The organism is Planotetraspora sp. A-T 1434 (assembly GCF_025420585.1).
Taxonomy (GTDB): domain Bacteria; phylum Actinomycetota; class Actinomycetes; order Streptosporangiales; family Streptosporangiaceae; genus JAOEGB01.
Window position 1 is genome coordinate 1 of record NZ_JAOEGB010000037.1, and the last position, 57671, is coordinate 57671.

Below are 57671 nucleotides of genomic sequence, written 5' to 3' on the forward strand. Positions count from 1 at the left end.
GCCCTAACCCTCGATGAAACGGGCGCCCGTGCCGGACACGGGCGCCCGCCCCACCAGTACCGCCGTAACTGGAGGATCCATGCGCAGACTTCTCGCGGGCGTGGGCGCCACCATCGCCCTCGCCGCCTGCACGCTCTATCCGTCGCCGGCCGCGGCCGCCGACGCGCCCTACGACGTCCTCGTGTTCTCCAAGACCGCCGGGTACCGGCACGACTCGATCCCGGCCGGCGTCCAGGCGATCCGCGACCTCGGCGCGGCGGGCGGCTTCACCGTCACCGCGACCGAGGACGCCAACGCGTTCACCACGGCCAACCTCGCGCAGTACGAGGCCGTGGTCTTCCTCAGCACCACCGGCGACGTGCTCGACACGACCCAGGAGGCCGCGTTCGAGTCCTACATCCGCGGGGGCGGCGGCTACGTCGGTGTCCACGCCGCCGCCGACACCGAGTACGACTGGCCGTTCTACGGTCAGCTCGTGGGGGCGTGGTTCGCCAGCCACCCGGCGATCCAGCAGGTCAACTCGAAGACCGAGAACCGGGCCCACCCGGCCACGGCGCACCTGCCGCAGACCTGGACCCGCACCGACGAGCTGTACAACTACCAGTCCAACCCGCGCAGTACGGCCCGCGTCCTCGCGACACTCGACGAGTCGTCGTACTCCGGCGGGTCGATGGGCGCCGACCACCCGATCACCTGGTGCAAGACCATCGACAACGGGCGGTCCTTCTACACCGGGTTCGGCCACACCCAGGCGTCGTACACGGACGCCAACTTCCGCAACCAGCTACTCGGCGGCATCCGGTACGCCGCCAAGCGGGCCAACGCCGACTGCCGGCCCGAGATCGGATACACCACGCTCTACAACGGCTCCACGACCGGCTGGGCCCAGTCCGGGCCGGGCAGCTTCACCAACTCCGACGCGACGCTGACCTCCGTCGGCGGCATGGGCCTGCTCTGGTACAACGCGAAGCAGTACACCTCGTACTCGCTGAAGGCCGACTGGCGGCTCACCGGAGACAGCAACTCGGGGATCTTCGTCGGCTTCCCCAACCCCGGCAACGACCCCAACGTCGCGGTCAACCAGGGCTACGAGGTCCAGATCGACGCCAGCGACACACCGGACCGCACCACGGGTTCGATCTACACGTTCAAGTCCGCCGACATCGCCGCGCGCGACGCCGCGCTCAACCCTCCCGGTGAGTGGAACACCTACGAGATCCTCGTCGAAGGGCAGCGCATCCGCGTGTACCTCAACGGGTCGCTGATCAATGACTTCACCAACACCGATCCGAACCGCAACCTCGACGGGTACATCGGACTCCAGAACCACGGCAGCGGCGACCAGGCGGCGTTCCGCAACGTCCGTATCAAGGAGCTCGGCACGCAGCCGCCGCAGACCGACGTGACCGTTCAGGCCGAGTCGTACACGTCGGTCAACGGCGCGCAGCCGTACACCAAGGCGGGTGCCGACAACGGCCAGACGCTGGGCTACATCGACCCCGGCGACTGGGCCGGCTATGACAACGTCAACGTCGGCGGCGCCACCTCCTTCCGGGCGAGGGTCGTCTCCGGCGGCGCCGGCGGCCAGATCCAGGTCCGCATCGGTTCACAGACAGGCACCATCCTCGGCACGGTGAACGTGCCGAACACCGGCGGCTGGAGCACCTTCGCCAACGTGACGACCACGCTCACCGGCGTCCCGGCCGGAAACGCCAACGTGTTCCTCACCTTCACCGGCACGGGTAGCGGCCTGTTCGACGTCGACGACTTCACATTCGTCAAGCCGGCGCAGCCGCCGTCCACGACGAATCTGGCGCTGAACAAGCCGGCGACGGCGTCCAGTGTTGAGTCGGCCGCCTACCCGGCGTCGGCCGCGGTGGACGGATCGGCAACGACACGATGGTCGAGCTTGTTCTCCGACCCGCAGTGAATCCAGGTCGACCTCGGCGCCGGCTACTCCATCGACCGGGTGCGCCTGGTGTGGGAGGCCGCGTACGCCTCGGCGTACCTGATCCAGACCTCGGCCAACGGGACCGCGTGGTCGACGGTCCGACCCGTCACCGGCGGCGACGGCGGTGAGGACGACAACACCGGCCTGAACGCCTCAGGCCGATATGTACGCGTCTACGGCACAGCCCGAGGCACGCAATGGGGGTACTCCTTGTTCACCTTCGAGGTATACGGCAGCTGAGCACCACGGCCGGGTGAGCGGGAGCTCCCCCGCTTCGCCCTGCCCGAGGTCTGGTCCGTCTCCGATTCCTGAGATAGACATGACCGCGTGCACCGTTTCCTCCCCTGCGTAGCCGCCCTGGCGCTGCTGACGGGCTGCGGCGCGGACAACACCGCAGAAGCGAATGCGGAGGCGCAGGTGGAGACGATGGCGAAGGCGCTGAGTCGCACCTTGGTCTGGAAGACGGAGGATATCGGCTTCTTCGTCACTCAGCAGAAGGGTGTCGAACTCCTGTCCATCGGTGGCCAGAAGCGAAGCCGGACCGCACCGCTCCGGCTCGTGGTCAGGGTCATCGGCAAGGGAGTGGAGGGTGGCGGCTTCTTCCAGGACGGGATGCCCACTCCTGTCCCGGATGTCGTCAGGTGCTTCGAGCTCACCGTCTACTACTCGGATGTCACCTTCGATGGAGCCGACTGCCCGCAGGGCGCTCCCCTCACCTTCCGCGCGCGGCCCGAGCTTCCCTCCCGGGCAGTTGAGCAACTCAAGAAGAGGCTGCCCAGGAAACCGGACCTGGCGAAGGTCCGCGAAGCCGTACGGCGTCTGGACCTGGACCCACGGATCACCCAGGAGATCGCGGAAAGCGAGGGGGTGATCGGAGTGGCGCTCTGGGAGGGAGTCGACGGCACCTGCCTGTTTGCACGAGTCAGGTCTTCCGAGGTCGATGTCTGGCATCCGTATCGGATCGTGCCTGGCGGAGACCTCGAATCCTGCACCGCGATCGGTGCGGTCAACGGATATTTCGAGCGCGCCTTCCACTGATGCCCGCCGCATGCGGCGACCCCGGTCGCCCGGCTGGCGCGGAGCCCAGGACCACTCGCTGTGCACGTGACTGTCAGCTGGAAGCGGGTGTTGCCGCGACTTTTACACCCTTCGTGGAAGCAACCCAGCATGGTTCAGTTGGCGACGGCTGGGGGGACGTTCTGGTTGAGTCGAAAAAGGTTATCGGGATCCCAGGCCCGCTTGATTTGGGCCAGCCGGTCGTAGTTGTCGCCGTAGGCCCTGTGGACACCCTCGGGCCCCTCGTCGGCGAGGTGGTTGACCTCCACCCCGATCGCCCATGACCGTGTCGCCGCCCATAGCTGGTCAGCCCAGTCGATGTGCCTCTGCGGGTTCTCCTCCTCCGCTGACCAGGCCGCCCCGATTTCCAGACAGTAGGACGCCTCACGGTGCCGGAAGGCGGTAGCGTCGGCCCCGACCCTGGCCACAGCGCCACCCATCGGCAGTAGAAGCACACCGTTCTCCGGCGAGCTCAACCGACCGCCGAAATCGAGCACGGCTTCGATCAGCTCCTCGGTTATCGCACCGCCCAGGTGAGAGCGCATGTGATAGGGCGTGGACCGGCCCTGCGCGTCGAACAGGTGCTGCAGGGCCTCGAACGTGGTCGGCTCGACCAGGTCGACGAGCGGCCTGCCGAACCCACGCACCGGCGCGAGTGCGCGCTCCCCGTCGGACAGGGGTCCGGCGTAACACATCGCCAGGGCAAGCACGGGCTTTCCGTGCAACTCCAGGGGAACGAACGGCGCCGGCGGAGCGGCGAGGATCGCAGGCGCCACATTGACCTCATCGGGCGCGCTCTGGCCGTACCCGGCGAGGAAGCGGAGCACGTCAGCGGCGTCGTCCAACCGGTGCATGACCAGCCCGCCGAGCAGCCGGCCGACCGGGTGCAGGCGCAAGGTGAACTCGAGGACGACCCCGAGATTGCCGCCGCCCCCGCGCAGGCCCCAGTACAGGTCCTGATTGTCCTCGGCACTCGCCCGGACGATCTCCCCCGAAGCGGTCAGGACGTCGGCAGCGACGAGATTGTCGCAGGCGAGCCCGAAGACCCGCGCGAACCACCCGTTGCCCCCTCCGAGCGTCAGCCCGGCGACGCCCACATCGGCCACGTGCCCGCCGACTGGCGCGAGGCCGTACTGCGCGGAAGCTGCGGTGAGATCACCCCACCGAACACCAGGACCGACCCTGGCGATCCGCTGCTCCGCGTCGACGACGATCTGCTTCATCGGGCCCAGATCCAAGACAAGGCCCCCCTCGGTGGTCGAGAAGCCGGGGAAGCTGTGCCCGCCGCCGCGAACGGCGACCTCGAGGCCGGTATCGCGTGCGACCGCCAGTGCCGAGACGGCATCGTTGCGCGTTCGGCAGCGTGCGATGGCAGCGGGTCTACGGTCGATCAGTTGGTTCCAAACGCGGCGGGCCGACGCGTAACCGGCGTCCTCGGGCAGGATTACCTCGCCGTCGAAGCCTTCAGCCAACGTGCGTAACGCGTTCTCACGGCTCACGTCTCCTCCGATACTCGAACACACCGGGTTAACCGGTCTTACCACCTCGATGCCGGGAAGTACCAAGGTTTCCTGCGGGGCATCGACGTTGAAAGGGCCGTGGTGTTATGACCTGGTGGCGAGCGCGAAGGCGAGGATCGCACTGGCAGCGAAGTCGTTCGCCGGCTCGACCGTCATCCACGCACCGTTGAAGTCGACGAATCGCGAGTTCCGGTTGCCGGTTCCCCTCGGGGCCTGGTACTTCTCGAACCTGTCGATCTTGTCGGCCGGGCACTGGTTGGCCTGGCCCTCGTACCAGTCGAGATTCTGCTCCTGGGACGCGTTGTAGCTGTTGGGCCCGTTCACGACGGCGCCGCGCAGGATCTTCTTGTAGCCGTCCCCGGAGAGGTTCCCGACCTGGTGGTGCGGGCAGCGCGGGAACTCGCTCCCGGCTCCGATGACGAACGAGACGCCCCAGGCGTTCGCGCCGAGGTTCCAGTCGCGGGCGGCGGTCGCGAGCGCGTCGTAGCCGCGGTCGCCGGTCAGCGAGGAGTACAGCCGCGCCGTCGCCGCGACACCGAAGGTGTTGGACACCACGTCGTAGTTGGAGTAGTTGCCCGCGGCCCGGAACGGGTCGCCGTTCGACCTCTTGAGCGCCGGGTCCAGGCCCTTCGTCTTGATGTGGTTCAGTAGCTCGGCCTGAGAGACGCGCAACCCGTCGATCGGTCCGTACGCTCGGAGGGCCTTGACCAGCTCGGCGTCGGCGAAGGATGCCGTCTCATAGAGGTTGAGGATGCCGCCGCCTCCGGCGTCGATGTGGTCCTTGGCGTACCCTGCCGCGGCACGCAGCCAGTCGCCGGACCTGGCGTCACCGAGCATCCGCCCCGCGATGGCCAGTTCCGTGGCGCCGAGCGTCATGTCGTCACGCCAGCTGCTCTCGCCGTAGTAGTCGTGCGGAACGGTGGTGACCAGCGTTCCCGGGCTGGTGGTCTTGGCCAGCGCCAGCACGTCCGCGGCCTTGCCGAGCCACTGCCGCGCCTTGACGGTGTCGTGTGTGGCCTCGGCCTGGGCCGCCATCGCGAAGGTCGCCGCGACCCGTCCGGCGAGGTTCGGGCTGATGGGCTCGCCAGGCGGTGCGGCTCGGAAGACGGGCCGGTACTTCAGGAAGTAGTCGGCGTCACCGGGCTTGACCTGCAGCGCGTCGTCCTGCTCCGGCAGGCGCCACACGTCGTGGTCGCCGGTGGCCACGCCCTCGAGCCCGTCGCCGATGCCCACCTGGATGTAGAGGGTCTTGGACTTCCCGTCCCACATCTTGTCCAGCCAGGAAAGCCCGTGGGTGATCTCGCCGGCCAGCGTCTTGTCCGGACGGCTCAGGGTGCTCTGTGCCGCCAGCATCATCGGCAGCGCGTAGCTCGTGGTCTCGACGAACTTCAGGAAGTCGCCGGCGTCGAACCAGCCACCCGCGGCGTCGACCGTGGGCGCCCCCGGGATCGCCACCGGAGCGTGATTCATGCTGTCATCGCTGTACAGCCCGGCGCTCTCGTACACCGTCGCTTTGGCATCGGCCAGGTGCGAAGGCCTGCGGTGCAGCTTCCCGTTGACCGTGTCCGCGCCGTCTCGCTGCGTCTGGAAGAAGGTGGCCACGTCGCCGACGAGGCCGCCGAACAGGTCCGCGGAGTCACCGATCCGGAAGGCGGGCGAGACGGACGGTACGGCCCCGCTGTTCACCTGGACGCGGAATTCGCCCGGCTGCCGGAAGGCGGTGAAGTCCAGCTCGTGTACGTAGGGGAAGGTGGCGTTCCACCGGCCGAGGTTGGGGCCGACCGTACCGGTGAAAGCAGCCTTCCCGGACTTCCCGATCACCGAGAAGGACGCTTGGGAGAGGTCGGCATCGGACATCACGTACGCGCGCTTGGCTTCTTGGGTGCCGTATCCGACCTGGTCGACGCGCACATCCCCGTGCTCCTTGACGGGGTCTCCCGCCGCGGTCGAGGCGGTCGTCACAACGCCGGCCATGGCGATGGCCGCCGCGCACACTGCTGCCAAAGACCGGGAAAGCGCGGCCCCCATAGGACCTCCACTGATTTGTTAGTAAACCTTCTTTACATATTGTGGGGAGCGTAGGCGTGCCATGGAGGGGCGTCAAGGGTGACGGCGAGTACGGATGAGGCGCGGAGGAGGCCCGGCACGGGGGATCAAGTGCCATGCCGACTTCTCTTCTACTCCGAGGTGCGGCTCACGAAGTACCAAGGAGACTGAGCACCGCGGCGACCTCGTCCCGCCAGCGCCCCAGCTCGCCCGGCGTCGGCGACAACTCGTAGGCGTGGTAATGGCACGCCTGGCTGAGCCCGGACCACAAGGTCGCGCACTGCCGGGCGACTCCTGGTCCGGCATACGCCTCAAGGCAGAGCATCTGCTCCAGCATGGTGCATTTGTTGAGCTCGGGCCGGACACGCTGGAAGTACTCCCGCAAGCCCTGCTCCAGCGACAGACGCAACAGCAAAGCCGCAGGCCGGGGCCACACGCCCGCCGCTTGGCCCAGCAGCTGATCGGCCGAGCTCAACAGCGCCAGCGCGCTCATCAGGACCTCACCAGCTTGGCCAGTCGCGCCGTCTGACGCACCAGCTCATCGACATCACCGACCACGACCGCCTGGTGAGCGGCCTTGTTGCACAAAACCACCAGATCCCCCGCCCAGCCGCCGTAGCGCAGGTTCAGCTCCCCCAGCACCTGACTCCACTTGGAGGCGTCCCCGAACAACGCCAGCGCGGCCAGCTCGGTCAGCTTGTACGCGTCGCCGATCTGCCGCTCCACCAGCCCGTGATCCTGCCCGGCGGTCAGCAGCCGATGCCACGCGACCTCCAGGAACGCCGCCTCCAGCGCGGTACGGCACAGCCCCGGCAGCACCTGCCGTACCACATCGGCAGGCACCTTGCCCGACTTGGCCAGCGCCCGGGCATCCCGCAGTGCCCGCGCCACCGGATCGTCGGACTCCTTCAGCTCCACAACCGACCGTTGCTTGCGGACCACCTCGATGATGGTGGCCGGCAGCCGTAGATACTTCAGCGCCTGCGGCAGCCGCGTGTCGTGGGTGAACACGACCACCTGCCGCGTTTCGGCGATCATAGTCAGCACCCGGGCCAGCCCGTCCACCTTGGCCGGGTCCATGGACTGGACCGGATCGTCGATCACCAGAAAGTTGAACGGACTCTGCCGGGATGCCGCCCGCGGCAGAAACAGCGCCAGCGCAAGCGCATGCAGCTCACCCTGGCTCATCACCCCCAGCGCGGGCGCCTCGATGTCGTCCACCGACACCTCCATCACCACCCGACGCTGGGTGGCCGAACCGGCGAGCTGGATCGGCCCAAGCGTCACGTTGCTCTGCTGGCGCAGCAACTCCCAGATCATCTGGGACTCGTCTCCCAGAGGCGCCATCCGCTCGGCCCGTAGCTCATCGTGGACATCACGTAGCCACGTCCGCGCCGCCTTGACCTGCCTTAGCTGCGGCTTGGCAGCCTCCGCGCGCCGGGCCACCGCCAGCCATGCCGCCAGTGCCGTCGCGGTCTCCTTCCACCGCCCATCCAGGTCGGCCAGGCGCTTGACCGCCTGCTCCCTCGCGTCCCGGCACGCTGCCGCCAGTGCCGCAGCTGCATGTGGCGCCTGCTGCGCCAGCGCAGCCGGATCGGCGAGCGTGCGGCACGCCGCCCATGCCGCCCCAACCTCGGATGGCACCCCGGCGGGCGGATTCTCCACCAGCTCCTGTACGGCCTGCGCCGCGGCCCGCACCTGGCGGCGCGCAGCCGTACCACTCGCTCCTCGACCACAGCCACGTCCGGCCCGGACAGTTCCGCCAGCCGCCGCAGCCGGGCCAGCTCGGCGTCATCGACGGTGTGGTCACCCGCGATCAGCTCGGCCAGCCGGTCGAGGTCCCTCTTCTTGCTCTGGAGTACGGCTTGCGCCGCCCGGACCCGCGGGTCGTCGATCTCCGCCAACTCGGGCAGCTCCGCGTCGGCCCGCTTGATCAGCTTCTCCAGGTCTCCGGCCCGGTCCCGCAGGTTCTTGTCGGCGCTCGCCAACAGCTCCAGGCCGAGGATCGTCGCGACCGCGTCGTACATCTCACTCGGCCTGCCGCTGATCATCTGGCCGAGCTCGGAGTAGGACAGGAACGGCCGGTACAGCGCCAGATCCGGGCCCCACCCCAGCTGGGCCAGCGGCACCGGATCGCTACCCGGCCGTTCCACCTCGGCGCGGGAACTGCCCAGGTCCTCGCCGGTCCATTCGCGCAACAAGGTGCTCGGCTCGGTATCGCCCTCCACCAGCAGTTCCACCGCCACCTGCGGGGTGGCGGACTCGTGCAGGTTGCGCCAGCTCCGCCGCCAGATGTCCGACTTCGAGCTCCAGCGGGCATTGTCGCCGGTGAGCGCGATCTCGACGGCTTCGGCGAAGCTGGACTTGCCGCTGCCGTTCCGGCCCACCACCAGGGTCAACCCCGGCCGGGGCGCGAGCGGGAGTCGTGCCGTACGGCCGATGCCGCGAAATCCGCTGACCGTCACCGACTGCAGGTACGCCCGCCGGATGGGACGGCCCCGGCCCGTCTCGTCCTCGCCCAGCGCCTCCAGCAGGATCTCCTGCGCAGCGGGGTCGAGTGTGGAGCCGGCCAGCCGGGCCGTCAAAAGGTCACGCAGGGTTTCGGACACGACACTCCTCGAAGTTGCTTCCAGGGGGAAATCAAGCGAGCCGCCCTTGGCGTTACCCGGCCCCGACCTGCACAGTTATTCGTCCCATTCGTCCAGGACGTCTGAGTATTCGTCGCCCGACAGCCTCGGCAGGATCCCAAGGCTGTCAGCCTCGATCTGGGCGAGATCGGGTGATGCGGCGGTATCCGGGCTCACCTCGTGCCGACCGCGGCACCGGAGAAGCCCCCGGCGCACCGGCGGCATGGGGCCTGGCAGGTCGTGGAAGTCCGTGGGGGATTCAGGCGGCCAGGGCCGCGTTCAGATAGGTGATGTCGCTGGTGGCCGCGTAGAGGCGCCAGCTGAGCCGGCCGGAGCGGGTCACCACGGTGACGTGCACTCCGGCGGCGGCGAGCCACGAGGCCAGATCGGCGAAGTAGCCGTCCCCCGAGCCGATGACCACCCGCTCGAAGCGCAGATCCACCCGGTCGCTGACGGCCATCTCGGCCAGAGCGCTGTCGGCCCCGTCCGGCCCGGAGCGGGTGAGGAACCGAGCTCCGCTGATCACGCGGCCCACCTCGACCAGCGAGCGCGGGTTGACCCCGACCACGAACTGGTCCATCGGGCCGACCTGCACCTGCTGCCGGTAATCGGTCATCGTCCGCGCGACCCCCGCCATGGTCGGCAGGGGTGACGCGGTCAGGTTCTCGATGTCCAGTAAGTGAATGGCCCGCCCTCGCCGCAGAGATCGCATCGGTCACTCCCCTCACTCGAGTACATGCCACGGACAATAATGGTGGAACTTGGTGGAAGCAAGTGGAATAGCTTGGCGAAGGGTGGGACGCCTGCTAAGCTGCGGGATCGTGGAAGACCCGTTGGACGCACTGGAAGAACGGATCACGAAGCTTCGCGCCCAGGTACGTGAGGCGAAGGCGGCCGGCGACCACGCGCGGGTCAAACTGTTCCGCGCGCAACTCGCCGACGCCGAGCGCGCCTGGAATGCGGCGCTGGAGGAAGCACCCGCGCCACCGCCCAGCCCGCCGCTTCTCCCGCTGCGTGAACAGGTCCACCAAGCCCTGACCCTGCTGGGCGTGCCGACCCCGAGCAGGCTGATCGTCAGCGTCAACGAGGCCTTCTTCGCAGGTCACCTCAGCAGCTCCCAGCTGACCAGCCTCCGCCGGGACGAGGAACGCTCCTTCCGCACCACGCCCTACTCACGGCCGTACTACCTGTGCGCGGCGCTGACCGCCGACCTGCTCGCCCCGGCACGGGGCCTGCTCGCCGTCAGCACCTGGCCGCTGGCGACACGCATCGTCGGCCCGCTCAGTTCCCGTACCGACTTCCTCACCGCGGCCATCCGCATCGCGGAGCACATCGCCCGCCTCGAAGCGCCCGGCGAGAGCGCCTACCGGTTGCTCACCCGGATGGCGCAGAACATCCCCGGCGCGGTCGACGACTTCGACCAGGCGGTCCCAGCGCGCGTCATCGCCGCCGCCGAGGCCGAGCTCGCCCTCCACCGCGAAGCCGATCAGACACAGCGAGCCGAGGCCGCCGCGCGGGCGACCAAGCAGCTCGACGCGGTCGGCCAGTTCTTCGGCGCCGGTCTGAAATCCGCCGCGAGGACTGCGTGAGCAGGCTCGACACCCTGCGTGGCCCCGTCCCGCCCCACGACCACAACGCCCGTACCATCGCCGCGCTGGCCGCCAACCCCGGCTGCAACCGCCGGGCCGTCATGGACGCGGCGGGCATCGACAAAGAGAAGACCGCACGTCACCTGGGCCACCCCGCCACCGTCGGCCAGTCCGTCTTCGCGATCATCCGCGCCAACGCCTTCGAGGAGCAGGTCAAGGCCAACGGCTGCGCCCAGCTGCTCAAGCTGCTACGCGAAAAGCTCGACCTCTCCCTGCCCGAGGTCTCCTACGACGACGTCAACAACGTCGGCGACGACCGCGGGCTCCGCCACTCCCGCACCAGGACCCTGCTTCGGCAGGCCGCCGAAGACCGCGGCGGCGGCACCCTGTTCGACCATCCGGTGCTGAAGCTGAACATCGCCGGGAAGTCGGTCTACCTGGAACCGGCTCTCATCGCCTTTCAGCTCAAGGGCCGCTTCCACGTGGTGGAGATCAAGTCCTTCGCGGTGATCGACGGCCAGGCGGACCCCGGCCAAGTCGCCGCCGCGGCTCGCCAGTCAGCGGTGTACGTCCACGCGTTACGCGAGCTCTTCGCCGAGCGCAACCTGGACCCGGCACTGGTCTCCCACGACGTGATCCTGGTCTGTCCGGAGAACTTCGCCAACACCCCCACGGCCACCCTGGTCGACGTGCGGCAGCAGCTCACCGTACTGAAGAGACAGCTGTCCCGGCTCACCCGGATCGACACGATCCTGGACGAGCTGCCCATGGGGCTGACTTTCGACCTGATGCACGACCAGGACGGCACTCCCACCCGCTCCCGCGACGAACTGCTGAAGGCCATCTCCGAGGTGGACGCCCGGTATGCGCCAGAATGCCTGGCCAGCTGTGAGATGGCCTTCTTCTGCCGCGACGAAGCCCGTGCCTGCGGCTCCACCGACGCTCTCGGCCGTACTGTCCGCGACCAGCTCGGCGGCCTGGAGTCGGTCGCAACCGTACTCGGCCTGGCCCACGGCACCCTGCTCGCCGCCCCGGACCAGGCCGAAATCGCCTCCCAGCTCAGGCTGGTCCGCCAGTTCAGGCTGGAGGCGACCGCATGAGCATCATGACCGCGTACGCCCAGGCGGAAGCCGTACGGGCCGGGCGAGCCCAGCCGATCGCCTCCGTACGGCACGCGCACCTGTCGACACGGCCGCTGGTGTTCATCCCGCTCAAAATGGCCGGCGAGGCCGCCGCACCGCTCGGCGCGATGGTCGGCACCCACCGCGACGACCCGCATCTTCTGGTCGTGCCGCAACCGCGTGACCGTAGCCTGCGCTTCGCGTTCGTGACCGAACTGGCCGAGGTCATGGTCCCGTACATCGAGAGCTTCCAGCGCGCCAGCGAGACCGTTGGAACGAGGGAACCCTACGAGCGCTTCCTGGACGCGCCGCAAATTCTGGTCCCCAACCGGGGCGGGATCGGCTTCACCCGTCTGCTGGGCCGCTCCAGCCGCTTCCGCAGCGCGGATGGGCCCTACCCCGTGCACCCGTCCGTCCCCGTCCTGGGTCGCTGGCTGACCTTCCTCGCCGAGCGGACCGAGTTCGCCGGGGCGTCCACGCTGCTGGCCATGACCGAGCTGCTGGCACTGCACTGGGCCACCGGGCAGAGCGGGACCGAGGACGGAGCCCTGGCCGCGTTGCTTGCCTGGATCGCTCCACCTGAGGGCATGACCGCGCTGGAGGCCGCCGCCCGCGCCGAGAACCCTCTGCTGACGCCACCGGCCGGACCGGCCACCGATCCCGGCTTCGACGCCGGGGTTCTTCAGCCCGGCATCGAGGCCTACGACAGCACCGGCTCCCCCGCCCAGGTTCGCGGCGCGATCAAGTCGCAGCTGGAGCCCACCTGGCAGCTCATGTGGGAGGCCGTCGACGTCCTGCGTGGCCTGCCCGAAGGCGCCAGCGTCGCCGACCGCTGGGCCAGGGACCGTGACGACTTCAGCCGGTACACTGCCCATCTCGCCACTGGCGGCGCCCCGCAGCCCCGCCTGGACAGCGCGGTCGCCGCCGCGATGCGGCTGGAGCGGCTCGAAGACGCCCAGGCACGCTACGACGCCCAGCGGGCCTTCGACGACCCGCTCGTGCTGGCCGAGTATCGGCTGACCGGCACGACCTTCGCCGGACGGGTGATCGCCGCCGACCCCACCCGCATCGTCACAGGCCGACGCCGCGTGCTCCGCCCGCTGATCACCGTACAGACCTCCGATCCGGTACGGCTCGCGCCCGGCCAGGTGCTCCGCTCCCCTGCCCGGCCCGGGCAGAAGGCCGAGATCACCGAGCTCGCGGCCGGGCGAATCGTGCTGGAGCTCAGTGGCGGCATGGGCAACTCGCTCACCCCGCGGCCGGGCAGCGTGCCGGAGATCGGTGAGTGGCTCACCTACACCGACCTCGAAGTGCCGAGCCCGCGCAAGCGGCCGCCCTTCCCCAGCCGGGAGAACACCCCATGGACCCACGGCGGTCCGCCACCGGAGTACATCCCCACCGACGAGGACGCCCAGGAGGCCTGGTCATGACTCCCGGCGAGGCCGCCGAAGACGTCATCACCCGTGTGCTGGCCGACTACACCAGCGGCGAGCACCGGGCCGTCGTGGTCGACTCCCCGCCCGGGGCGGGCAAGTCCACCCTGGTCGTGCGGGCCGCCCGTCTGATCGCCGCCAAGGGCGAGCCGCTGATGGTCGTCGCCCAGACGAACGAGCAGGTCAACGACCTGGTCGACCGGCTCGCCACCGCCGATCCGGGGCTGGCGATCGGCCGCCTGTCGGCCACCAGCTTCGTCCCGCCTCCCGGACTCACCCGGCACCCCGGCGTCCGGATCACCACCCGGCTGGCAGACCTCGCCGACGCCCGGATCGTCGTGTCCACCGCGGACAAATGGGCCTACGAAGCCGACCAGAGCTGGCCCTGGGCCATCGTGGACGAGGCCTACCAGATGCGCTCGGACAAACTGCTGCGCATCGCCGCCCAATTCGAGCGAGCCCTGTTCGTCGGCGACCCCGGCCAGCTCGACCCCTTCTCCACCATCGACGGCGAACGCTGGGCCGGGCTGTCGTGGGACCCGATGCAGAGCGCGGTCGCCGTCCTGCTGCGGCTCAACCCCGACATCGTGCCGCATCGGCTGCCGGTCTCCTGGCGGCTGCCCGCCTCTGCGGCGCCGCTGGTCTCCGAGGCGTTCTACCCGTTCACCGGGTTCCGCTCCGGCACGACCGAGGGCGAGCGCCGGCTGGAACTCTCCGCAGCAGGGTTTCCCGGGCCGCTGGACGCGACCCTGCAGGAGGCGGCGGCCACCGGATGGGCGCTGCACGAACTGCCCAGCCGGCACACGATACGCACCGACGCGGAAGCCGTACAGGCATGTGCTCATCTGGCGACCCGGCTGCTGCAGCGGGGACCGGTCGCGCACGACGAGAAGGGCAGCCACGCCGTCACCGCCGACCGAATCGCCATCGGCTGCGCACACCGCGACCAGGCCGCCGCCATCCGCGCCGCCCTCGGCGTTCCCGGGGTGACCGTCGACAACGCCAACAAGCTGCAAGGCCGGGAGTACGACATCACCATCGTGCTCCACCCCTTGTCGGGCCGCCGAGACGCGACCGAGTTCCACCTGGAGGCCGGGCGGCTGTGCGTGCTCACCTCCCGGCACCGGCACGCCTGCATCGTCGTCGCCCGCGCCGGAATTCCCGAACTGCTCGATCACCACCCCTCGACCGGAGGAGTGCAGCTCAATGTGCCGGTCAAGTTCCCCGACGGCTGGGAGGCCAACCAAGCCGTCCTGGCTCATCTGGCGAAACACCGAGTCGTCGCGTGAGCTCGGATACCCTGCGAGGCGGACCACGCGCGATGCCCGCACTGTGAGGTCCGGCGACAAATCCACCGCCCCGGCACGGTCGATTTTGACGTCAGGGTGACGCCGCTCTGAGCCACGGGCTGATGGCGATCTTGCCCCTGCGACCTCCACTCACCGGTCTTCGTCACCACGGGTCAGCCGATAGGTACCCCTGTCGACGCACTCCAGGTCGTCGTACACCGTCGCGTTGTTGTCGGGCGCCGCAGTGTTGGCTTCATCGTGAGTTTGAACCCCGGTAGACGCTCAGGAAGTGCGGCCATCCTCTGGTGGCACGGACTCGAAGACGCCAGTTCCACAGATAGCCGTTGGGATGGGTCGTCTTGATGGCGGGCCGGCCCGGCTCGACATATGGGAACGGCGGCAGCCCGAGCTTGGGGCCGATCAAGGTACTCGCGTCGCCGCGACAGCTGGTGCACCACACCGGCGCAGGGAGCCGGCCCACCCCGGCCGCCTGCCGCGGCTGGCATCCGGCCCATTGCCCAGCAACTCCCGGCGGGAGAGCCCGATCGCGATCATGTCCTGTGAAAATGCGAGATTATGAGTGAGCGGAGTTTCGCAGCCCGCCCCCGACACACTGCTGAGCGAGCGTATTTGGGCCGACACTTTTCCGATGACGCATGGGCACCAGCCCATACGTGCCGTGACGGCATGGCCGCTGCACGTCATTTTCCCGGTGTGACCGGGAGAGCGTTCCGCGCGCCGCCACCGCGCGCCGTACCGCCGTGATCGGCCCATCCAGGTACGGCACGCGGACTCCTTCCTCCGACATTCCAAGGGAACCTCCCCCACGCATGAGCGCCATCTACGACCAAGCCGACGGCGAGAGAATCGCCGTGGCCGACACCGGTGATTTCGTGAGCATCATCAACCGCTCCGGGAGGATCGTCGTCGCCAAGAAGGACGCCCGCCGGCTCGCCGAGCGGGTCCTCGCCGCAGCGGGCAAGATGGCCGTCGTTCTGTTCCCGCCGGCCCTTCGGAAGGACACCCTGTCGGTCTCCTGCCCCTCGGGGCGCTGGAGGGTCCGCGTCTCGCAGAAGAACGGCGCACGTGTCCTCGTCGCGGTCGACCCCCAAGGTCTCGGGCCGGCCGAGGCTTACGACCTCGCGGCCGCCGTCGCGGTGGCAGGACGCCACATCGGCGACGCCGGACAGGCCGACCGGCGTATGGCCACGAGAATCCGGGAGGTGATCGAGGCCAATCAGGGCCGGGACGCGGAAACGGTCGCGGCCGCGATTGTGGCCCAGGTCCTGGACGCGACGTAACGGCGACCGCACGCCCGGATAGCTATCTGGTCGTCTCCCCGGACCCAAGTAGCGGCCCGTTCGTTTCCCAATCGTGCGGTCCTGTGGGAATGCGGCGGCGGGGAGTCGCCCGGGAGGTGTCTCGGGAAACGACCGTTAGCGGGACCGGCCTACAGGGGCGGTCAAGGACCTACGCGGAGCGTCGTAGACCAGGGTGTACCGCCAGAACAGGCGACGATGGATCCGGGCCCCGGGCAGTTCCCGTACGGCCGCGGCCCGGATGTCGGCGAGGGTCTCCTGCGGATCGGCGGTAGGCGCCGTCATGTGCAAGGGCAGCGCATCGGCGCGGGCCGGGTGCTTGACCAGCCCCATAATCGGGTTCGTGAGCATGGCCGGCAGGTCGGCGAGCAGGTCGGCGGGCCCGGCCCCCCGATAGCAGCCGACAACCACGAGGCGCCCGCCTGGGGTGAGACAGCCGCGCAGTTCCCCCAGGGTGGGCACCAGCGGGAGGTGGTGCAGGACGGCGACGAGGGTGACGGCGTCCCAGCGCCGCTGCGGGCCGCGCCCGGCGAAGTCGGTTTGGACGATGGTGACCGCAGGGTCGTCGGCGAAGCGCTCCGCCGCGGCGTGGGCGGTCGCGGGATGGGGTTCAAGCCCGGTGACGGTGGCAGCGCGGCGGCGGAGCAGAGCGACGAGGTTGCCCGCGCCGCACCCGACGTCGAGAACGTGGCGGGCCCCGGACGCGGCTACCTGATCCGCGACCCAGGGGCCGTAGTGGTCGTTGTGGCTCCACGGGTGCTGCCGGTTGAAATGGTCGAGGCGGGACAGCAGCGTCATGATGATCACCTTAACGATCACAACTCACGCTCGCGGCCCCCTCAACCCCCCGAAACGACCGGCCGCCCGGATCATTCGGGCCACTGGCGGACGCCCCAAGGACGAGATCGACTTCGACCAGGTCTTGCCCACGCTGACCGACGCGCAGAAGCTGTGGCTGAACGATGCTCTTGCGGCCGAGCACGGCGCCCATCCGTGGCGCGAACGCCTGTCCCCCTGACAAGGAGCCCTGGTGACGCTGCCTTTCGACGCGGTCCTGTGCGATCTGGACGGTGTGCTGAGGATCTTCGACCCGGATGGGCTGGCGCGGGAGAGCGACTTCGGGCTCGACGCCGACACGGTCAAGTCCGTGGCTTTCGCCCCCGAGCTGGTCAATCGCGCCGTAACCGGCGAGATCACCGATGAGGAGTGGCAGGCGCTCATCGCCGAGCAGCTCACCCCGCTGTGCGGACCCGCGGCAGCCGCGGAGCTTACGCGAGCATTCGTCGTGGCACCGCACCGGGTCAACACTCCAGTGCTGGAACTGCTGACACAGGCGCGCGAGCATGTGCCGGTGGTTTTGGTCACCAACGCCACGACACGGCTGGAACGCGATCTCGCGCGGGTCGGCCTGCTGAACGCCGTCGACGCGATCGTCAACAGTTCCGCGGTCGGCGTCGCCAAACCTGACCGGCGGATCTACGAGATCGCCGCCGAACGGGCAGGGGTCGCCGTGAGCCGCTGCCTGTTCATCGACGACAGCGCCGGAAACGTGCGCGCCGCGCGGCAACTCGGCATGACCGGTGTCGTGTACGGCGCACTCGCCGACCTGGAGACCGCATTGGGTCCACTGCTGGGTACAGCCCCGCGGTACTGACCGAACCAGCCAGGGAGCCTCATCTCCGCTGATCACCAGCCGATTCGCCCCCGCCCCGATCGGTCATTATTTCGTGGGATCGAGACCCGTACTTGGCCTCTGTCACATCGCCCTGCCGAAATGAACGTCAAGGCCCCGATTTCAACGTGAGCCAGTCGCTGTGATCGCAGACGTGACCATGTGTCGCTACGGTCGGTCCAGTCGTGTGAGAGGGATGATCGTGGTGAGCCTTACCGAGATGGGCAATCTCCCGTTCCAGGCGAGGGTGCGCGGCTGTCTGCTCGGCGGGGCGATCGGCGACGCCCTTGGCGCGCCCATCGAGTTCGATTCGATCGCCGCCATCCGCCGCAACCATGGCAAGGCGGGACTGGGCGACCTGGCCTCCGACTGGCGCGGCAAGATCGGTCTGGTCACCGACGACACCCAGATGACGCTGTTCACCGTCGAGGGGCTGATCCGCGCCCATGTACGCGTGCGGGAAAGAGGCATCGGCGGCGGTGAGGTGCAGGTCGTCCGCCACGCCTACCTGCGCTGGCTCGATACCCAGGAGCACCGCTCCCCGCCGCCCGCGGACCATCTCATCCGCACCGGCCGGCTCCGCCAGCAGACCTGGCTGTATTCGCGTCGCGCACCCGGCAACGCCTGCCTGTCCGGCCTGCGCGCCGACCTCGGCCCGCTCGCCGCTCCGGGCACGCCCGGGCCGGTCAATCCCGGCTCGAAGGGATGCGGCACCGTCATGCGCTCTGCGCCGTTCGGACTGGCCGCCAATGACCCGAGCATAGCCTTCAAGCTCGCGGCCGACTGTGCCCAGATCACCCACGGCCACCCCACCGGCTACCTGGCGGCCGGGGCCTTCGCGGCGATGGTTTCCTTCCTGATCCTGGGCAGGCAGCTGGCAGAGGCCGTACAGAACGCCCTTGACCTGCTCAACGAGCAGCCCGCACACGAAGAGACCACCGCCGCGATCCAGGCCGCGGTCACCCTGGCCGCCAGGGCAGAGCCGGCGCCGGAGGCGGTGGAGACGCTCGGCGGCGGGTGGGTGGCCGAGGAGGCACTCGCGATCGCGGTCTACTGCGCGCTGGTGAGCGGCGACGACGTCGAGCATGCGTTACTGCTGGCGGTCAACCACTCCGGCGACAGCGACTCCACCGGCGCTGTCTGCGGCAACCTCCTCGGCGCGCAGTACGGCGAGGCAGCCCTCCCTCAGCGCTGGCTGTCCAGGCTGGAAGGCAGAGATGCCATCACTGAGCTCGCCGACGACTTCACCACCCAATACACCGGTGGCCGCCTCGCGTGGGACAAGTACCCCGGATGCTGACCCGGAGACGGAAGTCGATCCACCGAGCGCGGTCCGCCGTCCTGAGCTGCACAAACGTGGTGGGCGATGCTGGGATCGAACAGTGATCTCTTCGTTGTGCGGGTCGTCCGTGCCGTACCCCCGCATGCGCCGGCCGCTGCCACGCGTACGGTCCCGGGCCAGCGTGTTGCCGCCTCCTCGCGCGAGGTTCTGGCATCCAATATCGTTCGGATCGACACGCTGGAGGTCACATGCCCGACCTATACCCCTTACTCTCCGGTGAGCCTGACCAGTTCGGCGACTACAGGGTGCTCGGCCGCATCGGTCAGGGCGGCCAGGGCACGGTGTACCTCGCCGAGTCCCCCTCCGGCGAGCGGGTCGCCATCAAGGTCCTGCACGCGCACCAGGCGGTGGATGAGAACGCGCGGCGCCGGTTCGTGCGCGAGGTCACCACTGCGCGGCAGGTGGCGACCTTTTCCACGGCACGTGTCATTGACGTGAGCACGGAAGGTCAGCGGCCGTACATTGTCAGCGAGTACGTCGAGGGCGTCTCGCTGGAGCAACGGGTCCGCGAGCGCGGGCCGTTAACAGGCGACGAGTTGGTACGGCTGGCGCTGGGGACAGCCGGCGCACTGGCCGCGATCCATCAAGCGGGCGTCGTGCACCGCGACTTCAAACCGAGCAACGTGCTGCTCGGCCCCGACGGGCCGCGCGTGATCGACTTCGGCATCGCCCGAGCCCTCGACTCGTTCACGGCCACCACCAGCGGCGTGGCCGGCACCCCGGCATACATGGCACCCGAGCAGATCGCCAACGAGCAGGCCGGCCCACCGGCCGACGTGTTCAGCTGGGCGGTCACCATGATCTTCGCGGCCACCGGCCGTCTCGCCTTCGGCGGCACCAGCGTTCCGGCCGTCCTGCACGCCGTCCTCACCACAGAGCCCGACATGAGTGGCGTGCCCGAGTCGCTGCGTTCACTGCTCGGCAAATGCCTCGCCAAGGCGCCACAGGACAGGCCGGCCGCCGCCGAGATCATGCTCCAACTGGTGGGCCATGGCACCGGCCGGCCTCCCGGGGCGACAACCGGCGAGCCGACCGGGGCACCGCCGCCCCCCACCTCCGCCGTGTCTGCTTCGACGCACGAGCTCGTGCCGCAGCCCGTGGCCCGCACCGCTCCGGGGACGGCCGGCGACTCGCCCCGTGCCGGCCGGACCCGGCGCTCCGCGTCGCGAGCGGCCGTCCCCTTGCTGAGTGTGCTGCTCGCCCTCGTGGTCACGGGCGGCATCTGGCTCCGGAGCTCACTCACCGACTCCGCTTCCACATCTACCGCTTCTCACACAACTCCCTCCAGCCGGGTCAAACCTTCCCCCGCGATCGTCAACAACCTGGACAAGGTGGGCATCGCCTTCGATGTCGGCGGTCGCGGTGATATGTGGTTCAACGATTCGGCCGCGCAGGGCCTCGAACGTGCCAAGCGGGAGTTGGGCGTACGCGATCCCAAGGAGTTGGCGGCGAGCGCGGGTGAGACGGACGAGCAAAGGAAACAACGGCTGCGGGTGCTCGCGCGGAGCGGACACAACCCGATCATCGCGATCGGCTTCCCCTATTCCGAAGCGGTCACGAGCGTCGCGGCCGAGTTCCCGGACACCCGGTTCGCGATCGTCGACAGCGAGGATGCCACCGGGAAGAACGTCTCCAACCTTGTCTTCGCCGAGCAGGAAGGCGGCTTCCTCGCCGGTGCGGCGGCAGCGCTGTCGTCGAAGAAGGGTCACGTGGGATTCATCGGCGCGGTCAAGGACGGGGCGAACATCGAAAGAGCCGCCGCGGGTTTCGTCGCCGGCGCCAAGTCGGTCAAGGCGAGCATCAGAATCGACGTCAAGTATTTGAGCCGCTCCCCGGACTTCAGCGGCTACGACGATCCGGCCAAGGGCAAGCTCATCGCGACCGGCATGTTCGACGCGGGCGCCGATGTCCTCTTCCAGGCGGCGGGCGGCTCGAATCTCGGTGTCATGCAGGCCGCCAAGGCAGCCGGCGGCCAGGTCATCGGCGCCGAGGGCGATGAGGCCCGCACCGCGGACGCTACATTGCGTGACGTGGTCCTCACCTCGGTCATCAACCGGGTCGACACGGTGGTCTTCGACTTTCTCAAGGCCTTCTCCACCAGCTCGGCCAAGCCGGGCCCCACCGTTCACGGCATCAAGGACAACGGCATCGACTACACGACGACCGGCAACCGGATCGAGGGCATCAAGACACGTCTGGAGGAGGTCAAACAAGAGATCGCTAACGGCGAGATCGTCATCACCAGCTCATGATCGGGCCTGCCCGACCGGCGTCCGCCGTCGCCCGTCGGCCGTCGGCGGGGCCGCGAGCCGGCCGAGGGCGTGCGCGGTCGGCGAGTCCGGTTCGGCGTGGTGGATCACGAGGAGCTGCCGGCCAGGGCGCGGAACTCCGCCACGATGATGGCGGTGTCCTGCTCCGGGAACAGGTCGCGCTGAGCAGGGTCCAGGAAGATGGCGCGGAGCCGGTTCTCCCCCACGCGCAGGCCGGGGTCGAGGGCTGTGGCCAGCGGGTTGGTCGCGAGGAGTCAAAGCCGCGGCTGACCACGAAGGCGGCAGGTTCACCGCCCTGAGCATCTGCAGGACGCCGGCCGGGACCCGCGCCGTCCGTGTGCGGCGCCCCGGCTCGGGGTGGCGAGCGGGTACCGTATGTCCTGTTGACGGACTTTGTCTGTTCTGGGCCCTGGGGGGCGGTGGGTGCTCGCGGCGGGATGTGAGCTGAACCGCTGACCTGGCCGCCGTGCCGCTGCGCGGAGGGCGGGGCCGGAACATCACGGTGCCCTCGATGCTGACGGAGCGGCGAAAACCGCCCGGCGCGCCGGGCCGCTTCAGCGGGCCGGCCTGACAGAAGGGCAAGCCCGATGACGACTCCGTGGACGCTCGACGACGGGCAAGTTGGTCGTGCCGGCCAGATCACCTCGCCTTCTCGTCAGGACGACCCCGACCTGCACGCGCTGTTCGGTCGTTCGAAAGCAGTCTTCGCGCTGCTCGCCGGCCCCGACCATGTCCTGGAAGCGGCCAACCCCGCCTACTTCGAAGCGATCGGCCTCGACCGTGTACGGCTCGGCGTGCCGCTCGTGCAGTCGATGCCCGAGCTGGAGGAGCAGGGGTTCGTCGCCCAGCTCGACGGCGTCTACCGTACCGGCGTCCCTTTAACCGCGCGCGAGGCCCGCATCCTGATCGGCGACGGCGTTCAGGTGAGGGAGGCGTTCTACGACTACAACTACGAGCCGCGCCGGGGAGCGGGCGGCGACATCGTCGGTGTCGCGATGCTGGGAACCGAGACCACCGCGGCCCGGCAGGGCCGCCAGCTGGCGGACGATCAGCGGGCGCTCCTGGAACAGATCGCCCGCGAGGCTCCGCTCGAGAAGGTGCTCGACGGGATGGTCCGGAAGATCGAGGATCTCGCCCCGGGGGTGATCGCCTCGGTGCTTCTCGCCGACGAGGAGGGACGTCATCTCCACCACGGGGTGGGGCCGAGCCTGCCGGACTTCTACAACGAGGCCATCGACGGCATCGCCATCGGTGAGGGCGTCGGCTCCTGCGGGAGCGCGGCGCACCACCGCAGCTCGATGATCGTCACCGACATCGCGACCGACCCCCTGTGGGACGACTTCCGTGACCTGGCGGAGCGCGCGGGGCTGGCGGCCTGCTGGTCCACGCCGATCCTCGGCCGGGACGGGCGGCTGCTGGGCACGTTCGCCATGTACCACCACGTCCCGCGCGTTCCGGGAGAGTCCGACCTGAAGCTCGGCACGACCTTCGCCGACATCGCCGCGCTCGCAATCGAACGGCACCGCAGCGAACAGGCCCGCATGGCGGCCGAGGAGAAGGAGCGGGCGGCCCGCGCCGACCTCGCCTTCCTCCTGGAGGCCAGCACCGTGCTCACCCGGGACCTCGATCAGGCCGAGATCTTCCAGTGCCTGGCCGACCTGTGTGTTCCGGCCCTGGCGCCGCTCAGCGCCGTGGATGTCGTCGAGTCCGCGCGGATCCACCGCGTGGCCACCGCGGCCACCATGGACGGGCACGCCGCGCTGCTGGCCACGCACGTTCCCGCCCATGACCTCGGCGACGCCGTCGGCCGCGTGCTCGCGTCCGGCGTGACCGAGGTGGCCCGCCGGACGCCGGTCGCGCCCGGGCCGTGGGACGAGCTGGCCGTCACCGGCTACCTGACCGTTCCGCTCAAGGAGCGCGGCGACACCTTCGGCGCGCTGACCCTGTTCGCCACGGCCGGCAGGCCGCTCGACGGCCACATGGTCGGCCTGGCCGAGGAGCTCGCCCGCCGCGCGAGCGTCGCCGCCCGCAACGCCCGGCAGTACGCCCAGCGCGTCAAGTTGTCCCGCGACCTGCAGGCCGGGCTCCTGCTGCCCGATCCGCCCCAGGTGCCCGGCGCCGAGATCGCGATCCACTACCACCCGGCGGGAGAGGGACTGGAAATCGGCGGCGACTTCTACGACGTCTTCCCCCTCGGGGGCGACCGCTGGGCCTTCATGATCGGCGACGTCTGCGGGCGCGGCGCCATGGCGGCCACCACCACCGCCCTGGTGCGCCATACGGCTCGCGCCGTCGCCCGGTTCCTCCCGGATCCGGCGTCGGTCGTGGAAGCGGTCAACACGGCCCTCCAGGAACGGCCTGCCGATCACGGCACCGGGTTCGTCACCCTCGTGTACGGTCATCTGCGCCACGACGGCGGACGGCTCGCCATCGAGCTGGTACGCGCCGGACATGTGCTGCCCCGTCTCCTCGACGCCGAGGGAGCCGTCCGGCGCATCGGCGCCCGGGGTTTCCTCCTCGGCGTCATGCCGCGCCTGGAGCTCGAGACCTGCCACCTCGACCTGACGCCGGGCCAGAGCCTCGTGCTGGTCACCGACGGGATCACCGAGACCCGCTCCCCGGACGGCGGCCTCTTCGACGATGAGGGGCTCGACGGCACTCTGGCGGCGCTCCCGCACGGCACTCCGGCCCGGACCGTCCTCGAAGCGGTGACGTCGGCGGTCCGCGACTATGTGCCCGGCCAGGCCATCGACGACGACCAGGCCATCCTCGTCCTGACCGCGATCACGCCATGACCGGCTCCGGGTGCCGGGTGTCACACCACCCGGAGAGCTCTGACGGAATCACAGCCGCCGTGCGGCGGTTTCCCATCTCGCCCTGCTGAGAGATGTGGAGAAAGGCCAACGATGTCCGCACCACTTGAGTTCGCTGTCGACACGTTCGGAGATGTCACCGTCGGCGCCGACGGCAACCGCGTGCCGTACGCCCAGGTGATCCGCGATGTCGTCGAGGAGGCCGTGCTGGCCGAAAGCGTCGGGATCGACGCGTTCGGCATCGGGGAGCACCACCGGGACGACTTCGCCGTGTCGGCGCCGGAGATCGTCCTGGCGACGATCGCCGGCCGCACCGAGCGGATCCGTCTGGGCACGGCGGTGACCGTGCTGAGCTCGGACGACCCGGTGCGGGTCTTCGAGAAGTTCGCCACGCTCGACGCGGTGTCCAAGGGCCGGGCCGAGATCATCCTCGGCCGCGGCTCGTTCACGGAGTCGTTCCCGCTGTTCGGTTACGACCTCGGGCAGTACGAGGAGCTGTTCGAGGAGAAGCTGGACCTCTTCGCCCACCTGCGGGAGGAGGGCCCGGTCACGTGGCAGGGCCGGCTCCGCGCGGGTCTGAAGGACCAGCACGTCTACCCGAAGACGGAGTCCGGCAGGCTGCGCACCTGGATCGGCGTGGGAGGCAGCCCACAGTCCGTGGTCCGCGCCGCGCGCTACGAGATGCCGCTCATGCTCGCCATCATCGGCGGGCCGCCGGAGCGCTTCGCGCCGTACGTGGAGCTGTACCACCGCGCTCTCGTCCAGCTCGAGGTGCCGCGGCTGCCGGTCGGTGTGCACTCGCCGGGCCACATCGCCGAGACCGACCGGCAGGCGCGCGAGGAGCTCTGGCCGCACCACCGGGCGATGCACGACCGCATCGGCCGCGAGCGCGGCTGGGGGCCCACGACCCGCGAGCGCTTCGAGTCGGAGGCCGACGAGGGCGCGCTCTACGTCGGGTCGCCCGACACGGTGGCCGCGAAGATCGCCAAAACCGTGCGCGCGCTCGGCGTCGACCGCTTCGAGCTCAAGTACAGCTCGGGGACGCTTTCCCACGAGAAGCTCATGACGTCCATCCGCCTCTACGGCGAAGAAGTCATCCCGCGCGTACGCGAGCTCCTCGCCGAAACCCCGGCGGCCGTCCCGACCGCATGAGGCGGTCTGCCCAGTCGCGTGGATTCAGGACCATGTGGTCGTCGCCCCCGGTGAATAACGCAGCACTCGGCCTCGGCCGACGAACGGGCGGGGCACGTCGAGCTCGGGGTCTGGGTGGTCACACCGGAGCTCCAGCGTCAGGTCGACGAGAAGTACGGCAAGGGCCTAGTAGTCCTGGAAGGCTTCCTCAAGCCGGTGGCCTCGTAGAATCTGCCACGGAAGGTTCGGCCCAAGGAGCGGGTGCCCGGCCCATCCGGACACCCGCTCTCATCGGGTCACTGGTCGACGAAGAGACCCTGGCCGAAGCCGGAGCCCGTGCTGTCGTTGCCGGGCTGCACGATCACGTTGTCGCCACGCTTCGGCACTCCGGCGACGGTGGGCTCACCGTCGACCGTGTACTGGTCGTTCACGGCGCCGCGGTCCAGGAAGACGCCCAGACCCTGGTTGTTGCCGAATCCCAGGCTGCCCGCGCGCGTGCTCGGGACCTGGAAGGGGCCGACGAACTCTCCGGCGAATGCGCCGTGGTAATGGTCGGCTCCGGCATCGTCGAGGAAGATCCCGGTCGCGCCGGCCACGTTGCCCGCGCCCTGGGTGAACCGGGGGATCCGGTCGCACAGCCCCTCGCCCTCGTCGTCGCGCACGCCGCCCGCGCCCTCGGTCTGGTTGGGCGCGCCCGGGTTGATGGGCGCGGGCATGTAGAAGCCGTACGTGTCGGCGCCCGCCTCGTCCCGGAGCACGCCGATGCCTCCGACCAGGGCGAAGCCCTCACTGTTGCGTACGGCGCGGTAGCTGTCGTCGCCCGATCCGTCGGACAGTATGCCGACCCCGAAGATGTGGCCGGCGCCGAGCGAGCCGGTCTTGCCGGTGTAGGTGTCGTCGCCCTCCACGTCGCGCAGGATGCCCACGCCCAGGAAGCCGGCGCCGCCCGTCATCATCCGGCGGATCACCGGGTCGTTGGTGCAGCCGGTGTCGTGGTCGGGGGTCTGCTTGACGCCGTAGACGTCGCTGCCCTGCATGTCGAGGACGACCGCCGCGGTCGGAACGCAGTCGAGCGCCGTGAGACCGGGGATGGCGCGCTGGCAGCCCTTGGCGGGCCCGGTGCCGCGCAGCCCGGCAACCGTGGACCCGGCCGGCGAGAAGTTCAGGTCCACCATGTTGCTGCCGGCGTTGTTGGCGTAGGTGTCGTTGCCGCCGACGTCGAGCGTCAGCAGGTAGTCGTTGTCGTAGCGGTTGTCCCGGCAGGCGCCGTCCACGCGCAGCACCGGCCAGATGTCGAGGTCGACCTGGCCGAGCGCCTGGCAACCGGCCGAGTTCGGAAGTTGGTCGGCCACGGCCAGCTCCAGCTCGTTGGTGGACCGCCAGGCCGACTCGCCGCAGAGCCGGATGCCGGTGTAGGCCGCCGGGTCCAGGCCGCCGCCGTTCTTGAGCACCTCGGGGAGCAGGCTCTGCGGGATCCCCGCGTAGGCGAGCTTGGTCAGCCGGTGGCAGGAGAGCAGGTCGGTCAGCACGTTCGCCAGCCGCCCCGCCACCTCGGGTGACAGGTCGGCGTCGAGGATCTGGGCGGGGTTCTGGGGAAGTCCCAGCTCGGCGGAGAGGGCCGAGGTGGCCTGGAGCAGCGCCTGCTTCGGCAGGGCGGGGAGCGCCCGAGTCGGTGTGGTCGTCCGCTCGTAGAGCTTCTCGTAGGGCAGGATCTTCGCACCGATCTCCGGGTTGGCGGCCGTCACGGCCGCGTTGACGGTGCCGGTGGCTGAGGCGATAGAGGCGCCGGCGACCACCATCGCGGCGGCCGCGCCGACGCAGCCGAGGATTCGCATTCCGCGTCTGACGAGACGCATGAACGTCACCACCTTGTGCGCGGGGGGATAAAGGCGCCGCCCTACTTACCACGCCATTCCGCGCCAAACAGGCTATTGAGAACCGGTTATTTCGATTTGATTTCGTCTCCGCCTGAATGTGACTAAATGCGAATCCTGTCCGGCGGTAAGCCGTACGGTCAGCCGCGTGTGCGATCGGAGCGTCGTGCTACGAAGCGGTCACCGGAGCCGTCCGCTCATCGGCACGAGTATTCGACTCACGGCATGTATCGATCTGGGGCACCTGCGCTCGACCTGCGGCATGTGCGGACGTGGCCCGTTGACCCTGACACCGTGTCAGGAGCCAGGATGGAGCCGTGTTCAGCATCGGAGAGTTCGCCGCACTTGGCCGCGTATCCGTGCGCATGCTGCGTCACTACGACGCGATCGGGCTGCTCAGGCCGGCCGAGATTGACCCGGCCAGCGGATACCGCCACTACCAGGCCGACCAACTGCGCCGGCTCAACCGAATCATCGCCCTGAAGGACCTCGGCCTGACTCTCGAGAAGGTCGCCGACATCCTCGATGACAAGGTCGGCGTCGCCGAACTGCACGGCATGCTCCGGCTGCGCAGGGCACAACTGGAAGCGCAGCTGTCCGCCGACGCCGCCCGGCTCACCCGGGTCGAGGTACGGCTGCGCATGATCGAAGAGGAAGGGCATATGAATACCGAAGACGTGGTACTGAAGCAGGTCGCGCCCGCCCGCGTCGCCGAACTGTCAGCGCCGGCCGCCAGCTACGAAGGTGAGGACATCGGCCCGGTGATCGGACCGCTGTACGAGGAGATTTGGCGGCGTATGGAAGTCGCCGGGGTTCGTTCATCCGGGGCACCGATCGCCTACTACGTGGCCGCCCCTGGGCCAACCGGGGACGGGCAGGCGGTGATGGTGCATGCGGCCGTCCAGGTGGCGCGGGACACCAGCGCCGACTGGGATTTCGACGTGCTGGATCTGCCAGGCATCGAGTCCGCCGCGACGATCGTGCATCGTGGTCCGATGGACGAGGCGGACGGCAGCATGCAAATCCTGGCCCGGTGGATCGATGACAACGGGTACAAGCCGGTGGGTTACGCGCGGGAGGTGTGCCTGCAGTTCGACCGGCAGAACCCGGCTAACTGGGTACACGAGTTCCAGCTCGGCGTGTCTCGGACATAGGTCGCAGGGCGCCGGCGCGTCGACCGTCCGCACATCCGCTGGTCGAGCACTCGTGCGTGCTTCCGCTCGACCAGCGGCAGAAGAGGACGCCTCCGCCGAGCTGGGGCGCTTCAGGCGCTGCTCCCTGAATCAACCGGTCAAGGGTGTTGTTTAAGGTCCGGCTCCACCGTATTCCAGGCCAGACGCCTTCGGGCTTCAACGAACATGGAAGCACCCCCCAGGCTCAGGGGGGCCCGGGGAGCCTGCCACTTGGCGACTGCCCAGCCGGCGAACGCGAGCAGGCCCGCGCCCGCGCCGATGGCAGGAAGCGCCGCCTGGCACGCCAGGCCTACGCTGCCGGCCGCGCCGAGCGTTACGCATCCCACCTCCACTCGGGTCCACATCCGCGCCTTGTCCGCCCGGCGAACGATCCCCCGCTCCGCCACCCACAGCTCGCGCAGCTGTCGCTCAGCCTCATCGAGGGACGCGCGGTCGAGGTGCACGTCCGCGAGTTGCGCGTCGCCGGTCCGCAACGGCTTGATCAGATCGCGGAACCAATCGAAGTACGCTGCCCGCTTCGCGACGTAGTCAGGATCGATGGCCACATCAACGGCACGCCGCAGAGTGTCCAGCTCGTCCTCACCCGGATCGGGCAGCAGCAAGGGGCGTGACAACGCGACAAGGGCTTGCGCCGCCGTCAAGTCCGACGGCCTGTCATGAGTGGGCTGTACGTCATCACGCCACGCGTCCTTGGTGGGATACGCCGCCACCGCATCGATCACAGCGGGAAGCACCTGCCCACGACCAAGTGCCAGCCCCAGTCGTGTGTCCATGAAGGGGTTGCCGGTCAACGCATTCGCAGCCCCTAGACGCGACCGCAACTCGTGCCACATGTGAGGGCTCCACGGGACAAGCTGGGCCAGACGCGCGCCGTTGTGACCGGCGACTTCTTGGGTGCCGAGCACGCTCAAGAGGGCATCCAGGCGCTTCGGATCCCACGTTTCCGACGACCCGCCGTCTCTCGGCCGGCTCCACCGCTCCCGTTCACCTTCGACACGTTGATCGGGATAAGGGATGGCCAGACGATCAAACAGCAGCACTTCCCGCAGGTACGCCTCGGGCACGCAATGATCTCGTACCGAGAAGGTCCCCCATACAGGCGCTCCCATACTCAGAACGTACTCACTAACCACACCGCAGGCCACCATCACGCCCTCCCTCACACGCGCTGCGCGGCAGAAGTGCGTTGTTCGCGGCGGATGCCGCTCTACCGGTCCCCGTCCGGGCATCGATGGTCACCCACGCTGGAGAAACGTGGAACGTCGCGGAAGCCGTTTCCGAGGAGGAACGCCGGGTGACACGGGCGAACCCGACCAGATTTGGCGGCCGGGGACCTGTCAGAGGTCCCCGGCCGCTCATTCGTCACGACGCCGGAAGCTTATGGCCCGTCGGCTCCAGGAACGCCCGCGCCACTTCCGCGGTCGTCGAGGACCAGGGCGGCCCGGCCGTTGACGGTGTAACGGACGTGTGTGGCCTCCGGGGTGTGTACGACTCTGGTCGGCGTGAACTCCATCGCCTCCTTGTCGGCGAGCTCGAGGCCGGCGTCGAGCAGGCGCATCCCGGCGCCAAGGACGACCGGGACGATATGCAGTTCCAGCTCGTCCAGCAGGCCGGCCTTCAGAACCTGGCGTACCAGGCTGCCGCCCCCGGCAACGGCCACGTTCTTGCCCTTCGCTGCGGCGCGTGCCTGCTCCACGGCGCTGGCGATACCGTCGGTGACATAGGTGAAGCTGGTTCCGCCCTGACGTACAAGCGTCTCGCGGGTGCGGTGGGTCACGACGAAGACCGGTGCGTGGAACGGCGGCTCCTCACCCCAGGGCAACTCACCGCCGTCGGCCATGCGCCGTCCCATGACGTACGCCCCGGCCGCCTCGAACGTCTCGGCGATGATGTCGGAGTTGGTACTCCGCTCGCCGCCGGCGAAGCCCAGCCTCTCGCGCCAGGCCATGGCGTCGATCACCCATCGGGTGATCCGGAAGAAGCCGGCGGCCTCTGCCGACTCCATCCAGTTCCCGTCCCCGCTGTATAGCGGGCCGGCGTAGTAGCCGTCGAGTGACACGGACATCTGTGCCGTCACCTTTGTCATGTCGCTTCGCTTCCTCTGTCTGGCGGCACCCGGGCAGGGTCCGCTCAATGACTGATCGGAGCCGCGAGCCGGATTTCTACATCGTCACGCCGGCACGTTATGGCGGCCGACGATGCGCCCGCCGGCGATCGATCCAGTTCAGGTCGCGCAGTGTGCGGCCCGCTGGACGAGGAAGCGCTGCTCGGGCAGGCTGCCGGCCAGACGTGCGGCCGCCCGGTACGCCGCGGCCGCGTCGGCCGCCTCCCCGGCCCGCTCGAGCAGGTGGGCGCGGACGGCCAGGAGCCGGTGGTTGCCGGCGAGTACCCCCGACTCCAGTTCGCGCAGCAGCGCCAGTCCGGCGTGCGGCCCTCGCACCATTCCCAGGGCGACCGCCCGGTTGAGGGTGGTGACGGGATTGGGCGCGAGGCGCTCCAGGATCTCGTACAGCGCGAGGATCTGCGGCCAGTCGGTGGCCTCGACCGACGGCGCCTCGTCGTGTACCGCCGCGATGGCGGCCTGCACCTGATACGGCCCCAGCGGCCGGGTCGCGAGGGTGCGGGCGATGAGCTCGGTTCCCTCCGCGATGGCGGCGGTGTCCCACCGAGACCGGTCCTGCTCCGCCAGCGGCACGAGAACGCCGCCGGGCCCCGTGCGCGCCGCACTGCGGGCCTCGGTCAGCAGCATCAACGCCAGCAGGCCCGCGGTCTCGCCGGAGTCGGGCAGCCGAGCGTGCAGCCGGCGCACCAGGTGCAGGGCCTGCCGGGTGAGGTCAGGCCGGCGCAGTCGCGGGCCGACGCTGGCGCTGTAGCCCTCGTTGAACATCAGATACAGCACGTGCAGCACAACCGCCAGCCGGGGTCCGCCCTCAGGATCCGGAGGCAGCTCGAACTGGGCTCCCACCTCCTGCAGGCGCTGCTTGGCCCGTGATATCCGCTGTCCCATCGTCTTTTCGTGTACGAGGAAGGCCGCGGCGATCTCGCCTGTGGTCAGTCCACCGACCGCCCGCAGCGTGAGCGCCATCTGCGACGGGACGGTCAAGGCGGGGTGACAGCACAGGAACAGCAGCTCCAGCAGGTCATCGCGGGCCGGCTCCGCATCCGGCGGCGGTGCGACCAGCGCGTCGCGCGGCATGGCGTCGAGGGCAGCCCACTCCCGACGCTCTCGGGCGCCGTCGGCCCGTACCTGATCGATGTAGCGCCGCGCGGCGACCGTATTGAGCCAGCCCAGCGGGTGCGCCGGGACACCGCTGCGCGGCCACGTGTCGCCGGCAGCGATCAGCGCCTCCTGCACCGCATCCTCACAGCGCGCGAAGTCACCGTACCGATGCACGAGCGAGCCGAGCACCTGGGACGCGAGTGTCCGTAGCAGCTCCTCGACCGGCTCCTCAAGCCTCAACAGTTGCCCAGCCGTGGTCCATCAGCGGCCACACCTCCAGCCCGCCGCCGTAGCGCAGTCCCGGATAGGATCGCGCGATGTCCAACGCCCGCTGCTCGTCGTCGACGTAGACGACGAAGTAGGAGCCGACGAACTCCTTCGCCTCGAGGTACGGGCCGTCGGTGACGACCGCGCCACTCTGCACCACCCGTACCGATCGCGGCCGGGGGATCAGCCCCTCGGCGCCGAGGAGCTCTCCGGACTCGCGCAACGCGTTGTTGAACGCGTCCACCTCATCGATCAGCTTGGCCAAGTCGCCGGGCGTCAGACTGTTCCAGAGTTCCTCGTTGCCGTAGATCAGCATCAGATACTTCACCCTGCCGCCCTTCTCCTCGGCGGCGGCCCGATGCCGCTTCCGGGAAAGGTCAATCCCCGCATCACGCCCTCGATTCTGCCCAAGCCACGGCTTGAGCCCTTGCAGGGTACGGCATACGGCGGCGGAAAACGGCTATCGGTACACCAGGTGGTGACCATGCGAGCACGGCCCGAACTTCTAGCGTCAAACGATTGCCGTCGCGGCAGAAAGTCGCGGTGAATTCGCAGTGGCTCCTCGACCGACTGGGCCACGGTCATCCTGGGGTCCAACGAGGTGTACGGGTTCTGGTAGACCATCTGGACGTGCCTGCGCATGCGGCGCTGCTCGGAGCGGCCCGTCGTACGGATGTCACGTCCCTCGAAGCGGACGACACCCGACGTCGGCGTGTCCAGGTTCATGAGAAGCCGCCCCAGGGTCGACTTCCCGGAACCGGACTCCCCGATCACACCGAGCACCGCTCCCTTCGCAGCCCCGAGGTCGACGTTCTCTCAACAGCGTTGCGCTGCTGCGGGAATGGGGCGTCAGCGTCATTCTCGACCCCGACCGGCTCCCAGCCCCCGATTCCGGCGCTCCAGGTGCCGTCTCATTCCCCTGGGAGGAACTCCGCAAAGAGCTTCAGGCCATACGCGCCAGCCTGGGCGAATGAATGGAAGTCAACGCTTCCAAGGGCCTGCTGAAGTGGAAGGATGCGGCGATGAGTTCTCCGACGCTGGTTGTCGTGAGTGGTCCCCCGGGCAGCGGCAAGACAACGCTCGCCCACGAGATCGCCCGCTCCCTTGGCTGCCCGGCAGTCTGCCGGGATGAGATCAAGGAAGGGATGGCGCACTCCACCCCTGGGTTCGAGGCGAGCACCGGCGACCCGCTCACGCAACGGACCTTCACGGTATTCTTCGAGGTCCTTGAGACGCTGCTACGTGGCGGGGTCACCGTAGTGGCGGAGGCGGCGTTCCAGGACAAGTTGTGGCGGCCGAATCTGGAACCTCTCGCTGAGCTCGCGGCGATCCGGGTCATCCGTTGTACGGTCGACGCCGCCGTTGCACATGAGCGGATCGTACGCCGAGCCGCGGACGGTCCGAAGCGGGCAGCACACGCCGACCAGGACCTGCTGAAGGCGATCGCCAACGGTGAGCGCCCACTCGAGTCGTGGGTCCCCATCTCGCTCGACATTCCGACGCTGGCCGTTGATACGACGGACGGGTACCAGCCGCGCATCGAGGAGATCGTGTCCTTCGCCGGGCGACCTGCGGCCAGCGACGCGGGCTGATGCAGATGTCAGCCGGGGAAGGCCGTTCTGGCAATGTGCGGTCGGGCCCGGGGCGCGGTGTCGGTGTTGCCACCAACCCGTTTCCCCGGGCCGGCCGCACAGAGCCAATGGTCGTCGAGCACCAAGTCGTACACACCGCCTGGAGACCATCCTCATGCCGGCCTAGCGAGTCGAGCGAAAGAAAGTACGACCACCGTCGACAGCAACCAGCCCAACAGGCTTGCCACGTTCAGCAGCGTGGAGATTAGAAGCCCGTGTGGGCTGTGTGTCTCGGGATACCACGTCGCGCGCTGGCCCAGCGACATGAGAGGGACGACGGTATCCACTGTGTAGAACAGCGGATCGAAGCAGCGCACCTGCCCATCTCCACATGGTCCGGGACGTCCGCCACGCCGCGCCGCGGTCGCGGTCGCGTCCCCTGACGCCGCCACGGCGTCGACGGTGATCAGCCGCCCGTCCACCGCGTAGACGTTTCCACGCGGATCGGTAGCCCGCAAGGTCTGCTGGACCACGGGGCTCAGCATCATGATGCCTACCAGGGCAAGCAAGGCACCCAGCAGCCACAGGGCCCGGCCCGGCCGGTAGCCGTAGCCGACGCTGAGGCCATAGAGCAGATCAAGGGCGTTCCTGATCCATTGGCCCGGCGAGCGGCCGCGCGACCCCGAGGCCCGCCTTGCCTGCCGACGCTGCTCGATGAGCAGTCGCTCAGCCTCCCCCGGGCGGCCATGCTGGCGGAACACCCTAGCCGCCTGCTCATAGGGGCCGGCGTCGAAGGAGCTCATCGCGCGCAACCAGTCGCGGCGGGCTCGCCAGTCCCAGATACCGTCGAAGCGGTCGTAAACGAATCCTGCGATCGCCGAGTCCCGTGGCCACCTGGCGGGGTCGTCGGTGAGCACGGTGGTGGATGCACCGGTCAGGTCCACCAGCGGTGGAACCTCGGTCCAGCGCAAACGCATACCCCCGCGTGCCGTGGCCGACACCGCTTCGATCCCTCCGGCGAAGGTCCCACCCTCGCAGTCGAGTTGCCCCTCCACAATGCACCGATTCAGCAGTACCCTCCCCTCCGCGAGGAATCCTCCGGAGAGCAATATCGACCCCCGTACCACCACCCGCTGGAGCGACAACGCCTCACCGCCCGGATTGCGCAGCCGGGCGCCATGGGCATCCACGATGCCGCCGACCGTCGCGGAGCGGAATCTCAGCCTGCCGCCGACGGCTTCCACGCCTCGCAAGTCCAGCGAGCTTTCAATCACCACGCCCTCTGCGGCGATGAGTGAACCCTTCACCGGCTGACTCCACCGTGTCCCCTGGAGGGTGAGATTGCCCTTGATATGCGCCCCTACCAGCCGCAGCGTGCCTTGGATCGCCGCTCCCTCCTCTATGACCAGGCTGGAGCGCAACTCGGCGTTGGTCAGGTCGAGGGCATGCCCCCCGCCAACTGTGAACTCGCATCCCCGTTGGACACGGATGGTGCTGAACGAGCCCATCGAGAGGTCCATACCGCCGCTGATTTGGCACTCGCCCTCAACGCTGAGGTCCCCGCCGATGAAGAGACCGGGGGCGCTGACCGCGGTCCCCCCACTGCGGCTGCTGGAATACCCCACGCCCCTGACCGCCTCAGTCGGCTCGAAGATGGCGTTGCGAATCAGGAACTGTCCGGAAATACGAGCGTTGCCCAGCCCGATGCGGCCACGGACCAGCGGGCGGCGGCCTGTCTGGTCGTCAATAAGGAACACACTGCCACCGATCCGCGCATCGCCCAGGTTCAGGGCCAGTCCTCGCTCCGAACCGGTCAGCCGGGCACCGGTCAAATCGAGCGAACCCTCCACCTGCACCCCAAGCAGCCGCATTGCGCCGCGTGCCTCAAAGTCGTGCAGCAGCCGGATGCTTCCGCCCACCCGCATCCGGTCGGCCTGCATCGCCCGCATCGCAGACTCGATGACCGTGTCCAGGCAGAGCAGGCGCCCGCCGATCTCCGACTCGCACAGCCAGACGGCCGCAGTGCAGGACGTGCTGGCCGAGGTCCACAGATCGCCGGTAATACGTGACCTGGACAGGTCCAGATCACGGCGGACCCGCAGCCCGTTGGCCAGAATGCCGGGCACCGTGCAGGTGTCGAACACCAGTAGGTGCAGGTCGGCCCCGTCCAAGTTGACGGGACGATCGAATACGCATCCGACGAAGCGGAGAGGGAAAGGCACCTCCATCCCGCTCAGGTCGAGATCGCCCCTGATCCTTGCGCCTTCGATCACCAGGCCACGCGGGTCCATCTCCTCGCGGCCTCGCCGGCACAGCTCACGTACCAGATGGGCCTCGATGAGGAGGTCCTGGCCGTCCGCCTGGATGGCCTGGCCTGCCGCGCAGGCCCGCAACAGGACCGCCATATCGAGGACCTTCTCGCTGCCGGACGTCCCCTCATGCCTGGGGAAACGAGGCCGAGCTGAATCCTCGATGCCAGCACGCCCGACTGCGTCGCTCTCCCCCATGCGGATCCCTAGCCCGGCCCTGTCGTCCTCCACGGTGGAGGATCGCCGCCGCCGCTCAGCCCGGGCGGCCAGCGCACCGGTGACCGCGGCGCTCGCTAAGCCAGCCAGCCCGAACACCTTCCACCGCCGCATGGCCTAAAGAGTCCCCTTTCCCACGCCCGTGGGAGGACGAACGCGGGCCTCCGCCTGATCTCTTTATAGATCAAGAGATGCAGGTGTCAATGCCCTCAAAGCGCCGAGACGGTCCTACGCCACAGCGGCCCTGAGCAGGTCGCAGATGCTTGCCCCTTGATCGCGATCCGATCGGCGATCGACCTCGCAATCCGGATCCGGCTGCGCCTCGACGGGGAACGCTGAAACATGCACTCCCCGAGCCTTAACGCCAGAGCGATCGCGGGCACCAATGCGTCGGGCGGAGTGAGCCCGACGGCGCCGAACACCGAGTTTTTCTGGACGAGGTGTTGCTCGGGCTCCTCGTCCAGGACTGGAAGCCGGACTCGAAGGTTTAGGCCGCCGCCCGACGAAGGCCGGGCCGCGGAGCCGACATGGACGGCCGAGGCCAGGACGGCTCATTCCGCTAGGACCTCTTAGGCCACGGCGGGCGAGGCCGCGGACTTGCCGGCTTGGTTCGGTCTCATACCCGCTTGGCGTATTCCGGCAGACGGCGGGCGACCTCGTCCGGGGAGGGCATGCGGGCGATCTCCTCGGCTATCGCGCGAGCCGCGTCGCGGTGGCCGGCGTGTCCGTGGTACGGCAACAGCTTCCGGGCGTGTTCGGCGATGGCGTTCGCGCTCAGTTCATCGGGGAGAAGGCGCAGCCCGGCACCTGCGGCGCTGAGAGCATCGGCGTTGGCGAACTGGTCGGCCCCCTGGGGGAGGATCAGCTGCGGGGCGCCGACGGCGAGCGCGCCGAGGGTGGTGCCGCTGCCGCCGTGGTGCACGACCACATCGACGTGCGGCAACAACTCCGCCTGCGGCACCCAGCTCTGCACGGTGACGTCGTCCGGCACGTCGCCAAGCTGCTCCAGACTCACCCGGCCGGCAGCGACCACCACGCGCGCGTTCAGCGTCGCCAACCCCTCGATGGCCATAGTCAGCAACTCCGGGGTGCCGAACGCGGTACCGAGCGTCAGGTAGATCAGTGGCCTCGAATCGCGCCGGCTGCCCCACGCGGGCAGCGCGGCCAGGTCGGAATACGGGACGGGACGCAGTTCTATCCGGTCTTCGGTGGCGAGGAAGTCCTCGTCCTGCAAGGAAGGCGGGCAGATGTCGACATGCGGCCGCCCGGGAGCCTCGGCGTTCTTCGTGGGCAGCTCGAGACCGATTCCTTCCGGAATCATGCGGCCGAACCCATGCCAGATACCGGGAATACCGGCACGGTGCGCGGCGACGGCCGCCCCCGGCACCCCCCATTCATGAACGACGAGGTCGGGCCGCAACCGCGCCAGTTCCGGTTCGAGATCCTCGGCGTACACCTCGTAGAACGAATCCGCAGGGCGAAAGGGCCGCAGTCCGTTCGCGGCCAGCGGTGCGTGGACGTTCTCGCCGGCGGCGAAATGCACCTCGTGCCCGGCATCTCGTACGGCGATCGCGAGAGGGATCAGCGGATAGGTGTGACCGACCGACGCAAGACTGGCAAATAGCACGCGCATGCCGACGAATCTATGCCCGACAACCCTGCGCCCAGCGACGCGTTCACTCACGGCAATAGCAGAGCCGGCCCACGCGTGGGCGACCGTCACCGCCCTTGTGGATGCTCAATGCGTCGGCGTGCCGAATCGCCCGCTCATCGGCATACCAGTGTGTCTGGGCACGCGTCGGGCAAGCGCGGCGAGGGAGATCGTCGCTGTGGTCGGGACGCGGTGATCACCGTACTGTGCAGTGGTCTGAACACGCTGCTGGCCCGCGAATGGTGGGGCGGCCAGGCCCTCTCCTCCGGTCAGTGGCAGCGCATCGCGGGCGCCCGGGCGATCCACCCGGACGACGGCCTGCTGGTCATGGGCTCTTCCGCGACCTCTGGCTCTTGCAGCAAGACCGCGCAAACACTGCCGCCCAGGAGGGCACCACGTAATGACCGAGTTCCGGGCCAAATTGTGCTGCCCTTGGGGGAACCGCACCAGCGGGATGGTGTACAGGCCGAGCGTGAGCGGCAGGAACCGGGACGGCCGGGCCCAGACTCCCGCGCGGATGATGGCCACGCCGGCGGTGACCAGGCCGGCCCCGGTCAGGATCGGGGAGACGCTGAGCACGTCGCCGAGGTCCCGGTTGCCCGGCCAGATCACCTCGGCCGCGGCGATGATGAGCTGACCGACGATCGCGCTGGCCGAAGCCCACCCGGGCGGCGCGGCCGTGGCCACCGGCGTCTGAGAGTGCCAGGGCGCTGCGGCGGTCGTGGGGGTCCGGCACCCGCCGGAGGTACCCGGCACACTCCAGGCGGTCGAAGGATCTCAGCCCGCGGCGGACGAAAAAGCAAAGGCAAGAAGATCTCACTCCTTGCCACTTCTAACGTATAGCGCACAGGGGGGCTTGCGGCAAGACCCGGGTCTTGCCGCAGAATCGGCGGCCGGACACAGCACCGACGAGGAAATGGGGAGCACGACGTGGGTGTGTTGTCGATGTACGGGGGACGCGGCGACCTCGAACCGCTGATGAGATTGGCGGTGCAGTTGCGGGCGCTTGACGCGGAGGTGCGGGGGTGCGCGCCGCCCGACCGGGCGCGGCGGCCGGCCGACTCGTCAGAGAGAAGCCAATCAGACATGAGGACGTGCCCAACAAGAGGTTCGACACAGCTCGAGGCGCCGGTGATTCGATCGGCCAGTGCAGTGCAACGGAGCACGGCTGCCCCGGAGGTGTCGCAATGATCGAGCAGTACGTGTTGGATCTTCAAGAGGTTGACGAGACGCAGGTCGCGGTCGTTGGCGGCAAGGCCGCGCACCTGGGCGGGCTGTCGCGGATCGAAGGCATCCGCGTGCCGGCTGGGTTTTGCGTGACGACGGCCGCCTTCCGGCGGATCATCGCGGAAGCGACGTCGATCGACGATCGGGTCGATCAGCTGTCGCGCCTGAACCCGGATGACCGGGAGGCGATCCGCACGCTCAGCGCGGAAATCCGCCGGACCATCGAAGGGATTGCCATCACGGGTGATCTGTTGGCGGCGATCACCCGCGCGCTCGCCCAGCTCGGCGAGCAAGCCGCCTACGCCGTGCGATCCAGCGCGACGGCAGAGGACCTGCCGACGGCCTCCTTCGCGGGCCAGCAGGACACGTACCTGAACGTCGTGGGACCGGCGGCAATCCTCCAGCACGTCAGCCGGTGCTGGGCGTCGCTGTTCACCGAGCGGGCCGTGACCTACCGCCTGCGGAACGGCATCGACCACCGGAAGGTCCACATGGCCGTGGTCGTGCAGCAGATGGTCTTCCCGGATGCGGCCGGCATCCTGTTCACGGCCGACCCCGTCACGGGCAACCGGAAGGTCGCCACCGTGGACGCCAGCTTCGGCCTCGGCGAGGCCCTGGTTTCCGGCCTGGTGAACCCGGACGTCTTCAAGGTGCGCGACGGCGAGGTCGTCGCCGAGGCGGTCGCCGCCAAACAGCGTGCCGTTCACGCCCTGCCGGCGGGCGGGACGCAGGAAGTGGCGATCGACCCGCAGCGGCAGGAGCAGCCGGCACTGACGGATGCGCAGGTCGTGCGGCTCGTGCGGCTCGGGCGGCGGATCGAAGCGCATTTCGGCCGCCCGCAGGACATCGAATGGTGTCTGGTCGACGATGACTTCCAGATCGTGCAGAGCCGGCCAATCACCACGCTGTTCCCCATCCCCGCGGCCCGCGACCGGGAAAACCACGTTTACCTCTCCGTTGGTCATCAGCAGATGATGACCGACCCCATGAAGCCACTGGGGCTGTCCATGTGGCAGCTGACGGCCATGACGCCGATGCACGAGGCCGGCGGGAGGCTGTTCGTCGACGTCACCCGGCGCCTGGCCTCGCCCGCGAGCCGCGCCGGCCTCCTGGAGATGGCGGGGAGGTCCGATCCGCTGACCAGGGACGCGCTGAAGACCGTCCTCGACCGCGACGACTTCGTCCCGGCGCTCCCGGAGGCCGGTCCCGGCAGACCGCCGGCCGGCCGCGCGTCCGCCCCGATCGAGACCGATCCGGCCATCGTCACCGAGCTGGTGGAGCGCAGCCAGTCCTCCATCGACGCCCTGCGGCGCGACATCCGGACGAAGACCGGACCGGCGCTGTTCGACTTCCTGCTGGAGGCCTTCCAGGAGCACAAGCGGGTCCTCAGTGATCCATTGAGCATACAGGCGATCATGGCGGGGATGGAGGCCACCTGGTGGCTCAACGACCGGCTGCGGGAATGGCTGGGCGAGAAGAACGCGGCCGACACGCTCACACTGTCCGCCCCCGGCAACGTCACGTCGGAGATGGGACTGGCGCTGCTCGACGTCGCCGACGTGATCCGTCCGCATCCGGAGGTGGTGGCGTTCCTGCAGGGCGTCGAGGACGAGGGCTTCCTGGACGAGCTGCCGAAGTTCGCGGGCGGGACCGAAGCGCGCGACGCCATCGAGGCCTACCTCGACCGGTACGGCATGCGCTGCGTCGGCGAGATCGACATCACGAGGCCGCGTTGGCGCGAGCGCCCCACCACGCTGGTGCCCGTGATCCTCGACAACGTCAGGAACTTCGAGCCGGGCGCCGCCAAGCGGCGTTTCGAGCAAGGACGGCAGGAGGCGCAGAAGAAGGCGCAGGAGGTGCTCGAACGCCTGCGGGTCCTGCCCGACGGGGAGCACAAGGCCGAGGAGACCAAGCGGATGATCGACCGGGTCCGGACCTTCATCGGCTACCGGGAGTACCCGAAGTACGGCATCATCAGCCGCTACTTCGTCTACAAGCAGGCCTTGCTGGAAGAGGCCGAGCGCCTCGTGCAGGCCAACGTGCTCCCCGAGAAGGAGGACGTCTTCTACCTCACGTTCCAGGAGTTCCACGACGTCGTGCGCTCGAACCAGGTGGATGACAAGCTGATCCAGCAGCGCAAGGACGCGTTCCGGTCGTACCACGCGCTCACGCCGCCCCGGGTGCTCACATCTGACGGCGAGGCCATCTCCGGGGCGTACCGGCGCGACGACGTGCCGACCGGCGCCCTGATCGGCCTACCGGTCTCCGCCGGGACCATCGAAGGGCGCGCCCGCGTCATCCTGGACATGGCCCAGGCTGATCTCGAACCGGGTGACATCCTCGTCACGGCCCACACGGACCCGAGCTGGACGCCCCTCTTCGTCGCCATCACGGGCCTGGTGACGGAGGTCGGAGGATTGATGACACACGGCGCAGTGATCGCACGGGAGTACGGCCTACCGGCTGTCGTCAGTGTGGTAGACGCCACGCGGCTGATTCCCGATGGGCAGCGGATCCGCGTGCACGGAAGCGACGGGTACGTCGAGATTCTGCCTTGACTGACCACTCACCGAGAAGGCCCTTCTGCCTTGCCAAGCACATATTTCCCAGCGGCACTGACCTGCTCGGCATCCGGATCTGCCGCGCGGGGGTGGCAGGGGATACCGATAGGTCGTCGTCGCGTAACGCATCCTGTAAGAGCACAGTCACGGGTATGAGCGCGTTCGATGAGTTCGTTGCGGCGCCGACGGAGCCGGGCGCCGACCTGCTGACGGCCGCGCGCACCTCGGCCAACCGCAACGACTTCGCCCTGGTGGCCCTGCTCGGCCTGCTGGGCCTTCGGGTCTTCGAGGCGACCGGCGCCAACATCCAGGACTTGGGCGAAGAGCACGGCCGCCGGGTGCCGCGGGTGGTAGGCAAGGGCAACCGGGTGACGCTGGTCCCTCCCGCCCGCGGTCGCCCGAGCGATCGAACGCGCAGTCGGCGAGCGGACGGCCGGGCCGATCCTGCGCAACATCCACGGCGCGCGCATGGACCGGCACGCCGCCACCCGCAGGGTGCGCCGCCTGGCCGAGACCGCGGTGGTGCGACTGCCCCGGATGCACCCGCACATGCTGAGGCACACCTTCGTGACCACCATGCTGGATGCCGGCGTCGACCTACGTGATGTGCAGATCACCGCGCGGCAGGCCGACCCGCGCACCACGATGCGCTATGACCGCGCCCGCAACAACCTCGACCGCCGCCCGAACTACATCCTCGCCGCCTACATGGCCTCCGGAACATGAAGCCCCGAGGGCGCCTGCCCCGACACGTGCCCAGACACGCTGGTATGCCGATGAGCGCGACGGCTGCAAGGCGCGAGCGCACTGCAGCTGCCTCGGGCTAGCCTGCGATGATGTCGCTCAGCTGAGCCAGTCCCTCGCTTGGCGTGTCGTTAATAGCTTGTCGGCCGCCTTGCGCGTCGCCGATGATTGCGGCCATGGCTACGACTCGGCGAGCCAATATGTTCATGCGCACCACGCTGGTCGAAGCCCTGCGCTGTTAAGACCTCACATTGGCGATGAAATGCTCAGGGCTTGGTGCGGAGGCTACGGCGCGCGTGCGGGAGTTCCCTGCCATCACGACCGGACCGGGAGACACCATGGATGTCACCAATCGCCGTGAGCTTGCCCGCAGGGCACTCGATGGCTACGTGAGTGGCCCTGCCGCCTCGATCCGGGCGATGGCCTCCGCCCTGGCGAAGGTCGACAACGCCGTGGCCGTGGTGCTAGTCGAGGGCATCAGCGACCAGATCGCACTGGAAACGGCCGCGGTGGGCCGCGGCCGGGATCTCGAGGCAGAGCGGGTCGTGATCGTGCCGATCGGCGGGGCGCACGCGATCGGCCGCTTCCTGACGAGGTTGGGCCCGCTGGGGACCCGGGTGCGACTTGCCGGCCTGTGTGACCTGCATGAGGAGGACATATTCCGGCGCGGACTGGTCGCGACCCATGTCGGCTCACCCCGCACCCGCACCGAGATGGAGCGCCTGGGGTTCTACGTCTGCGTCAACGATCTCGAGGACGAGCTGATCCGTGCCGTGGGCACCGCAGGGGTCGAAGCGCTCTTCGACTCACAGGGCGACCTCGGGTCGTTCCGCTCGTTGCAGAGCCAGCCCGCCTGGCGCGGCCGGGAGCCCGAAGCGCAGATGCGGCGGTTCCTGGGCAGCGGCTCGCGCCGCAAGCTGCGCTACGCTCGGCTGCTCGTCGAGGCGGCAGTTGGCCGGGATACCTTGCCTCGGCCGCTCGACGCGCTGCTCACCGCCGTTTGACCCACCGAAGATCAAGCTCGACCATCGCCACGAACGTCCACTCACGCCGGGCCCGCCGACCGGGGACGCACATGATCTGCCGCGGCATCTGCGGATCCGGCTGTCGTCATCGCTGCCCTCGGCAACAGTCATCGCAGCCGGGTGGAAACGTAGGTTCAGATGCGCATCATCCCTGGCCGCTCGTAGGTCAGCACCGACCACATGATTCGGCTCCCGGCACCTCAGGCGTACGGACGAGGACAAGGGCCGTCCTACACGTCGCAACCGCCAACCGGCAACGCAGCAGTCCCCCACACGAGAACGCCCGCTCATGCCGAAGCTCAAAGAGCGGATACGGCACAATCGAGACTTCGGCTCGTAGCCAGGCTCTCGCCAATCTGTGGCATCACTTTCGGCTTGAACCGGCCGGAAATGTCAGAGGCCGATGACAGGTTCTGTCGGCACACGAACAGAGGAAGGATCGCCGATGCCCGCACGCACGTCGGTCGCACTGAGCTTCGTCGAGGAAGGCGCCGGCACTCCTGTACTGGCTTTACACGGGTGGACGCCCGATCACCGGTTGATGCTCGGGTGCCTGGAGCCCGTGTTCGCCGACCGTGCTGGGTACCGGCGGCTGTACCCGGACCTGCCCGGGATGGGCAAGTCGGCGGCGCCGCCGTCGATCACAAGTTCCGATGACGTGCTCGCTGCCGTGCACGATTTCGTGGACGACGCCATCGGCGACACACCGTTCCTGCTGATCGGCGAGTCGTACGGCGGCTACCTCAGCCGTGCACTGGTCCGTGACCGCGCCGACCAGGTGCTCGGCTTGGCGCTGATCTGCCCGATCGGAACAGCGGTGCGCCACGCGAACCGCACGGTCCCCACCATGCAGGTGCTGCGCTCGGACCCTGAACTGATCAAAACGCTCGACGAGCGGACCGCTGCGGAGTTCGCAGCCATGGCGGTCGTGCAGACGCCCGAGACGGCCCGACGGTTCCGGGATGAGATCATGACCGGTCTCGATCTGGCCGACCACGCCGCGATGGCCCGGATCGAACAGCGATGGGAACTGAGCCGCGAACCCGAGACCGGAGATCCGTTCGCGCGCCCGACACTGATCCTCGCCGGACGTCAGGATCAGAGTGTGGGGTACAGCGACCAGTTCGTCCTACTGCCGCACTATCCGCGAGCGACTTTCGCGGTGCTCGACGTCGCCGGCCACAACCTCCAGATCGAGCAGCCACGACTGTTCGACGCCTTGATGCACGAATGGCTCGACCGAGTGACCGCGGAGCGATAGAACATCGATAACCCGGTCGGCGCGACGAGACTTGCGCCGACCATCCTCATTTGCCGCTGGGCGGGCGTCGGAGATCCGAATGCGGGTCACGTCCGGCTCTGCCGATGAGCGAGCGGTGGTGGGCTGGCAAATCAAGCAGCCTGGATGTCGAGCCGTTCGGGCGATGGAAGTTCATCTGGATTCGTCTCCTCGACGCCGACCCACTCGATGCCGCCGAGGACCTCCCCCCGCTGAGGGTCCTCGATCGTGTAAAGGAACAGACCGTCATGGGAGCCTCGAACGCCCGCATTGACTCGTATGGCCATCCCGAGGCCGCGACCATGCTGGAAATCGATGGACGGGCACCCGCAGCCACACATGCCGACGACGACCACTTCCGCCGCCCGACGCCGCAGGGTTTCGACGTCCTGGAAACCAACGGACAGCAGCGCCTCAAGCACCGCTCGCTCTCGCTGAGTCAGCGGCCTCGTGTCCACACCAATGATCGTCTCATCAGCGACGGCGATCAGCATCCGCTATTGCCGCGAGCGGAGCGCTCATGCCGAATTGAGTGCACGCATCTTGGTCGATTTCGGCGTGCGGATTTGAGCGTCAGCCGGTGAAGCCGAGCAGTTGGGCTCGTCCCGAGTACTCGATAAACGAAACGGCGGCCCGGGAACAGTCCCGGGCCGTCGCTTGTGGTTCATGCCTGGAAGTAGTGCCCCTCGTCCAGGTCGGCGATTAGGCCGGGATGGGCCGGGGTCCAGCCGAGCAGTTCGTGGGTGATCAAGGCCGACGCCGGGTTGTCCATCTGCGCCAACGACCCGAGGAAGCCGAAGTAGTCGTCCGCCTCCTCGGGGCTGATGCTGCGGACCGCGATGCCCAGGTTGCGGCCGACGGCGGCGGCGATCTCGGCGAACGGGACGCCCTCGTCGGCGACCCCGTGCAGGCGCGAGCCGGCCGGCGCCTTCTCGAGGGCGAGCCGGTAAAGGTCGGCCGCGTCGAGCGTGTGCACGGCCGGCCACCGGTTGGCGCCCTCGCCGACGTATGCGGCGTACCCGTTCTGCCGGGCGGCGGCAATGATGGCCGTGATGAAGCCGTGGTGGTCGAGCGAACTGTGCACTGTGGGCGCGAGCCGGACGATCGAGGAGCGCACGCCGCGCGAGGCGAGGTCAGCCACGAAGTTCTCCGCGTCGACCCGGTAGCCGCCCGGGAACACGTCCCGTTCGGTGCCAGGGCGGCCGACGACGCCGCCCATCACGATCATGGCCGTCCCGCTCGTGCCGACCAGTGGCTTGCCGGAGCCGTCCAGACCGTCGGCAAGTGCCTTGAGGGCGACTAGGTCGGCCTCAGCAGCGCCGGCCATGTCGCCGGTCAGCATGAGGTCGTGGCGGAACGCGAGGTGGATAACGCCGTCGGAGGCGGCCGCCTCCTCGCGCAGCACGTCGAGGTCGGACAAGTCGCCGCGGCGCACCTGGGCGCCGAGCTTCTCGATCGCGGCGGCCGACGCATCGGAGCGGGCCAGGCCGACGGCCTGGTGCCCGGCGGAGAGCAGTTCCGGCAGGACCGCGGAGCCGAGGTGGCCGGAGGCGCCGGTGATGAATACCCGCATCGTGGTTCCTTCCCAAGGACTGATGTCATCTTGCGACATCACCGTACACCGTGATGTCACCACGCGACATACTCTCGCCGAGAAGGATGTCGCCATGTGACATCGGATACCATGGTCGGCATGGCCCGCTGGCAACCGGACGCGCGCGCCCGCTTAGAGGCGGCCGCGTTGGAGCTATTCCACGAGCGCGGCTTCGAGCAGACCACGGTCACCGAAATTGCGGCCCGCGCCGGCCTCGACAAACGCACGTTCTACCGGCTCTTCGGCGACAAGCGCGAGGCACTCTTCAGCGGAGGCAAGCTGCTGGAGGATGTCCTGGTCAAGGCGGTCGCCGAGACGGACGCCGCCCCTTTCGAGACGGTTATCGCCGCCTTCCATCAGGTGGCGAACGAGATCTTCGCCGACCGCCTCGACCTGGTTCGGATGCGTCAGTCCATCATCGAGGGCAGCCCCGAGCTACAGGAGCGCGAACTGCGCAAGACGGGCTCGCTGGCGGCGGCGGTCACCGCCGCCCTGCGTGAGAAGGGCGTCGGCGAGACCACGGCCACCCTGGCCACCGAGTCGGGCGTCACGGTTTTCCGGGCGGCGTTCGCCCGCTGGGTCGCGCCCGGCTGCGACGCCTCCCTCGCCGACCTGATCGCCGAGATGGCCGCCGAGCTGCGCGCGGTCACGTCGGCCCCAGCCGTGCCGGCCCCGAACGCGGCGACGCCCACCTGACGGTCGTGACGAAACGTCGGCAACACCCCTGAACGGGTGCACTGTTCTGCCGCGAGTCGCGCGTCTGGGCCCGTCTAGCAACGTCCGACTCTGCCGATGAGCGTGCGCCATGTACGACGCGGCGATGACATCGGCAGGGCGGAGCGACGCAAACGCGCAGTCCCGGGGTAATCAGTAGCCAGGTTCGCCACCAGCGGCCAGCCGGGCCGCTGCCTCGGCAGGAGTGTCGTCGTAGCCCGGCCGGGCCACGAGCACCGATTGGAAGAAGTGCCCCTGCGTGTCATCTGGGTCATCATCGGCTGCGAACGGTCGCCACAGCGCGAGGTGCAACGCTCGCGCGGTGAACCCGTCATCGTCTTCGTTGGGCACGAGGTCGATGTGGCTTCGGAGCCGCTCCACGACCTCCAGCGCGGGCAAGCCAAAGATGTCGACGTCGTGGTGTCGCACCACGTCGCGCTCGTGCGGACGCCACACTTCGATCGCATTGACCCGGTCCCGTGTCGGCCCCGCCCCGAAGCCCACACTGAACCCAAGCCCGCTCGTCAGGTGCACGGCCAGCTCACCGTAGGCGGTCGGCTCCAGCGGACCGAACGTTTCGAGCGCCGCTCGTGCCTCGTCCGGCGTCATACCGAGCCGCAGCGGACCGATCCCGTGCGGCGGGTCGAGCACTAACTCCATCCGCTGATCATCGCAGGCTCCCCATCCGTGGAGGGAAACGAACAGGCACAGTCAGCGTGCCGTCGTCACGGCGCACGCTTCTGTCGCTGGGCGGGCGTCGGAGATCCGAATGCGGGACACGTCCGGCTCTGCCGGATTGAGGGCTCTCGGTCTGGCCGGCGCGATGTCGTTGCTCCCGGGCCGTCCGACAACGATCCCCAACCGTCGCATCTGTAGACGAATAGGGTGTTTGTTAATCGCCAGTTCGCTGCGGAAGGCCGCCGTGATGTAGTCCGTTCAGGAGGAGGGCGAGCAGGCGGTCGGCTTGAGCTGAGCTGTCTGGGGTGTCCTGGGCGGCCCAGGCGATAGCGCCGATCATCTTCAGCACATCCGCGTCGTCCGCATCGGCAACGACCACGCCTGATTGCCGCGCCCTCGCCAACAACGCGGCTCCCGCCTCGAACATCTCCGCATGCCAGGTCGATACAGGGCTACTCCCGCGATCGAGCGCCGAGCTCATCACGGCGGCCGACAGGCCCCGGTAGGTCAGGCCATGCCTGAGCGCAGCACGCAACCAGGTGGACAACGCGTCGAATTCGTCCTCGGCCGTCAGCAGCCGGCGACCAAGGTCCACTAGTTCGGCTATCTGCTCGGCGAGTACCGCCTCTATGAGATCCAGCCGAGTGGGGAAATGCCGATACAGCGTCCCGCTGGCCACCCCTGCCCGCCGAGCGATCTCGTCCAGGGAGGCGTCCACACCGAACTCGGCAAACGCGATTTTCGCCTGGTCGACCAACTGCCCGTAGTTACGTCGGGCGTCTGCCCGCCTCGGACGCCCGGCGCGCGACCGCGGATCGTGGCCTGCCGGCACCATCACCACACCCCTTGCTAACCGGGGACACAGTCCGCTACCGTGCCCATCTAACCGGACTACGCCTCACCTTACTGGCATGGCTCCCCTGGAGGGTCGCTTCCATGGCGCTGACGGAACAAGACCGAATCGACATCACCGACCTGATCAATCGCCACGGTCACCTCACGGACGCGGGCAAGCTGGACCAAGCGGGTGAGCTGTTCACCCCAGAAGCCACCTATGACCTGGACGACTTCGACCGCGGCTCGTTGCACGGGACCGCGGCAATCCATGAGGCCGCGCTCGCATTGGGCGACGCCAACCCGGTCGGCCATCACGTCACCAACATCCTGATCACTCAGATTGACGATCGCTCGGCACGGGTCCAATCCAAAGGAATCGGCATCAAGGCCGACGGAACAGCCGGCAGTGTCGTCTACGACGACATCGTCACGCGCCAACCCGACGGCTGGAAGATCAGCTACCGCAAGGTGACTGCCACGCGAGCGGCACTCGGCCAGCAAGAAGTCGGTCCGCGTGAGGTTCTGGAGCGTTTCCACCAAGCCGCCATCAGCCAGTCCGCCGATGACATGAGCCGCGTGTACGCCCTCGACGCCGTCCATGAGTTCCCATTCACTAGCCCAGGCCTGCCATCCCGGCTTGAGGGCCGCGACGAAATCGTGAACTGGATCGCCGCAGGGTGGAAAGCCCACCCGCTGAAGTATGAGCGTTACCGTACTCTTGCCATCTACGACACCAACGACCCGGAAACAATCATCGTCGAGCAGGAAGCCCTCGGGACCAGCGCATCCACCGGCGAGTTCACGCTTCCCAACATCGTTGTCCTCACCGCCCGCAACGGGCACATTGCCCATCTGCGCGACTACGTCAACATCCTGGCAGCCACAGCCGCCATGGGACGCGATATGTAAACGCGCCACCGCGCCGCATCACCATCATCGAATCCGCTTCGTAGCGTAGGCGATAGTCGCTCCCCCGATTCGCTGGCAATCGGCCGGATCGCGGCGAGGCAGATCGCACTGGTGCGGCGGGTGCTGCGGCCGGTGCGAGCTGGCGGGCTGTCAAAGGGCGTGACGTTCACCGCGGTGTTCGTCGTGGTGCTGATCCTGCGCTCGATCGCCTTCAAGCTGTAGCCCAGACCCACCAACACTCCACCCAATCCAAGCCCCGGCAGCGGACGTCCGCACATGCCGCCGATCGCGCGTTTGGCATGAGGCGAACCACCGGGCGATGCCCTCAGCCGTTGCCGTCCTGGAACCTGCGTATCTCAAATTCGTACTCGGCAAATGGTTGCAGGCCGACCGAGGCGCGGCGAAGGTCGAGTTGATCGCGGTCCTCTATTGGGTGGGGTCTGAACCCAGTGCCGTCCTCGACGAACTGGGTTCCGTACAGTTGGGGGCGGCCGGCGTTCACCCGTACTCGATCGGCGAGGTAGGCCAGGTGGGCTCGTTTCGCTTCCTGCTGGTCGACGGCTGCGGACAGCGCGGAATGGAACTCGCGCTGTATGTCCGGCGCGGCGTCGGCGTGCTGGGCGAGCAGCCACGCCGCGGCTTCCCCGTCCTGCCCGACCTGGGACCAAAGCGGCCAGCCTCGAACGCGGACCACAGACCAGAGCCACGTGGTGTTGTCCCGATCGATGTCCATCCACCGGGCCATGAACTCCTGACTCGAAGACTCCGCGGCCTGTCGGCGGATATCCTGATCGACCTCCATCCTTCGTAACAGTTCCGTCCGCAGTTCGTCATCAGTCACGACCTGGACCCTACGATCCCCCGGCGCTGATTCAGAACAGGCGGAACCGTGTATCACTCCGTGTCACCAACCGCAGCCGCTTTTGAGAGGATGGAAAGCCGGGGATGTGACGAGGGAATTCGCAGCGTATCCTCTTCTGCCGCGAAGCGCGCTCCTCTCATCACGGCGTCAGCGTGGGCGCTACCAGAGACTTCGGTCAGGACATATCGCAGCGTGCATGTTCATTGGTAGTGACGTTCCATGGTCACGACCAATGGCGCGCAACAGCGGGAACGCCTGAAAGGGGACGTTCGGGATATACTCTCTGCTCGGTGAGACGCGCCGGGTCAGGTAACGTCGCGGGCCGGGGGCGACCAGGTGTCGCACACGCCGGGTTTCCCAGAGTGGAAACCCTTCTCCAGCCACCGGAGCCTGGTACGCGGTCGGCCATGGTCCCGAACCCACCGGTCGAGATCAGCACCATCGAAGATTCCCTGGAACCGCCTCCACGTGGGCATACCGCGCCGCATCGCGCGCAACGCCACACCCGCCAGGCACTCGGCCTGCAACTCCAGTCGTCTGGTGACTAGGTCCTCGCCCTTCGAGGTGGTAGCCAAAGCCGCAGTATCAATCTCGTAGTCCATGATGCCGACCAGCGTCTGGACATGGTCCCCGTACTCGTGGGCAATCGCCCGCGCCGTCCAGGCTGCCGCCCAGGGGTCGAGGTCGGCGCGGGCGATGAGGACGTAGTAGGTCTTGGTGGCTGAGCAGTACAGGCCCACGTCCCCCTTGTCCGGCACCTTCCCGCATCCCCCATCACGGACCCGGTGCCGTACCCATATCCGGCGGGGCGGGGAGAAGGGCAAGCCCATCCGTTTGAACTCCCGGCTCCAGACGCGGTCCAGGCAGGACGAGACGCTGTTCAGGTATCCCTTCATGGACTGCCAGTTGCCGACCCTGATCTCGCGGATACGGCACGACGCCTCGGCACGCGGCGCGTCGTAGAGCGGATTGTCGACCACGACGGCCCGGCCCGTTTGGGTCGGGGCGGGAGTCGCGGTCTGCGTCGGAGTTGGGGAGACGTACGGGGTCGTGGGCCACTCAGGCACCGACAGCGGAATGGGGTCGGGCTGCGACTCCTCGGCACAGGCCGTCAGGAGGAGGGCGCAGACAGCGAGCAGCGGGAGGAGACGGCGCACGGTCCCGAAGCATAGGGGCGGTTAATCACAGATCGTGTGGCATTCTGACGCCGGGATATATGCCAAACCGTGCCCTAAAGAGAACGATGAGGAATTAGACGCGTTCCTGGCTCTGCGCCTCGATTCGTTACGGCAAGCCGTACCTGATGATGATGGTCTTGGGTTCTTCGGCGGTCACCTCGCGTGGTGTACGGGCCAGTTCCTGTTGCAGGTCAGAGAGAATCTTGTCTCTTGAGCTGCGGACATATGTGCGGTAATGGGCAAGCTGTGCGTCGAAGCCCTTGGCGCTCGGCCCCGTCCACACGCTGGCCGGAGTGGAATGCTGATAGGGCGCCTCGATACCCGCCTCGTAGAGCGGATTGGGCACCAGCTCCGCCATGACCAGATCAGTCCTTCTTCGATAAGGGGACACGGGCGTCGCGCATGTCGCACGTGACCGACCAGCGACACGCTGGTCACCGCGCCGCAGCGTGCGGCTGGTAAAACGCCCGCCGAAAGTGTCCGACGTCAACCTCGTCATCGTGCCCGGCACCCGCGCCGCCGTCGCGGACTGGCCTGACCGCAAGCGCGGCTGCCGCTGCGCACCGACCAGTGGCGGGGGCACCGGGTCAGGGGCTACAGATCCACCACGGCCGCGTAGCCGTCGACGGTGGCGTCTCTTCGAAGACCAGAGAAGTGACCTTCGAGGAGGACCGCTGCCGTGTGCGGACCGCCGCGGCCCCATCATCCTGGCGACCATACACAGCTACGCGATCAGCGCGCGACGCCTGCTCAACTCTCACCGACATCGCCGAGGGCACCTGTTCTGCCCCGCGACGACTTCCAGCACCCACGGACCACTCTCGTTCTCTCGATGTGAAAACTCCTTCAGCCCTGGAGAGCAACGGCGTGATCAGCGGAGGGCGTCGATCTCTGCGTTGGTGAGGTTGGCCCTGGCCAACTTCGCACCGCGCAGATCGCTCCGGCGCTGGTTGGGATCGCCGACGCCTTTGGCGCCGATCTGAACGCCGGTCAGGTCCGCATCGCGAAAATCCGTCTCACGGAGAGAACAGCCAGCGAAGCTGGCCCCGCGCAGCGAGGAGCCGCGGAAGTCAGCGTGGTCGAAGTCGCAGAAGACGAAACGGCAGCCCTCCAAAGTAGCCAACCGAAGGTCGACGCCGATAAACGAGCAGTTCGAAAACCAAACGCCAGAGGCGTTTACCGAGATCAGGTCCTGCCCAGCGAAGGAAGTGTCACGAATGGACTGGTACCTCCTCGCGTTCACGATCAGCGCTCGATCGCCCAGGGTCATGACTCGCACCTCATTCATCAGCACGCCACCGCGACCACCATTTGTAAACGCCACCCGCGCGACCCCGGGCAGGATTACCGGGTGCTCATCGTGCGTGCGACACAGAAGCTCCTCAAACGCCTCGGCCCACCGACCCCGCGGGACGGCGAGCAATCGACGACGCTGTTGGGCGAGTGGTACGCGACCGCCCTGTTCTGGAAGCCCCAGGTCGCCTTGCTCGTCAACGAGACGACGTTGCTGCCCGCTCTGATGCCCCTGGCGCCCGCCGCGACCCTGCCCACCAAGATCGCGCAGCAGATCGCTACTGTCCTCGCCGCCCACGGCACACCACCAGCGATCGTCGATGACGAACTACAACAGATGCGGCCCTGCCAGGTCGCCCGGACGGCCAACCGCAGCGTCGTTGGCATCATGACCGAATTCACCCGCCTCGCGGAGGTCTACCGCGACAGCAACCCCGACCCAGATCTGCTGGACCTCGCGCTACGGCTGGCCACAACACCGTGCGGTCCTCTGTACGGCAGAAACGTCAGTCCCGACCGCGAACTCGGCGCGCTCCTGCGCTCCATCGCCGCCTGACAGGAGCCCTCACCTCCCGAGCACTGGACCCACCAGCCCCACCCGACGGGAGATGCCGCCTCGGACAGCGCACGGCAGCAGCCGCACCTATCGCAGTAGAAGCGGATGTTCATCGCCGTCAGGGCGGACCGTCTGTTGCGCGTGGCGACGATCGCGACCCGCGACGCTTACGCGGCCTGTCCATTCACCTCGAGCGTGACGCCTGGCTTCTCGGCCCAGAACGCGAGCAGTCCGGCGATCTCCTTCACCCTCGGGAACGGCTTCGTGTAGGACCAGACCACGTCCTCGGCCACACCGTCACCGATCTGAACCGACCAGTACGTGGCGTCGCCCTTGAACGGGCAGTGCGACGTCGTTGTCGATGATCTGAGCATGTCCATCTTCACGTCCGCCGACGGCAGGTAGTACCGCGGTGGACAGCCCGTCTCGGTGAGCACGATCGGCCGGGAGGAGGTCGCGACGACCACGTCCTTGACTCGCACCACGACCTGATCCGATACAGGCGTGACCTCGATTTCATGTCCTCGTACGTTCATAGACCGATCCCATCAAACGTCCCCCGCGGCCGCCAGCGTAACGCTTCGCGGCAAGCCAGTGCGTTCGACCGGTGCTGCTCACGTCGACAATGGTGCGTCCAGCTCAGGCAAGTCGACGCTGGCCAAAGCGCTGCAACGCGCCCTTGAGGAGCCGTTTCTGCACGTGTCCTCCGACCAGTTCGTGTCCGCCGGCATGCTGCCGGATCGGCGGGAGGACTCCGGGCCGTTCAGCTGGTGGAACCAGATGCGCCCGCGCTTCTTCGCCGGATTCCGCCGTTGCCTGCCCGCGCTCGCCGAGTCCGTCCTGAAGGATTGGCGCAAGCGGACCGCGCCGCATGCCATGCAGCCGAGACCGCCCGCGAAATAAGCCGGCTCGCTACCCGCATCGCGGCAGAAGCGGACGTCGCGGATGGCAATCCCACGCCCGGCAGATCGATTGGTGAGGCCGCCAACCGGTACCACCACTCAGCGGCGGCCGGACAACCGCCGACCTCAATTGACAGCATGCTGTCGATCGTGCAGACTGCCCGCTGTGAGTGATCGGCGCGGGCCGGAGGACGCGTGGAGCGAGTTCGTACTGGCGGTCTTTGACATCAACGGATTGATAACTCAGGCAGGCGAGCGCATCTCCCGTCCCTTGGGGCAGAGCGCAGCGAGGTGGCAAGTGCTCGGTCGGGCATTCCAGCCGCAGACCGTCGCTGAGATGGCGGCCGAGATGGGGCACGCACGGCAGAGCGTGCAGCGGGTGGCCGACGTGCTGGAGCGAGAGGGGTTGATCGCGTATCGGCCACACCCCACCGACCGCCGCACGAAGCTTGTCGAACTCACCCCTCGTGGACACGAGGTACTAAGCGCGATCTATCAGCGGCAGGTGGCATGGTTCGCCGAGATCGTGTCACAGCTGAGCGAGGCCAAGTTGCGTGAACTCACGGTCTCACTCAATCAGGTTTCGCGCACGCTTTTATCGACCGTCACTGACGGCGAACGAGAGTCATGACAGCAGGGAGGCAGTGAAATGGCACGCTTCATCGTGTTGTACCGCGCTCCGCAGGAGGTCGCGGAACGTTTCGCAACGGCCACGCCCGAGGAGGCCCAGGCCGGTGTGCAGCTCTGGACGGATTGGTTTGCTCGGCTCGGGCCGGCGCTGGTCGACCCCGGCCGGCCGCTCGGCAATGCGAAGACCGTGACCCGCGATGGCACCATGGCTGCGCCGACCGAGGTCATCGGCATGACGATCCTGCAGGCCGACACCATGGACGACGCGCTCGAGATGGTCCGCGATCACCATCACCTGCAGTGGGCCGACTCCTGTGCCATCACCGTCCTCGAGGAGTTGCCGATCCCAGAGGTCGAGGCCGGCATCGTCAGCTGACCGATCCGGTAGCCGGGTTCGGTACAGGCCGGTACAGCCTGGCCCACCTGAACGGAACGGCGCTCGGTCGGTAGAAATCACGCGAGCGAACTTCCGCTCATCGGCACGAGAGAGCGCGGATCGCGGCAGATGAGCGGATTGGCGGCCCGCCGAGTTGGTCGGCGGGAAAATAGTTGGACAGGACGATGTTCGGGCCGATAGTTTGCCGCAGACCGTGACATCGCGCGAGGAGGTGAGACCCATGAACGCTGTATCGATGTGGGTGCTCCCCCTCGTCGTCACGGTCGGGCGATTGACGTAGGTGTCGCCGGGAGCGCCTTCACAAGGCAATCCCGAAAGGCAACAACCTATGAATTCTGCGCATTTCACTTCGGGCATGGGCGAGCATGCCGTAGTGATCACGCGGGTCGCGGAGAGGCAATGGCACGCTGTGGAGGACGACCGGGTGGTCGGCCGCGGCGACGCTTCGCGCAGGCCCGACGGGCGGATCTTCCTCAGCATCGACGCGTGGCACGGCGTGGTCTTTGACCAACTCGCCGCTGCTATGCTGCCGGACCTGCCGAAGCCGTTGTACACGGTGGTCGACGAGGCTGACCTCGACTTGACGTCCAATTGGGAGCGAGCCGGCTTCACAACCCGACGCCGCGAGTGGGAGTACCTCGTGCCCACTGACCCGCGGGTCACGGGACTCGGCTCAGTGCTACCGCCGTCGGGCATGACGATAGTGGCCGTCGGCGAGGCGGAGGAGGGTCCTCTAGGCAAGTTGGACCGCGAGATTCGCGACGAAGTCGAGGCCACCGTCGGATGGCAGGAGATGCCGGCTGAGGTGTTGCCCCGCCTGGACGGCGCTACCCTGCTGGACCCATCGAAGTACGCGGTAGCAGCACAGTCCGATAAATACGTGGGACTGGTCCGCGTGGCGCCGGTGACCCGGCAGCCACGTATCGGGCTGATCGCAGTCCGGTCCAACCAGCACCGCCGCGGTATCGCTCGGGCGCTGCTCGCCCACGTGCTGGGTTCGCTGCACCGCTGCGGGATCGAAACGGCATCGGCCGAAGTGAACGAATCCAACGGGGCGGCCATGGCGCTGTTCGAGGGCGTCGGCGCCCGGCGTGCGAGCAGCAACCTGGAGTTGGTGCTCCGCTGACGCCCCACCGCATCACCGCGCGAGGGGACCGGGCTCGTAGCACACGCGGCACAGGCCGACCTGATGAGCGAGCATCGGTTCCCGCAGCGCGCGGGACGGCCGGTCGCGGCCGCCGTCCGCGACGACCGCGTCTGCCGAGGCGCCTCAATCACGGTTGCGTCAACGGAATTCGTTCCTCACCGACCTCACAGTCACCGACCGGAGAAGTGCGAGAATATGGCTAGAACAGCAGACGGCATCGAAGTCGAGGGCACCGTCGTGGAGTGCCTGCGCAACGCCACCTTCAAGGTGGAGCTCCAGAACGGGCACAAGGTGCTAGCTCACATCAGCGGGAAGATACGGAAGAACTACATCAAGATCTTGCCGTATGACCGGGTGCTCGTGGAGCTCAGCCCGTACGACCTCACCCGCGGCCGGATCCTCTTCCGGTACAGGACCTAGCCTGCGGCTTTCACGGCGAATTTGAGCCGGCTTGATCGTTTACATGAGAAAAGTGCCTCTGAAGTGGGAGGATCGGGCTTGTCTAGAGTCCTGTCCGCACCAAATCAGAAAGCACTTTTCGCGTGCAGACTACCGCTTCCCAGCGCAAGATCGTGATGTCCGCCGATGGAGCCGGACTCGTCTCCCAGGCGGGTGGGCTGCTACTCCTGGAGACGCTACGGGTCACCGGCCTGGACAAGGCTCTATCGGCGCAGTTGGAACGGTGGCGACCGGCCCGCGCGATCCATGATCCCGGCAAGGTCATCGCCGATCTGGCCCTCACACTCGCCCTCGGCGGGGACTGCCTGGCCGACATCGCGATGCTGCGGGCCCAACCTGGCCTGTTCGGCCTGGTGGCCTCCGACCCGACGGTCTCCCGGCTGATCGACGCCCTGGCCGCCGACCCCACCGGGGCGTTGAAAGCCATCCGCGCCGCCCGTGCCACCGCCCGCGAGCGGGCCTGGGCCCTGGCCGGGCAGAACGCGCCCGGCGCCGACGGCGAGTTGATCCCCCTCGACATCGACGCGACCATCGTCATCGCCCACTCCGATAAGCAGCACGCGGCGCCGACCTGGAAACGCAGCTACGGCTTTCACCCCATGACCGTGTTCGCCGACCACGGTGCAGGCGGGGCTGGGGAGCCGCTGGCTCTCCTGCTCCGGCCGGGCAATGCCGGCTCGAACACCGCTGCCGACCACATCGAGGCCGCCCGGCTGGCGTTGGCGCAGTTCCCCAAACACCGGCGCCGTCAGGTGCTGATCCGCACCGACTCCGGCGGGGGAACACATGAGTTCCTGTCCTGGCTGAGCAGGCCGGGACGCCGGCTTGCCTACTCGATCGGGTTCACCCTCACCGAGGACATCGGCGCCGCGATCTTGGGCCTGCCCGCGGATGCGTGGACGCCCGCCTACGACTCAGGCGGCCGGGTACGGCCCGGCGCCTGGGTCGCCGAACTGTCCGGCATGCTCGACCTGGCCGGCTGGCCCAGGGGCATGCGCCTCATCGTCCGTAAGGAACGCCCGCACCCCGGCGCGCAGCTACGCTTCACCGACATCGACGGGCACCGCTTCACCTGCTTCGTCACCAACACCAAGCGGGGTCAGCTCGCCGACCTGGAGCTACGGCACCGCCGCCGCGCCCGTTGCGAGGACCGCATCCGCGCTGCCAAGGACACCGGCCTGCGCAACCTGCCCCTGCAC

Annotated in this window: 53 protein-coding genes and 1 pseudogene (1 of these 54 running past the window's edge); 30 read left to right on the plus strand and 24 right to left on the minus strand. The window is 68.2% G+C overall.

The window, feature by feature from the left end; translation table 11 throughout:
* Positions 1-79: 79 nt before the first annotated feature.
* From N5079_RS32125 to N5079_RS32135, 3 genes are all read left to right on the plus strand, one after another.
* Positions 80-1930 carry a ThuA domain-containing protein gene (locus N5079_RS32125; RefSeq protein WP_261587950.1) on the plus strand — a complete coding sequence of 617 codons (1851 nt, stop codon included), beginning with the start codon at positions 80-82 and terminating at the stop codon, positions 1928-1930.
* Complete coding sequence (locus N5079_RS32130) at positions 1931-2191, plus strand: discoidin domain-containing protein (protein ID WP_261588003.1); 261 nt, start codon at positions 1931-1933, stop codon at positions 2189-2191.
* Between the two features lie 87 nt (positions 2192-2278).
* Positions 2279-2989, plus strand: coding sequence for a hypothetical protein (locus N5079_RS32135; protein WP_261587951.1), 711 nt, complete (start codon positions 2279-2281; stop codon positions 2987-2989).
* Positions 2990-3123: 134 nt separating this feature from the next.
* Here the strand turns inward: N5079_RS32135 and N5079_RS32140 are convergent, their stop codons facing one another.
* The 6 genes from N5079_RS32140 to N5079_RS32165 form a co-directional block, all read right to left on the minus strand.
* Positions 3124-4506: an FAD-binding oxidoreductase gene (locus tag N5079_RS32140; RefSeq protein WP_261587952.1), complete on the minus strand. Its 1383-nt coding sequence runs from the start codon at positions 4504-4506 to the stop codon at positions 3124-3126.
* Between the two features lie 105 nt (positions 4507-4611).
* Positions 4612-6555: a glycoside hydrolase family 9 protein gene (locus tag N5079_RS32145; RefSeq protein WP_261587953.1), complete on the minus strand. Its 1944-nt coding sequence runs from the start codon at positions 6553-6555 to the stop codon at positions 4612-4614.
* Between the two features lie 166 nt (positions 6556-6721).
* Positions 6722-7066, minus strand: a complete 345-nt coding sequence (locus N5079_RS32150) for a hypothetical protein (RefSeq protein ID WP_261587954.1) — start codon at positions 7064-7066, stop codon at positions 6722-6724.
* A complete protein-coding gene (locus N5079_RS32155) occupies positions 7066-7893 on the minus strand; it encodes an AAA family ATPase (protein WP_261587955.1) in 828 nt (275 codons plus the stop codon). Before N5079_RS32155 ends, N5079_RS32150 begins: the two co-directional genes overlap by 1 nt.
* 89 nt (positions 7894-7982) lie before the next feature.
* Positions 7983-9182 carry an AAA family ATPase gene (locus N5079_RS32160; protein WP_261587956.1) on the minus strand — a complete coding sequence of 400 codons (1200 nt, stop codon included), beginning with the start codon at positions 9180-9182 and terminating at the stop codon, positions 7983-7985.
* Between the two features lie 277 nt (positions 9183-9459).
* Positions 9460-9912, minus strand: coding sequence for a hypothetical protein (locus tag N5079_RS32165; RefSeq protein WP_261587957.1), 453 nt, complete (start codon positions 9910-9912; stop codon positions 9460-9462).
* Between the two features lie 109 nt (positions 9913-10021).
* Here N5079_RS32165 and N5079_RS32170 point away from each other — a divergent pair, with 109 nt between their 5' ends.
* From N5079_RS32170 to N5079_RS32190, 5 genes are all read left to right on the plus strand, one after another.
* On the plus strand, positions 10022-10789 hold the full coding sequence (locus N5079_RS32170) for a hypothetical protein (RefSeq protein WP_261587958.1): 768 nt from the start codon (positions 10022-10024) through the stop codon (positions 10787-10789).
* Positions 10786-11889, plus strand: coding sequence for a hypothetical protein (locus N5079_RS32175; RefSeq protein ID WP_261587959.1), 1104 nt, complete (start codon positions 10786-10788; stop codon positions 11887-11889). The genes N5079_RS32170 and N5079_RS32175 overlap by 4 nt, the downstream gene beginning before the upstream one ends.
* Complete coding sequence (locus N5079_RS32180) at positions 11886-13340, plus strand: hypothetical protein (RefSeq protein ID WP_261587960.1); 1455 nt, start codon at positions 11886-11888, stop codon at positions 13338-13340. The genes N5079_RS32175 and N5079_RS32180 overlap by 4 nt, the downstream gene beginning before the upstream one ends.
* Entirely contained in the window at positions 13337-14632 is a 1296-nt protein-coding gene (locus N5079_RS32185; protein ID WP_261587961.1) for an AAA family ATPase, read from the plus strand. Before N5079_RS32180 ends, N5079_RS32185 begins: the two co-directional genes overlap by 4 nt.
* An 830-nt stretch (positions 14633-15462) precedes the next feature.
* Positions 15463-15933, plus strand: coding sequence for a hypothetical protein (locus N5079_RS32190; RefSeq protein WP_261587962.1), 471 nt, complete (start codon positions 15463-15465; stop codon positions 15931-15933).
* 135 nt (positions 15934-16068) lie between these two features.
* Here N5079_RS32190 and N5079_RS32195 read toward each other — a convergent pair whose 3' ends face one another.
* On the minus strand, positions 16069-16749 hold the full coding sequence (locus N5079_RS32195) for a class I SAM-dependent methyltransferase (protein ID WP_261587963.1): 681 nt from the start codon (positions 16747-16749) through the stop codon (positions 16069-16071).
* Between N5079_RS32195 and N5079_RS32200 the strand changes: the two genes are divergently transcribed.
* From N5079_RS32200 to N5079_RS32225, 6 genes are all read left to right on the plus strand, one after another.
* Positions 16748-16969: a hypothetical protein gene (locus tag N5079_RS32200; protein WP_261587964.1), complete on the plus strand. Its 222-nt coding sequence runs from the start codon at positions 16748-16750 to the stop codon at positions 16967-16969. The two genes, N5079_RS32195 and N5079_RS32200, sit on opposite strands and share 2 nt — an antisense overlap.
* A gap of 12 nt (positions 16970-16981) precedes the next feature.
* Positions 16982-17605: an HAD-IA family hydrolase gene (locus N5079_RS32205; RefSeq protein WP_261587965.1), complete on the plus strand. Its 624-nt coding sequence runs from the start codon at positions 16982-16984 to the stop codon at positions 17603-17605.
* Between the two features lie 223 nt (positions 17606-17828).
* Positions 17829-18923: an ADP-ribosylglycohydrolase family protein gene (locus N5079_RS32210; protein WP_261587966.1), complete on the plus strand. Its 1095-nt coding sequence runs from the start codon at positions 17829-17831 to the stop codon at positions 18921-18923.
* A 230-nt stretch (positions 18924-19153) separates the two neighbouring features.
* Positions 19154-21217 (plus strand): BMP family ABC transporter substrate-binding protein, encoded by a 2064-nt coding sequence (locus tag N5079_RS32215; protein WP_261587967.1) that lies wholly within the window; start codon positions 19154-19156, stop codon positions 21215-21217.
* A 605-nt stretch (positions 21218-21822) separates the two neighbouring features.
* Positions 21823-24030 (plus strand): SpoIIE family protein phosphatase, encoded by a 2208-nt coding sequence (locus N5079_RS32220; protein WP_261587968.1) that lies wholly within the window; start codon positions 21823-21825, stop codon positions 24028-24030.
* 111 nt (positions 24031-24141) lie between these two features.
* Positions 24142-25200: an LLM class flavin-dependent oxidoreductase gene (locus N5079_RS32225; RefSeq protein ID WP_261587969.1), complete on the plus strand. Its 1059-nt coding sequence runs from the start codon at positions 24142-24144 to the stop codon at positions 25198-25200.
* A 275-nt stretch (positions 25201-25475) separates the two neighbouring features.
* Here the strand turns inward: N5079_RS32225 and N5079_RS32230 are convergent, their stop codons facing one another.
* Positions 25476-27035, minus strand: coding sequence for a hypothetical protein (locus tag N5079_RS32230; RefSeq protein WP_261587971.1), 1560 nt, complete (start codon positions 27033-27035; stop codon positions 25476-25478).
* Between the two features lie 335 nt (positions 27036-27370).
* Here N5079_RS32230 and N5079_RS32235 point away from each other — a divergent pair, with 335 nt between their 5' ends.
* Complete coding sequence (locus tag N5079_RS32235; RefSeq protein ID WP_261587972.1) at positions 27371-28207, plus strand: MerR family transcriptional regulator; 837 nt, start codon at positions 27371-27373, stop codon at positions 28205-28207.
* A 137-nt stretch (positions 28208-28344) separates the two neighbouring features.
* On the opposite strand, the gene N5079_RS32240 is transcribed toward N5079_RS32235, so the two are convergent.
* From N5079_RS32240 to N5079_RS35690, 5 genes and pseudogenes are all read right to left on the minus strand, one after another.
* A complete protein-coding gene (locus N5079_RS32240; RefSeq protein ID WP_261587973.1) occupies positions 28345-29310 on the minus strand; it encodes a hypothetical protein in 966 nt (321 codons plus the stop codon).
* A 314-nt stretch (positions 29311-29624) separates the two neighbouring features.
* Entirely contained in the window at positions 29625-30332 is a 708-nt protein-coding gene (locus N5079_RS32245; RefSeq protein WP_261587974.1) for a dihydrofolate reductase family protein, read from the minus strand.
* A gap of 138 nt (positions 30333-30470) precedes the next feature.
* Positions 30471-31706 carry an RNA polymerase sigma factor gene (locus N5079_RS32250; RefSeq protein WP_261587975.1) on the minus strand — a complete coding sequence of 412 codons (1236 nt, stop codon included), beginning with the start codon at positions 31704-31706 and terminating at the stop codon, positions 30471-30473.
* Positions 31696-32061, minus strand: coding sequence for a YciI family protein (locus N5079_RS32255; protein WP_261587976.1), 366 nt, complete (start codon positions 32059-32061; stop codon positions 31696-31698). The genes N5079_RS32250 and N5079_RS32255 overlap by 11 nt, the downstream gene beginning before the upstream one ends.
* A pseudogene (locus N5079_RS35690) lies at positions 32058-32534 on the minus strand (ATP-binding cassette domain-containing protein); the annotation flags it as partial. The gene N5079_RS32255 and the pseudogene N5079_RS35690, both read right to left, overlap by 4 nt.
* A gap of 173 nt (positions 32535-32707) precedes the next feature.
* Here N5079_RS35690 and N5079_RS32260 point away from each other — a divergent pair.
* Positions 32708-33325 carry an AAA family ATPase gene (locus N5079_RS32260; protein ID WP_261587977.1) on the plus strand — a complete coding sequence of 206 codons (618 nt, stop codon included), beginning with the start codon at positions 32708-32710 and terminating at the stop codon, positions 33323-33325.
* A 152-nt stretch (positions 33326-33477) separates the two neighbouring features.
* Here the strand turns inward: N5079_RS32260 and N5079_RS32265 are convergent, their stop codons facing one another.
* Both N5079_RS32265 and N5079_RS32270 read right to left on the minus strand, forming a co-directional pair.
* On the minus strand, positions 33478-35943 hold the full coding sequence (locus tag N5079_RS32265; RefSeq protein ID WP_261587978.1) for a hypothetical protein: 2466 nt from the start codon (positions 35941-35943) through the stop codon (positions 33478-33480).
* Positions 35944-36445: 502 nt separating this feature from the next.
* Positions 36446-37462: a glycosyltransferase gene (locus N5079_RS32270; RefSeq protein ID WP_261587979.1), complete on the minus strand. Its 1017-nt coding sequence runs from the start codon at positions 37460-37462 to the stop codon at positions 36446-36448.
* 490 nt (positions 37463-37952) lie between these two features.
* Here N5079_RS32270 and N5079_RS32275 point away from each other — a divergent pair, with 490 nt between their 5' ends.
* The 5 genes from N5079_RS32275 to N5079_RS32295 all read left to right on the plus strand — a co-directional run bounded on the left by N5079_RS32275 (position 37953) and on the right by N5079_RS32295 (position 44298).
* Positions 37953-38117, plus strand: a complete 165-nt coding sequence (locus N5079_RS32275; protein WP_261587980.1) for a hypothetical protein — start codon at positions 37953-37955, stop codon at positions 38115-38117.
* A gap of 550 nt (positions 38118-38667) precedes the next feature.
* Positions 38668-41265: a rifamycin-inactivating phosphotransferase gene (gene rph, locus N5079_RS32280; RefSeq protein WP_261587981.1), complete on the plus strand. Its 2598-nt coding sequence runs from the start codon at positions 38668-38670 to the stop codon at positions 41263-41265.
* 456 nt (positions 41266-41721) lie between these two features.
* On the plus strand, positions 41722-41994 hold the full coding sequence (locus N5079_RS32285; protein ID WP_261588005.1) for a tyrosine-type recombinase/integrase: 273 nt from the start codon (positions 41722-41724) through the stop codon (positions 41992-41994).
* A 356-nt stretch (positions 41995-42350) separates the two neighbouring features.
* A complete protein-coding gene (locus N5079_RS32290; protein WP_261587982.1) occupies positions 42351-43016 on the plus strand; it encodes a TOPRIM nucleotidyl transferase/hydrolase domain-containing protein in 666 nt (221 codons plus the stop codon).
* A 466-nt stretch (positions 43017-43482) separates the two neighbouring features.
* Positions 43483-44298, plus strand: coding sequence for an alpha/beta fold hydrolase (locus tag N5079_RS32295; RefSeq protein ID WP_261587983.1), 816 nt, complete (start codon positions 43483-43485; stop codon positions 44296-44298).
* A 131-nt stretch (positions 44299-44429) separates the two neighbouring features.
* Here the strand turns inward: N5079_RS32295 and N5079_RS32300 are convergent, their stop codons facing one another.
* Both N5079_RS32300 and N5079_RS32305 read right to left on the minus strand, forming a co-directional pair.
* Positions 44430-44810: a hypothetical protein gene (locus N5079_RS32300; RefSeq protein ID WP_261587984.1), complete on the minus strand. Its 381-nt coding sequence runs from the start codon at positions 44808-44810 to the stop codon at positions 44430-44432.
* 170 nt (positions 44811-44980) lie between these two features.
* Positions 44981-45889, minus strand: a complete 909-nt coding sequence (locus tag N5079_RS32305) for an SDR family oxidoreductase (protein WP_261587985.1) — start codon at positions 45887-45889, stop codon at positions 44981-44983.
* 120 nt (positions 45890-46009) lie between these two features.
* Between N5079_RS32305 and N5079_RS32310 the strand changes: the two genes are divergently transcribed.
* Positions 46010-46606 carry a TetR/AcrR family transcriptional regulator gene (locus N5079_RS32310; RefSeq protein WP_261587986.1) on the plus strand — a complete coding sequence of 199 codons (597 nt, stop codon included), beginning with the start codon at positions 46010-46012 and terminating at the stop codon, positions 46604-46606.
* A 171-nt stretch (positions 46607-46777) separates the two neighbouring features.
* On the opposite strand, the gene N5079_RS32315 is transcribed toward N5079_RS32310, so the two are convergent.
* Both N5079_RS32315 and N5079_RS32320 read right to left on the minus strand, forming a co-directional pair.
* The gene (locus N5079_RS32315) at positions 46778-47284 is read right to left on the minus strand and encodes a hypothetical protein (RefSeq protein ID WP_261587987.1); all 507 of its coding nucleotides are present in this window, start codon (positions 47282-47284) and stop codon (positions 46778-46780) included.
* Positions 47285-47516: 232 nt separating this feature from the next.
* Positions 47517-48059 (minus strand): TetR/AcrR family transcriptional regulator, encoded by a 543-nt coding sequence (locus N5079_RS32320; protein WP_261587988.1) that lies wholly within the window; start codon positions 48057-48059, stop codon positions 47517-47519.
* A 179-nt stretch (positions 48060-48238) separates the two neighbouring features.
* On the opposite strand from N5079_RS32320, the gene N5079_RS32325 reads away from it, so the two are divergent.
* Entirely contained in the window at positions 48239-49048 is an 810-nt protein-coding gene (locus N5079_RS32325) for a nuclear transport factor 2 family protein (RefSeq protein ID WP_261587989.1), read from the plus strand.
* A gap of 325 nt (positions 49049-49373) precedes the next feature.
* Here N5079_RS32325 and N5079_RS32330 read toward each other — a convergent pair whose 3' ends face one another.
* The 4 genes from N5079_RS32330 to N5079_RS32345 all read right to left on the minus strand — a co-directional run bounded on the left by N5079_RS32330 (position 49374) and on the right by N5079_RS32345 (position 52358).
* Positions 49374-49889, minus strand: a complete 516-nt coding sequence (locus tag N5079_RS32330; RefSeq protein WP_261587990.1) for a DUF6624 domain-containing protein — start codon at positions 49887-49889, stop codon at positions 49374-49376.
* A gap of 326 nt (positions 49890-50215) precedes the next feature.
* Positions 50216-51067, minus strand: a complete 852-nt coding sequence (locus N5079_RS32335) for a neutral zinc metallopeptidase (RefSeq protein ID WP_261587991.1) — start codon at positions 51065-51067, stop codon at positions 50216-50218.
* Between the two features lie 127 nt (positions 51068-51194).
* Positions 51195-51446, minus strand: a complete 252-nt coding sequence (locus N5079_RS32340; protein WP_261587992.1) for a hypothetical protein — start codon at positions 51444-51446, stop codon at positions 51195-51197.
* Between the two features lie 513 nt (positions 51447-51959).
* Positions 51960-52358: a pentapeptide repeat-containing protein gene (locus tag N5079_RS32345; protein WP_261587993.1), complete on the minus strand. Its 399-nt coding sequence runs from the start codon at positions 52356-52358 to the stop codon at positions 51960-51962.
* Positions 52359-52439: 81 nt separating this feature from the next.
* Here N5079_RS32345 and N5079_RS32350 point away from each other — a divergent pair, with 81 nt between their 5' ends.
* Complete coding sequence (locus N5079_RS32350) at positions 52440-52937, plus strand: DUF6933 domain-containing protein (protein ID WP_261587994.1); 498 nt, start codon at positions 52440-52442, stop codon at positions 52935-52937.
* A 167-nt stretch (positions 52938-53104) separates the two neighbouring features.
* On the opposite strand, the gene N5079_RS32355 is transcribed toward N5079_RS32350, so the two are convergent.
* A complete protein-coding gene (locus N5079_RS32355) occupies positions 53105-53422 on the minus strand; it encodes a DUF427 domain-containing protein (RefSeq protein WP_261587995.1) in 318 nt (105 codons plus the stop codon).
* Between the two features lie 109 nt (positions 53423-53531).
* Between N5079_RS32355 and N5079_RS32360 the strand changes: the two genes are divergently transcribed.
* The 6 genes from N5079_RS32360 to N5079_RS32385 form a co-directional block, all read left to right on the plus strand.
* Positions 53532-53840 (plus strand): chloramphenicol phosphotransferase CPT family protein, encoded by a 309-nt coding sequence (locus N5079_RS32360; protein ID WP_261587996.1) that lies wholly within the window; start codon positions 53532-53534, stop codon positions 53838-53840.
* 165 nt (positions 53841-54005) lie between these two features.
* Complete coding sequence (locus N5079_RS32365) at positions 54006-54470, plus strand: MarR family winged helix-turn-helix transcriptional regulator (RefSeq protein ID WP_261587997.1); 465 nt, start codon at positions 54006-54008, stop codon at positions 54468-54470.
* A gap of 18 nt (positions 54471-54488) precedes the next feature.
* The gene (locus N5079_RS32370; RefSeq protein ID WP_261587998.1) at positions 54489-54845 is read left to right on the plus strand and encodes a hypothetical protein; all 357 of its coding nucleotides are present in this window, start codon (positions 54489-54491) and stop codon (positions 54843-54845) included.
* A gap of 376 nt (positions 54846-55221) precedes the next feature.
* Positions 55222-55992, plus strand: coding sequence for a GNAT family N-acetyltransferase (locus tag N5079_RS32375; RefSeq protein WP_261587999.1), 771 nt, complete (start codon positions 55222-55224; stop codon positions 55990-55992).
* A gap of 216 nt (positions 55993-56208) precedes the next feature.
* A complete protein-coding gene (infA, locus tag N5079_RS32380; protein ID WP_261588000.1) occupies positions 56209-56433 on the plus strand; it encodes a translation initiation factor IF-1 in 225 nt (74 codons plus the stop codon).
* A gap of 155 nt (positions 56434-56588) precedes the next feature.
* Positions 56589-57671, plus strand: the 5' portion of a protein-coding gene (locus N5079_RS32385) for an IS1380 family transposase (protein ID WP_410007850.1). It continues 258 nt past the right edge of the window; the window shows 1083 of its 1341 coding nt (coding positions 1-1083); its start codon is at positions 56589-56591; the stop codon falls past the right edge of the window.

What these genes read in the sequence shown, in the direction of transcription:
- N5079_RS32215 (WP_261587967.1), top strand. Translation starts at nt 19,154, where the DNA reads ATGCCCGACCTATACCCCTTACTCTCCGGTGAGCCTGACCAGTTCGGC.
- N5079_RS32150 (WP_261587954.1), bottom strand. Translation starts at nt 7,066, where the DNA reads ATGAGCGCGCTGGCGCTGTTGAGCTCGGCCGATCAGCTGCTGGGCCAA.
- N5079_RS32230 (WP_261587971.1), bottom strand. Translation starts at nt 27,035, where the DNA reads ATGCGTCTCGTCAGACGCGGAATGCGAATCCTCGGCTGCGTCGGCGCG.
- N5079_RS32190 (WP_261587962.1), top strand. Translation starts at nt 15,463, where the DNA reads ATGAGCGCCATCTACGACCAAGCCGACGGCGAGAGAATCGCCGTGGCC.
- N5079_RS32125 (WP_261587950.1), top strand. Translation starts at nt 80, where the DNA reads ATGCGCAGACTTCTCGCGGGCGTGGGCGCCACCATCGCCCTCGCCGCC.
- N5079_RS32265 (WP_261587978.1), bottom strand. Translation starts at nt 35,943, where the DNA reads ATGCGGCGGTGGAAGGTGTTCGGGCTGGCTGGCTTAGCGAGCGCCGCG.
- N5079_RS32375 (WP_261587999.1), top strand. Translation starts at nt 55,222, where the DNA reads ATGGGCGAGCATGCCGTAGTGATCACGCGGGTCGCGGAGAGGCAATGG.
- N5079_RS32145 (WP_261587953.1), bottom strand. Translation starts at nt 6,555, where the DNA reads ATGGGGGCCGCGCTTTCCCGGTCTTTGGCAGCAGTGTGCGCGGCGGCC.
- infA (WP_261588000.1), top strand. Translation starts at nt 56,209, where the DNA reads ATGGCTAGAACAGCAGACGGCATCGAAGTCGAGGGCACCGTCGTGGAG.
- N5079_RS32305 (WP_261587985.1), bottom strand. Translation starts at nt 45,889, where the DNA reads ATGCGGGTATTCATCACCGGCGCCTCCGGCCACCTCGGCTCCGCGGTC.
- N5079_RS32195 (WP_261587963.1), bottom strand. Translation starts at nt 16,749, where the DNA reads ATGACGCTGCTGTCCCGCCTCGACCATTTCAACCGGCAGCACCCGTGG.
- N5079_RS32245 (WP_261587974.1), bottom strand. Translation starts at nt 30,332, where the DNA reads ATGACAAAGGTGACGGCACAGATGTCCGTGTCACTCGACGGCTACTAC.
- N5079_RS32315 (WP_261587987.1), bottom strand. Translation starts at nt 47,284, where the DNA reads ATGGAGTTAGTGCTCGACCCGCCGCACGGGATCGGTCCGCTGCGGCTC.
- N5079_RS32340 (WP_261587992.1), bottom strand. Translation starts at nt 51,446, where the DNA reads ATGGCGGAGCTGGTGCCCAATCCGCTCTACGAGGCGGGTATCGAGGCG.
- N5079_RS32180 (WP_261587960.1), top strand. Translation starts at nt 11,886, where the DNA reads ATGAGCATCATGACCGCGTACGCCCAGGCGGAAGCCGTACGGGCCGGG.
- N5079_RS32310 (WP_261587986.1), top strand. Translation starts at nt 46,010, where the DNA reads ATGGCCCGCTGGCAACCGGACGCGCGCGCCCGCTTAGAGGCGGCCGCG.
- N5079_RS32155 (WP_261587955.1), bottom strand. Translation starts at nt 7,893, where the DNA reads ATGATCTGGGAGTTGCTGCGCCAGCAGAGCAACGTGACGCTTGGGCCG.
- N5079_RS32260 (WP_261587977.1), top strand. Translation starts at nt 32,708, where the DNA reads ATGGAAGTCAACGCTTCCAAGGGCCTGCTGAAGTGGAAGGATGCGGCG.
- N5079_RS32295 (WP_261587983.1), top strand. Translation starts at nt 43,483, where the DNA reads ATGCCCGCACGCACGTCGGTCGCACTGAGCTTCGTCGAGGAAGGCGCC.
- N5079_RS32300 (WP_261587984.1), bottom strand. Translation starts at nt 44,810, where the DNA reads ATGCTGATCGCCGTCGCTGATGAGACGATCATTGGTGTGGACACGAGG.
- N5079_RS32345 (WP_261587993.1), bottom strand. Translation starts at nt 52,358, where the DNA reads ATGACCCTGGGCGATCGAGCGCTGATCGTGAACGCGAGGAGGTACCAG.
- N5079_RS32325 (WP_261587989.1), top strand. Translation starts at nt 48,239, where the DNA reads ATGGCGCTGACGGAACAAGACCGAATCGACATCACCGACCTGATCAAT.
- N5079_RS32225 (WP_261587969.1), top strand. Translation starts at nt 24,142, where the DNA reads ATGTCCGCACCACTTGAGTTCGCTGTCGACACGTTCGGAGATGTCACC.
- N5079_RS32270 (WP_261587979.1), bottom strand. Translation starts at nt 37,462, where the DNA reads ATGCGCGTGCTATTTGCCAGTCTTGCGTCGGTCGGTCACACCTATCCG.
- rph (WP_261587981.1), top strand. Translation starts at nt 38,668, where the DNA reads ATGATCGAGCAGTACGTGTTGGATCTTCAAGAGGTTGACGAGACGCAG.
- N5079_RS32165 (WP_261587957.1), bottom strand. Translation starts at nt 9,912, where the DNA reads ATGCGATCTCTGCGGCGAGGGCGGGCCATTCACTTACTGGACATCGAG.
- N5079_RS32290 (WP_261587982.1), top strand. Translation starts at nt 42,351, where the DNA reads ATGGATGTCACCAATCGCCGTGAGCTTGCCCGCAGGGCACTCGATGGC.
- N5079_RS32220 (WP_261587968.1), top strand. Translation starts at nt 21,823, where the DNA reads ATGACGACTCCGTGGACGCTCGACGACGGGCAAGTTGGTCGTGCCGGC.
- N5079_RS32185 (WP_261587961.1), top strand. Translation starts at nt 13,337, where the DNA reads ATGACTCCCGGCGAGGCCGCCGAAGACGTCATCACCCGTGTGCTGGCC.
- N5079_RS32200 (WP_261587964.1), top strand. Translation starts at nt 16,748, where the DNA reads ATGATGATCACCTTAACGATCACAACTCACGCTCGCGGCCCCCTCAAC.
- N5079_RS32370 (WP_261587998.1), top strand. Translation starts at nt 54,489, where the DNA reads ATGGCACGCTTCATCGTGTTGTACCGCGCTCCGCAGGAGGTCGCGGAA.